Raw genomic sequence first — 55,802 nt, 5'->3', positions numbered from 1 at the left:
CGTCACCGGCCCCGACGTGATCAAGACGGTCACGGGCGAGGACGTGGGCATGGAAGAGCTCGGCGGCGCGTACACGCACAACACACGCTCGGGCGTCGCGCACTATCTCGCCGAGGACGAAGACGACGCGATCGACTACGCGCGCACTCTCCTCAGCTTCCTGCCGGACAACAACATGGCGGAGCTGCCATCGTACGAGAGCGCCTTCGAGTTCGAGACGACCGATGCCGATCGCGTGCTCAACACGATCGTCCCCGATTCGACGAACCAGCCCTATGACATCCACACCGTGATCGAGCACATCGTCGACGAGGGTGACTTCCTCGAGGTCCAGCCGTTGTTCGCCCCCAACATCGTGATCGGATTCGGACGCATCGAGGGCCGCTCGGTCGGCGTCATCGCCAACCAGCCCTCGCAGATGGCGGGCACCCTGAACATCGAAGCAGGTGAGAAGGCGAGCCGGTTCGTGCGCTTCTGCGATGCGTTCTCGATCCCGATCGTCACCCTCGTAGACGTGCCCGGCTATCTGCCCGGCACCGACCAGGAGTGGACCGGCGTCATCCGCCGCGGTGCGAAGCTGCTCTACGCCTATGCGGAGGCCACGGTGCCTCTCGTCACCGTGATCCTGCGCAAGGCCTACGGCGGGGCGTACATCGTGATGGGATCGAAGCAGCTCGGCGCGGACGTAAACCTGGCGTGGCCGACAGCCGAGATCGCGGTCATGGGCGGTCAGGGCGCAGTCAACATCCTGTACCGCGGCGAGATCAAGAAGGCCGAGGAGGCCGGCGAGGACGTCGCCGCTGTGCGCACGCGGCTCGCGAACGAATACACATACAACGTCGCATCGCCTTTCCTTGCCGCGGAGCGGGGTGAGCTCGACGGCATCATCGAGCCCGCGAACACGCGCGTCTCGATCGCGAAGGCACTGCGCGCGCTGCGCGGCAAGCGCGCGGAACTGCCCCCGAAGAAGCACGGGAACATCCCGCTGTGACCGGACAGAACACCCAGGACAGTGCTTCGAGCGCAGAAGCGCCGATGCTCGAGATCACGCGCGGGGCGGCCACGGAGGAAGAGCTCGCGGCTCTCATCGCGGTGATCAGCGAGGCCTACGCGACGGAGGCGGCTGGCGCCGTCGCCGACGAGCCGTCCGTGTCGGCGTGGACGCGGACACAGCGTCCGCTCCGCCGTCCACTGCGTCGCGACATCCCGTGGGGGCGCTTCTCCGGTTGACGGCCGCTGCGGCGGCGCCGGGGTACGCGCCACGCCTGCGGAGGGCTCCGTCTGCGTGGTTCGTGACCCCTCCGCTTCACGAACCACGCAGACGATCGTCGCAGGACCCCCAGCGCCCTGCTCAGCGGCGATCCCCGTCGCCACTTCACCCTCCCCCTCGCAGGATCGGGCGCGTTCACCCGACACGAACCGGAACCCCATCCCCTCGTGTGCGACGGTGCCGAGCACACGGAGCGACAGCGGATTCCGAAGGTCCGATCGATGAGCGAACCCCAAATACTACATCGATTCGACTTATGGTCGCAAAACGCGCCTTCCGCATCGGGGCGGATCGGTACCCTGACCGGAGACTCAGCTGTCGAGCAGCAGGTCTGACGCGCGGGGGCTGAGAACCGAATCCAGGACCACGCATGCGGCACCCACCGCGCCCACGTCGTCCCCCACCACGGTGCCGTCGACAGGCAGTGTGCGCACCGCACGCGTCGCACTCGCCTGATCGAGCCTGTCGGGAATCTCTCGCAGGTACACGTCGGCGACCCGTGACCAGAAGGGTCCTCCGAAGACGACGCGATCGACGTCGAGCATGTTCGTCAGCGCCGCGGTCAGTACCGTGATGTGCGCTGCCGCCTGTCGCAGAACCTCGACGGCTGCGACATCACCCTCAGACGCTCGTTCGCAGAGCTGGCTGAATCTCTCGTCGACGGCTGCCGCGTCGCTCGCCTGATGATCGTCGTCGAAGACGCCCGCCGCCTCGGCCCGCTCGACGATCGCCTGCGGGGTGCAGACGACCTCGACGCAGCCGCGGGACCCGCACGAGCATGAAGGCCCGTCGGCGTCGACGATGATGTGCCCGATCTCGCCGATGTTGCGCGTGCTCCCCCGGACCGCCTCACCGTCCCGCGCGAGGGCGGCGCCGATCCCGGTCCCCAGATAGACGAACACGAAGGAGTCGTCGGCCGACTCGCCGCTCGTCCACAGCTCTCCCACCGCCGCCGAGGTCGTGTCCTTCTCCAGGACCACGGGAAGACCGGTCGCCTCTGCCAGCACCGCACGCAGCGGAACGCTGTGCCAGCCGGCGAGCTTCGGCGGATCGATGACCGTACCCTTCTCGGCGTCGAGCGGACCGGGAGCCGCGACCCCCACCCCCGCGATACGCGAACGATCCACACCGGAACCGACGATCAGCGCGTCGATCGTCGCCGCCATGGCCTCCACGATCCGATGGGGGTCCTCGGCGGGTGTGCGCACGCTCTGCCGGCGGACGATGGTGCCGGCCAGATCGAGCAGCACGAACGTCATCAGCGCAGGATCGAGGTGGACCCCCACGGCGAAGCGGCTGTCGTCGACGAGCCGCAAGGTGACGCGCGGCTTGCCGGGGCCGTTGATCGTGCGCCCCGCTTCTCTGATGAACCCGTCGTCGAGGAGCCTCCGTGTGATGTTCGTGACCGTCTGCGCCGACAGCCGGGTCGCCGTCGATAGTTCGATCCGACTCAGCCCCTCACCGGACTGCCGGATGGCCTCCAGGATCACGGACTGATTGAAATCGCCCATACGCGGAAGATTGGTACCACGACGCGTTGCCATCGTCCAATGATCCCCCATAGATGGGGAAATCGTGTCCCCCAAAATACCTACAGACAATGTTTGCGCGAGCCGTCAGACTGATGGAGACGCTTCGCGTTCGGCTGGTCTCTCTGTCCCAGGGTAGACAGACGCTGATCGGCCACCAGCGGACGGTTTTCGGGTAACTGTCCGCACGGAGAGGGGCAGGCGGATTCGCCGCCCCTCTCCCACTCTCACCATCCTCGGCCCCGGTCGCCTCCCCCGTCCGGGACCGAGGACGTCGTGCGCCGCGTCAGAGGGCCTTCCGTCAGCGCGGTATCTCGTGCCAGAGGTCGACCGCGTCATCGTCACCGGACGAACGAGAACCTGCGCGACCGACCACGGTCACCGCGATGCGCGGGTCCCGCGCCGAACGGATGATGAGTCTCGACGTCTGGGCGCGGCTGAGCACCACCGCCAACTCGTCCCTGATCGCCTTACGACGCGACTCGTCGATGCCGTCGAAGCCACCCTCATCGAACACGGTCACGACCACGCCGCGCCGTCTCGCGGCCTCGATCGCGTTGCGGACCGCGTCGTTGAGGAGGTCGGCGCCGCGCAGTTCGTCGCGCAGTCGCCCCTCGGCGAGGCGCGCATCCAGACGTTCCTGATCGTTCAGTGCGCCACGAGCCGCGACGACTCTGCTGAGGACCGGTCCGGCGACGGCGAGCGCGAACTGGGTTCGGAGACGTCGCTCGCGCTGACGCACACGCTGTGTGGCGTGCCACGCGGACACCGCCTGCTGGATCTCGGCGAGACGCTCGGTGTCGCGCACCGCTCGATCCCAGAACATCACGAGCAGCCGCGCGACAGCCACCCACATGATCGAGCCGACCAGCCCCAGGTTGAGGGCCACGACGACCCCCAGGTAGGCCGACGCCGCCACGACCAGCACGGCGAGCACGAGCCAGCCGATCACGGATCGCCGGCGAACGACGCACACGACGCCGAGCAGTCCCAGTGCGCCGATGTACCAGGTCGCGAACGGTGCGGTACGGTCCGCCGGCTCGAGGGAGAGGGTGACGAGCACCGGGATCGCCGCGCTCGCCAGAAGCGCGAGAACAGCCGACCAGAGCGGCATCCGCACCGACGCGCCGTCACCGAGGATCGCGATGTTCACGACGACGAGATACACACCGATCGCGAGGACCATCAACAGCGGAGCGGTCGGCTGCTCGATCCACCAGATCCCGCGGGCGACGAAGTAGAGGGCGAAACCGACGGCGAGAGAAGTCGCGACACTGCGCACCGTACGGTTCACGACCGCTCCCATCCCAGCGTGACGGTGGTGCCGTGCTCGTCGGAGAGGATGTCGGCCGTACCGGCGACGCCGGCCATGCGCGCGAAGATCGACGCGCGGATCCCGAGACGATCAGCGCCGATCGATTCGACGTCGAACCCGGCACCGGTGTCCGAGACCGTCACTCCGATCCCCTCGTCACCGTGCCCCTCGACGATGATGTGGAGTCCACGCCCGTTGGCGTGGGACACGGCGTTGCCGATCGCCTGCCGCGCGGCGAGTACCAGCGCGCGGGCCGCTCGTCCGGGGATGAGGCCGATACCTCCGCGCTCCTCGACGATCGCGTCGGCTCCGAGCTCGGAGAGCGCCCTGCGCAGTTCGACGACGATCTGCGTCGTTCCCACCGGCTCATCGCTGCCCTCCTGCGCGACCGCCGCCTCGGTGTTCGCGAGACGGGTGAGAGCCTCCCGCGCCATGGCGACGGCGAGTTCCTCGGCACGCTCTCCCTCGGCCCGCTCCGCGGCGATCAACGCCGCCAGGACGCTGTCATGCATCAACGCCGACATCGCCGCCCGCTCCTCCTCCGCTGCGGCAGCGGCAGCGGCCGTCGAGTACGACGCCACCGCCTGCCCCCTGGCTTCATCCACCCCGGCGGCGACCGAGCGGAACATCCAGCCCAGCGAGATGATGACGACTCCGAGGATGAGGGTGAACGAGACATCGAACGCGGTCGTCACCCAGAACTCGCGGGAGAACTCCCCCTGCACGAGCCGCACGTAGCCGTAGACGAACGGCATCCCCGCCGCCCAGGCGAACTGGAGTCGCAGCGGGAACGCGAGCATGGCCGCGACGACGCCGACGTTGACCAGGAAGAAGATCCAGGGTTGCTCGCCGGCGCCCTTGTCCGAGGGGTCGACGACGGTCGGCCAGGCGGCGAGCGCGAGCATGTAGACCACGGCGAAGATGCCGGAGAAGGTGCGGACGGCCCGCCCGACCAGACATGCCACCAGCATCGCGGCGAGCGGTACGAACACCACGAACAGCGTCACGATGTGCGCGGGATCGGCGTGGGACAAGGACCCCATCGCGGAGATCAGCGCCTGCGCTCCGAGCACCGACGAACCGATCGCGACGACGATCGCGAGGATCCGCTCCATGCGCTTGCCGGTGAAGCGCTCGTATGCCGTCTCCGTGCTGCCGGGAGAGGGGATCTTGCTCCACGCGTCCCGGATGCTGAGCGGCTCAGCTGCCACCGGGCGCCTCGTCTGCCGTGACGATCCCGTCTTCCATCGCACGGCGCAGGAGGTCGACCTTCGTCGGCGCGGGGCGTCCGACCTCGACGTACTTCACCCGGATGCGGGTGATGTTCTCCTTGGCGGTGGAGTACGCGACGCCCAGCTTCTCGGCGACGGCCTTCAACGGCAGCCCGGTCGCGTACAGGCGGAGCACCTCGCGTTCGCGCGTGGCGAGCTGCGCATCGGCGAAGGCGCGGTCTCCGTCGACGGCGCTCGCCCATTCGACGTTGTTGAGTGCCTCACCCTGGGCCACGGTGCGGATCGCATCCAGGACGTCGTCGAGGGCGGAGGACTTGCTCACCACTCCGGCGGCTCCCGCGGCGAGCGCTTCGCGGACGGCAGCCGGCCGATCGGCGACGCTGTGGATCACGACGCTCGCCCCGTCGTTCACGAGGGAGGTCACGTTCTCGGTGACGGTGGTGCCATCGCCGAGCGTGAGGTCGAGGACCACGACCTCGGCGGGTGCCGCCGCTGTCGCCTTGCGCCATTCGAGGTACGAGACCACGGTGCTGCCGGAGAAGACGACGGTCTGCGAGTCTCGCGCGCACGCGGCCTCGAGACCGAGGCGAACGGACTCGTGATCGTCGATGAGTGCGACCGTGCTCATCCCCTCAGCCTACTGAGTACTCAGACAGGCCGAGGATCTTCACCGCGTGAGCAGCGCGACGACCTCGAAGTGATGCGAGTGCGGGAACAGATCGAACCCACGGAGGCGGTCGACGTTCCAGCCGAGTGTCCGGAACGTGCCGAGGTCGCGGGCGAGGGCCACGGGATCGCATGCCACGTAGGCGATGGCGTCGGGGGCGAGCGCGTGAACCGCCTCGACCACCTGACGCCCGGCACCGGCACGCGGCGGATCGAGCACGACGGCACCCGTGCGCCCGCTCTTCTGCGTCGCCAGGAATCGGTCGACGCGGGCGGTCACCGCGTTCACTTCGACGGGAGCGAGATTCGCCGACGCGTGCTGGGTGGCGCGCGCGCTGGACTCGACCGTCACGATGTCGGTCCCGCCGAGGTCGGCGAGCGTCGCGGCGAACAGCCCGACCCCTCCGTACAGGTCGAGGTGCGTCTTCTGGTCGTCGACGTGCCCGTCCAGGATTCCGTAGACGGCGGCATCGAGCACGGAGGCCGCACGCGGGTGCACCTGCCAGAATCCCGTGGAGTCGACCTCGAAGCGACGGTCGTTGACCATCTCGTGGATCACCTCGGGAGTCGGACGCTTGCGGAAGCCTCTCTGCACGCGCGGGGCGCGCTCGGTCTCCTCGCGACGGATGATGCGCACCCTGCCGTCGGCGGGCTCGACGAGTTCGATGCGCCCGGGGGCCTCGCCCTGGAGCGCGAGTGCCGCCTCGGCGATCGCGGGCCTGGCAAGCGGATGCGAGGTCACGGGGATGACGCGGTGGCTGCGCGCGGCGAACGGACCCGCCACTCCCGAATCATCCACATGCAGGGTGACGCGCGTGCGCCATCCGAGGCCGTCGCCCGACTCCACGGACTCGATCTCGGGAGCGTCGAGCCCGCTGCCGGCGAACCGGTCGAGCGCTTCGGTCAACACACGGCGCTTGAGGTCGCGCTGGTGCTCGAGCTCGATGTGGCCGAGGTCGGCGCCGCCGGGGCGGTCTGCGGGATCGCGCGACACGTCGGCCTCCGACCACACATGCGGCCGGCGGTGCTCAGACGCCTCGAGCACTTCGATCGTCTCGGCCCTCCAGAAGCTGCGCGTCTCGGCGTCGGCGCCCTCCTGCGGGGCGATGACTCGGGCACGCACGCGCTCTCCGGGGATCGCATCGGAGACGAAGACCACGCGTCCCTCGTGGCGGGCGATGAAGGTGCCCCCGTGCGCGATGCCGGTGATGTCGAGTTCGAGCACGTCGGCTGGGGAGGAAGTCATCCTTCGAGGATACGGTGGTGAACATGCGCGTCTGCCTCGCCTCCACCTCCCCCGCCCGACTCATGCTGCTCCGGCAGGCGGGCATCGAACCCCTCACGGTGTCGCCGGACGTCGATGAGGACGCGGTCGCCGCCGCTGTCGCGGAGAAGCGCGGTAGACCGCTGACACCCGACGAACTGGTGCTGCTGCTCGCCCGCGCGAAGGCGTCAGCGGTCGCGCGGAGCCTCGCCGAGGAGGGGACCTTCGACGGCCTGGTGATCGGTGGCGACTCGATGTTCGCGCTCGGCGAGCGGGTCTACGGCAAGCCCTACACACCGGAGGAGGCGACCAGACGCTGGCAGGAGATGCGTGGCGCGACCGGCATCCTGCACTCCGGGCACTCCGTGTTCCGTGTCATCCCCGGCGCCGAGCCGACGGAGGCCACCGCCGTCGCCGAAGCCGCCGTGACGTTCGCTGACGACGTGACCGACGCGGAGATCGCTGCGTACGTCGCCTCAGGAGAGCCGTTGCACGTGGCGGGAGCCTTCACCGTCGACAGTCTGGGCAGCGCGTTCATCACGCGGGTGGAGGGCGATCCCTCGACGGTCGTCGGCATGTCCCTGTCGACCGTTCGCCGCCTCGCCGCCGAGCTCGGTGTCCGGTGGACCGACCTCTGGTCGTAGACTCCCCTCCACGTTTTCCCGACTTTCTTGTGGGGAGTCGTCAAAGGGATCGGGGTCGTTCTCGCTAGGCTGGCAAGCATGCCTGCTATCGCCAAGGTGCTCATCGCCAACCGCGGCGAGATCGCCGTCCGCATCATCCGCGCCGCCCGGGACTCCGGGATCGCCTCGGTCGCCGTCTACGCCGACCAGGATCGCGACGCTCTGCACGTCCGCCTCGCCGACGAGGCCTACGCTCTCGGCGGCTCGACGAGCGCCGAGACCTACCTCCAGATCGAGAAGATCCTCTCCATCGCCCGCCGCGCCGGTGCCGATGCCGTGCACCCCGGGTACGGTTTCCTCGCCGAGAACGCCGAGTTCGCTCGCGCCATCATCGGTGCGGGGATGACCTGGATCGGCCCGTCGCCCGAGGCCATCGAGGCGCTCGGAGACAAGGTGACCGCGCGTCACGTGGCGGAGAAGGTCGGCGCACCGCTCGCCCCCGGCACTCCCGGTCCCGTGGAAGGCGCCGACGAGGTCATCGCCTTCGCGAAGGAGTTCGGTCTGCCGATCGCCATCAAGGCGGCCTACGGGGGTGGCGGACGCGGCCTCAAGGTGGCGCGTGAGCTCGACGAGGTCGCCGAGCTGTTCGAATCCGCCACCCGCGAGGCCGTCGCCGCCTTCGGCCGCGGCGAGTGCTTCGTCGAGAAGTACCTCGACAAGCCGCGTCACGTCGAAACGCAGTGCCTGGCCGACGCCGAGGGCAATGTCGTCGTCATCTCGACGCGCGACTGCTCACTGCAGCGCCGCCACCAGAAGCTCGTGGAAGAGGCGCCGGCTCCGTTCCTCACGGGCGAGCAGAACGACCTCCTCTACTCGGCGTCGAAGGCCATCCTCAAGGAGGTCGGCTACGTCGGCGCCGGCACGTGCGAGTTCCTCATCGGGGCCGACGGCACGGTGTCCTTCCTCGAGGTGAACACTCGCCTGCAGGTCGAGCACCCGGTCTCCGAAGAGGTCACCGGTATCGACCTGGTGCGCGAGCAGTTCCGCATCGCGGCCGGCGGCACCATCGACTACAACGACCCCCAGCCCCAGGGGCACTCGATCGAGTTCCGCATCAACGGCGAGGACCCCGGTCGCGGATTCCTGCCGCAGCCCGGCCCCATCCACGTCTTCAAGACCTTCGGCGGCCCCGGCATCCGTCTCGACTCCGGTGTCACCGCCGGCGACGCGGTCTCGGGTGCGTTCGACTCGCTTCTGGCGAAGATCATCGTGACGGGCAAAGACAGGGCGGAAGCGCTGGAGCGCTCGCGCCGCGCGCTCGACGAGTTCGAGGTCGCGGGCCTCCCCACGGTCATCCCGTTCCACCGCAAGGTCGTGCGCGATCCCGCGTTCACCGCGGAGAACGGCGAGTTCGGCGTCTTCACGCGCTGGATCGAGACGGAGTTCGTCAACGACATCCCTGCGTGGGACGGCGAGCTCGAGGCGCCGACGCCTGCGGAATCGCGTCACACGGTCGTCGTCGAGGTCTCGGGAAAGCGTCTCGAGGTGAGTCTGCCCGATCGCGTCGCGGTCGCGGCCGGCACCGCCGGACGCCCTGCCGCCGTCCCGCCGTCGCGTCGCAGCCACGCCACCACCGCGAACGCCGGAGCATCGGGCGACGCCGTCAAGTCGCCGATGCAGGCGACCGTCGTCAAGATCGCCGTCGCCGACGGACAGCAGGTGGTCAAGGGAGACCTGGTCGTCGTGCTCGAGGCCATGAAGATGGAGCAGCCGCTGCAGGCGCACAAGGACGGCGTGGTCGGCAACATCAACGCGGACGCCGGCGCCACGGTCTCCGCCGGGCACCAGCTGCTCACGATCAGCTGACCGCAGAGAATCATGACGAAGGCCCTCGCGTCGACGTGGGGGCCTTCGTCATTCCTTCAGTCCGCAGGGGCAGACGCGCACCACTCGTCGAAGAGTCGCTGCCCAGTGAATGTGCCGAGGGTGGCGCGTGCCGCCGGCGAATCGTGGAACTCACGCAGCGCGGACCAGACGACCTGCGGGTGCGTCTTCAGCATCGCCGGGGCCACGGTAACCGTGGCGGGAACACGCATCCCGTCGGATGCGGTCGCGCGACTCGGATCCACGCGGAGTCTGATGAGCGGGAGTTCGTCCATGCCGCGTCGGGGCTCGGTCGTGTCCGGCTCCACGCGGCGGATCGCGCTCCACGGCACGTACAGGGTCTCGGTGACACGCATCAGGAGCACCCCGTCGTGGCCTATGCCCAGCCCCATCGGTCGACGGCCGAAGGAGTCGGACCGATATTGCGTGATGGCCGCGCGCACGGCCGTGTAGACGAACAGGACGGCGGCCGCCGCGAGCACCGCGACTCCGAGAAAGGCCTCGGGCCGGCCGGTCAGCCCGATCCCGATCGCGACGATCGTCGCGGTCGTGAGCACGATGCCCCATACGACGCATAGCGCCAGGGTGACGACGCCCGGCCGCCGCTCCGGCACGAAGTGCACGCGTGCATCTGGGCTTCCGATCCGCCCGCGCGTCAGCGTCGCCGCGTCGACCAGACGCGCGCGCCCCTCGATGAAAGGTCTGCGGGCAGCGACCGCCAGGGCCGTGAGACCGAACAGCGCGACGAACGCACCCGACCACAGCGGGCCGGCGGCACCACCTGAGAATCCGATCATGGCGGCCGCTGCCGCGAAAAGGACGACACCGAGCCAGAGCATGCCGGTGTTACGTCGGGGTCGACGTTCACCCCATTTCGCCGGCCATCCCTGCAACCGTGGCGAGGCGAACGAATCCGTCACAGCATCCCTTTCTCGACGAGGAGCGGTGGTTCAGCGACAGCAGGCGGCATGGCCGCCATTATCGCAGCGCGTTCGAAGGAGGCCGATCGCCGGACCACCACCGAGGAAGGATCGCATGTAGGCTGCGGCGGACGCGCTGTCCTGGCAGTGGTCAGGAGAGGCGCAGGTCGCCTATCGTGTGGCGCAGCGTGAATGGCACCAGTCGATGCGCGAGATGACGGCGATCGCACATGCGCTGTCCGCGATCGCCCATCGGGGCAACAGCAGCTTCCGTGCACAGGATCGCCGCGACGCGGCTGTCTGGGCGCGCTAAGAAGAGCAATCCGACTCGCGCCGGTACCGTCATCGCAGACGACGCTACCGGCCGCGGTCCGACCGTCCCGGCGAGCTACGAGATGTTCGCATTGACGAGGTGCATCGCCCTGCTCGCATCGGTGATGCTGCTGGACAGCGAGGGGTACGCCGCGAAGACCCGGGAGACCTGGTCGACCGTGAGACGGCGCTCGACGGCGACCGCGATCGGGTAGATCAGCTCCGAAGCCTTGGGAGCGACGATCACGCCGCCGATAACCGTGCCCGACCCCTTGCGCGCGATGAGCTTGACGAAGCCGTCCTTGATGCCCATCATCTTCGCGCGCGGGTTCGCCGCGAGCGGGAGCTTGTAGACCAGGCCGTCGGCTACGCCGTCCTCGACGTCCTTCTCGGAGTAGCCGACCGTCGCGATCTCGGGAGCGGTGAAGATGTTCGAGGTGATCTTGATGAGCTCGAGCGGGATGACGATGTCGCCCAGGGCGTGGAACACGGCAGTGCGGCCCTGCATCGAGGCGACGGAGGCCAGCGGGAAGAAGTTCGTGCAGTCGCCGACGGCGTAGACGTTGGGGACCGAGGTGCGCGCGACGCGGTTCACACGGACGTGCCCCGACTCGTCGAGCTCGACGCCGGCCTCCTCCAGACCGATGCCGGCGGTGTTCGGGATCGACCCGACCGCCATGAGGCAGTGGCTGCCGTCGACGGTGCGCCCGTCGGACAGCGTGACCGTGACGCCCTCGTCGGTGACCTCGACCCGGTCGGCGCGGGACTTGGAGAGCACCTGCATCCCCCCGCGCTTGAACACCTTCTCGAGAACGGCTGCGGCATCCTTGTCCTCGCCGGGGAGCACCTGCTCGCGGCTCGAGACGAGCGTGACCTTCGCCCCCAGGTTCATGTAGGCGGAGGCGAACTCCGCACCCGTGACACCGGATCCGACCACGATGAGGTGCTCGGGGAGCGCCTTCATGTCGTACAACTGTGTCCAGGTCAGGATGCGCTTGCCGTCGGGCTTGGCCGAGTCCAGCTCACGCGGCGAGGCGCCGACGGCCACGATGATGGTGTCGGCCTCGACCCGGTCGAAGTCGGTCCCGCCTTGACCCGTCGACACGATGATCGCGGTGGGCCCCTCGAGGCGGCCGTGACCGGACAGGATGCGCACGCCCGCTTCGAGGAGCGTCGCCCGCATGTCCTCGGACTGCTGACCGGCGAGCGAGAGGAGCCGCTTGTTCACGGCGGCGAGGTTGATCGCGATCTCGGGCTTGAGGGGCCTGGAGTGGTCGCCCTTGGCGTAGAAGTTCACCCCGAGGTCGCTCGCCTCGGAGATGGCGACGGCCGCGTCGGCGGTGGCGATCAGGCTCTTCGAGGGCACGACGTCGGTGAGGACGGCGGATCCGCCGACTCCCACACGCTCGACCAGGGTGACCTCGGCCCCCAACTGGGCTGCCGCGAGGGCCGCCTCGTAGCCGCCGGGACCGCCGCCGAGGACGGCGACGCGCTGAGTGCGCTCGAAAGTGGTGGAAGACATGGAATCCATTCTCGCGCAATCCTGGCACCCGAGCCTGCACCTTCCTAGAGTGGATCCATGCCCGAAACGCACAGCAACCCCCTCGACGACCCGACCGCGAACCCGTTCGAGGTCGCCGCGCAGGCCGCAGCCGACATCGCACGTCTGACCGGTGTCGAGAAGCACGACATCGCCCTCACCCTCGGCAGCGGCTGGGGCAAGGCCGCCGACATCATCGGCGAGACCGTCGCGACGATCCCCGCGACCGAGGTCACCGGCTTCTCCAAGCCCGCGCTCGAAGGCCACGTCGGCACCCTGCGCAGCATCCGCACCCCCGACGGCAAGAACGTCCTCGTGATCGGCGCGCGCACCCATTACTACGAGGCCCACGGGGTGCGTCGCGTGGTGCACAGCGTCCGCACCGCCGCCGCGACCGGTGCCGAGATCATGGTGCTGACCAACGGGGCCGGTGGCATCCGCGAGACGTGGACGCCCGGTCAGCCCGTGCTCATCAGTGACCACATCAACCTCACCGCAGACTCGCCGCTCGAGGGCGCCACGTTCGTCGACCTCACGGACCTCTATTCGAAGCGCCTGCGCGACATCGCCCGCACCGTCGACCCGACACTCGACGAGGGCGTCTACACGCAGTTCCGTGGCCCGCACTACGAGACCCCGGCGGAGGTGCAGATGGCCAAGCACATCGGCGGCCACATCGTCGGCATGTCGACCGCGCTCGAGGCGATCGCCGCCCGCGAGGCCGGCATGGAGATCCTCGGCTTCTCCCTGATCACCAACCTCGCCGCGGGCATCCAGCAGACCCCGCTCAGCCACGCCGAGGTGATCGAAGCCGGACGTGAGGCCGAGCCGGTGATCTCCGCGCTCCTGGCCAAGGTGGTCGAGGCCCTGTGAGCGAAGAGCGGCTCGCCCAGGCCCGTGACTGGCTGCGACAGGACCCGGATCACGAGACCCGCGACGAGCTGGCCGGTGTGATCACCCGTGCAGCCGCCGGCGAACACGAGGCCATCGCCGACCTCGACGATCGGTTCCGCACGCGCCTGGCCTTCGGAACCGCGGGGCTTCGCGGCGAACTCGGTGCCGGCAGCAACCGGATGAACCGGGTACTGGTCGCCCAGGCTGCCGCGGGCTTCGCCGCCTACCTGCGCGAGAAGTCCGACGGCGGCACCCCGACCGTCGTGATCGGCTACGACGGACGCCGCAAATCCCGCGTGTTCGCGACGGATTCCGCCGAGCTGTTCGCGGGCGCGGGCCTGCGTGCGATCTTGCTCCCCCGCCTGCTGCCGACGCCCGTCCTCGCCTTCGCCGTGCGCCACTTCGGAGCAGACGCCGGCGTGATGGTGACCGCGAGCCACAACCCGCCCAACGACAACGGCTACAAGGTGTACCTCGGCGGCACCGACCAGGGATCGCAGATCGTCGCCCCGGCGGATGCCGAGATCGCCGCACACATCCAGCGCACGGCCGACGCGGGTTCCATCGCCACGCTGCCGCGCTCGACGGAGTACGAGACGGCCGGCGAGGAGGTCGTCGAGGCCTACATCGCCGCGACCGTCGCCGTGGCCCCCGCTCCGGCGGGCACGACCGGGATGCGGTGGGTCTACACCGCGATGCACGGTGTCGGATGGGAGACGCTGTCCCGCATCGTGAAGGATGCCGGATACCCGCAGCCGTTCGTCGTCGACGAGCAGCTCACCCCGGACGCCACGTTCCGCACCGTGTCGTTCCCGAACCCGGAGGAACCGGGCGCGATGGATCTCGCCTTCGCGAGAGCCCGCCGGGTCAAGGCGGACTTCATCCTGGCCAACGACCCTGACGCGGATCGTCTGGCCGTCGCCGTTCCCGACCCTGCGGCAGCGGACGGCTGGCGCCGCCTCACCGGTAACGAGGTCGGCCTCCTGCTCGGCGCGAGGGCTGCCCGCGCCGCGGAAGGCACGCCGGGAGCCTCGCTCGCATGCTCCCTCGTCTCCTCCCCCGGCCTCGGCGCGATCGCCGCCCACCACGGACTGGACTTCCACGAGACGCTCACCGGCTTCAAGTGGATCTCCCGCGCCCCGGGCATCGTCTTCGGCTTCGAGGAGGCCTTGGGCTACCTCGTGAACCCGGAGACGGTGCGCGACAAAGACGGCGTCTCGGCGGCCGTGGCCGTCCTCGGCCTCGCCGCAGAGGCGCGTGATCGCGGAGCCACACTCGTCGATCTGCTCGACGAGCTCGGCGAGACCTACGGACACTTCGCCAGTGGCCAGGTGTCGGTGCGGGTCGAAGACCTCGCGGTCATCGGCAACGTGATGCTCGCCCTGCGCACGCTACCGCCGACGCACATCGCCGGACGCACGATCGCCTCGGCCGAGGATCTGCTGCAGGCAGCACCGGGTCAGCCGTCCGGCGATGTACTGCGCTACCGGCTCGGCGACGGGTCGCGCGTGATCGTGCGCCCCAGCGGCACTGAACCGAAGCTCAAGGTCTACATCGACGCTCGCGCCGAGTCGGCCGCGAGCGCGCGTGCGGCCGTCGCTGAGCTCGAAGCAGGAGTCCGCGCCCTGCTCGACGAACGCTCCTGAGCATGCCGGTCCGACGCCTCATCGTCAGCGCGCACAACGGCGTGCACGCGCGACCGGTGGCAGAGCTCGTGCGACTCGCGCAGTCCCACGGCGCTCCGGTGACCCTTCGCACGGCCGACGGCACGATCGTCGACCTGACCAGTGTGCTGGCAGTCATGGACCTCGGCATCGCCTCCGGGGATTCCGTCGTGATCGAGACCGCGCCCTCCGCGTCGGCGGAGGCCGTTCTCGACCAGCTGGCGGAGGTTCTCGCACCTCGAGGGTGACCGCCGCCACCCGCGGGTGACCGCCGCCGTCAGCCGTCGATCACGGCGACGAGCTCGTCGAGGAACGCTTCGAAGGTCGTGCCCTTGCGGACGATGCGCTGCACGCTCTCACGTTCGCTGAACACCTCGACCAGCTGCTCGAACACGGTCTGGAAGGCCGCACGATCACTCTCGCTGAACGCGGCGAGCGCGACGACCTGCACGCGTCCCCCGCCCCAGGCTGCCGAGCCGTCCGCGACGCCTATGGCGATCGCGGTGCGGCTGGCCGTCATCTGAAGCGCGTGCGGCACCGCGAGGGCATCGGTGAAGGCGGTCGACGACATCCGCTCCCGCACGATGGTGTTCTCGACGTAGTCCTCGCCGATCAGCCCTGCCTGCACCAGCAGCCCGCCGAGGCGTCGGATGATCGCTTCCTCCCCCTCGTCCGGCAACGGGAAGACATAGGCATCGGCGAGGAAGTAGCGTGCGAGCTCGCCGCGGAGGCGGGTGAGCCGTCGGCCCCGGCGTACCCGGGCGGCCGCCTGCTGGATGCGGTCGACGTCGGCGTCGGTCAGGAACGGCTGGATGCGCACGAAGCGGTCGCCGGACGATCCCGGCTCGATCGTGCTGAGCACGAGGTCGGTGTCGAACGATGCCCAGTCGGGGTCGACATTGGTGACGACGGTCGTGACCTCGATCGCAGAGCCGAGCGAACGATCGACGCTGGAGCGGAGCAGCTCATGCAGCTCGTGATAGCCCGGGCAGACGATCATGGCGGTGAGGATCGACTCGGCCTTGCGGCTGCGTTCGAGGCGTCCGCCCACGTGCATGGCGATGTAGGCGATCTCGTCATCGTGGATGGGCGTGCCCACACGGTCGTGCAGGCCGCTCGCGATCGAGACGGCCACCTCGAAGATCATCGGGTAGGTCGTCTTCAGCGACCGGGTGAGCGGATTGCGGGTGAGGCCGCTCTCCTCGGCCCGACGCAGCAGGTTCTGCACGTGCAGGGCGAGCCGCAGGACGAAGGTCTCATCGACGAGGTCCACCTGGAAGTCCTCGGCGGCTCGGGCGATCTCCGCTCGCACCGCGGCCTCGACCATCGGGTCCACTCCGCTGCGGGCGACCTCGCGTGTGGCGGCCTCCCCCGGGGCGACGATGCGCGTGAGCACGAGGGACGCGAGATGGTCGCTGTCTCCCTCTCCCAGGACCACGGAGAAGTGCTCGGATGCAAGGCGGGCGATGACCGTCCCGACACGCGGGATCTCCTCACGAGTGCCTGCCGTGGCCGACTCGAGGGTGTGTCCGGCGGCGACCCGCTCCGCCGCGATCGCGATGTGCAGCAGCACGTCGGAGATCGCGAGCTCGTTCACGTAGTAGCCGAGTTCGCCGAGCTCGCGCACCAGCGAGGACTTGAAGGGTCCCACCGCGCTGGCGGCGACCGCGGAACCGGAGAGCGCCCGGCGGAACGTCTCCGGGTGGAATGACGCATCGTCCATCTCGTCGTGGGCGAGCCTGCTGAGCAGGCGACGTTGCGCCGTCTCGTTGCCACGCAGTCGGACGTTCTCCCGCTCGCGCTCGAGCAGAAGGTCGGTGCCGTCGAGCAGACCGCGGACGCGCACCAGATCCGCCTCGAGCGTCGCCTCGCTGACATGCAGCTCCTCGGCGGTGTCGAACACGTCGATCCCCCTCGGCTCGTCGAGCAGGAGTCGCACCAGCGTGTGCAGACGGTCACGGGGGGCGGACTCTCCCGTCTGACGCATCCGCAGCGCACCGCGGGCGCCGGAGCCGGCGCGATAGCCGGCGGGCCCCGACTCGATCACCGCGGCCCCTGGCGTGCGAGCGTTCAGCGCCGCGACATAGGAGCGGATGCTGCGCGGGGTGACCCCCATCAGGTCGGCGAGACTCGACGCCGTCGCCCAGCCCTCCTGGCGGAGCAGTGCCGCGAGGAGCTGGTCCTGACGCTGACGCGACATGATCCTCCCCTTCCCGCGTGCTGACTGCACCGTCTCGACGTGTTCTCCATGATGTCAGGTGGCCGGCGCGCTCGGGCGGAAGGAGCTGTTCCGCAGGGGCGGAAAGGAACGTGTTGGCGCCGGCCCCTCGAGCTTTCCCAGACTGTTCTCAGGAAGGGTGGGCATCGATGAGGATTCTCGTGGTGTGCGGTGCGGGCGCATCGAGCACGTTCGTCGCACAACGGCTCCGCCGAGCGGCAGCCGCAGCCGGTCTCGATTGGGACGCGGCGGCCGGCATGGAGAGCTCCGTCGCCGATTCCGATCCCGACCTCGTCCTCGTCGGCCCGCACCTGAGCGACCGCCTCGATGCCATCCGCGACAGCGCGAGCGTCCCGGTCGCCGTCCTCCCGGACGATGTCTTCGCCGACCGCGACGGCTCACGCACACTCGTCTTCGCCCGCTCGATCCTCGCCGCCGTCGGCGAAACCCCGAAAGGAACACCATGACCGCCACCCGCACCGTCCGGATCGGCTCCTCCCACGGGCTGCACGCCCGCCCCGCGAAGCTCTTCGCACAGGCGGCGAAGGACTCCGGCATCGCTGTGACGATCGCCAAGGACTCGGGCAAGCCGGTCAACGCGGCCAGCATCCTCGGGGTCATCGCCCTCGCGATCGAACACGGCGACTACGTGACCCTCACGGCCGACGGAGACGGAGCGGAGAACGTGCTCGACACGCTCACCGAGCTCCTCACCACCGATCACGACCAGGACTCCGCCGGATGAGCGAGCTTCGTGGGGTGGGGATCGGTCTCGGGGTCGCCCAGGGACCGATCGTCCGCATGGCCGAAGCGTTGCCCGCTCCGGAGAACACACCCAGCACCGCGGGTGCGGAAGCCGAGCGTTCGAGGGTCCGAGACGCCGTCTCGATCGTCGCGAACGAGCTGAACGCCCGAGGTGAGGCCGCGGGAGGATCCGCACAGGAGGTCCTCGAAGCGCAGGCGATGATCGCCGAGGACCCGACGCTCCAGGACGAGGTCGACACCCGGATCGACGCCGGAGCAACGGCGGAATGGGCCGTGCACGACGCCTTCGCCGGGTTCCGCGCCACGCTGGAGGCCGTCGGCGGCTACCTCGGCGAGCGCGCGGCCGACCTCGACGACATCGCACAGCGAGTGCTCGCCCGTCTTCGGGGGGTCGAAGCCCCCGGCGTTCCGAACCCGGGCCACCCGTTCGTCCTGGTCGCACGCGACCTCGCCCCCGCCGACACGGCACTCCTCGACCTCGACCAGGTGCTCGCGCTCATCACCACGGACGGCGGTCCCACATCCCACACCGCGATCCTCGCCAGGGAGAAGGGCATCGTCGCGATCGTCGGAGTCGCCGACGGAGACATGCTCACCACGGGCGAGACCGTGATCGTCGATGCTGCGAGCGGCGTCGTCACACGCGAACCGACGGACGACGAGAAGGCCCGTGCCACGGAGCGCGCGGCCGCTCGTCAGTCGGCGGACTCCGCCCCACCGACCCCCGGCGCCCTCGCCGACGGCACGCCTGTCGCGCTGCTCACGAATCTGGGGAAGCCCGCAGACGCGGCCGATGCGGTCGTTCGGGGGGCCGAGGGCGTCGGGCTGTTCCGCACCGAGTTCCTGTTCCTCTCCTCCGCTCAGGCGCCGACGATCGCACAGCAGCGCGAGTCGTACCGCGAGCTCCTGGCGGCGTTCCCCGGCAAGAAGGTCGTGGTCCGGATGCTGGATGCCGGCGCTGATAAGCCGCTGGCCTTCCTCAACGACGCGCACGAGGAGAATCCGGCGCTCGGGCTCAGGGGTCTGCGGGCCCTCCGTGCGAGCGAGGACATCCTGCGCGAACAGCTCACCGCGCTCGCGGAAGCCGACGCTGCGACCGAGGCCGACCTCTGGGTGATGGCCCCCATGGTCGCGACGGTCGAGGAGACGATCTACTTCACGGGCCTCGCCCGAGAATACGGACTGAAGACCGCCGGCGTCATGGTGGAGATCCCGGCGAGCGCGCTGCTCGCCGACCGCGTGCTCGCACACGCCGACTTCGCCTCGATCGGCACCAACGACCTCACGCAGTACACGATGGCCGCCGACCGCATGCTCGGCTCCGTCGCCGGCTTCCAGGACCCCTGGCACCCTGCCGTCCTCCGCCTCGTGAGCGAGGTCGGCGATGCGGGTGCCCGTCTCGGCAAGCCTGTCGGCATCTGCGGCGAGGCTGCGGCCGATCCGCTGCTCGCCGTGGTCCTGGTCGGACTCGGCGCCACCAGCCTCTCGATGGCGCCGTCGGCCCTCGCCGATGTGAGACACGCGCTGTCCGAGCGCACCCCGTCCGAGGCGCGGAGCCTCGCCCAGGCCGCCCTGGCTGCCGACGACGCCTCCTCCGCCCGAACCGCCGTGGCGACTCTCGCCGCGGAACTCCCCCTCCACAAGAAAGAGACGACATCATGACGACGACGTCACCTGCCGCCACCAAACCTGGCGGCCTCCGCGTAGGAGTGCAGCGCTTCGGCACATTCCTCTCAGGCATGATCATGCCCAACATCGCGGCCTTCATCGCCTGGGGCTTCATCACGATGCTCTTCATCCCCAAGGGGTTCTTCGGTGCCGAGAGCCCGTTCGGCTGGCACTGGGCCGGCGTGTCCGAGATCCTCGGCGGCGGCGGCGACTCCGTCATCCTCGGCTGGCAGGGAGCCATGACGACGGTGGCCGAGGGCGCCGACGGCAACATCCTCGCCTATGTCGGCCTCGTCGGCCCGATGGTCACGTACCTGCTGCCGCTGCTGATCGCCAACACCGCCGGCCGCATGGTCTACGGCGAGCGCGGCGGTGTGGTCGCCTCCATCGCCACGGTCGGTGTGATCGTCGGCACGAACATCCCGATGTTCCTCGGCGCCATGATCATGGGGCCGATCGCCGCCTGGATCATGAAGCAGGTCGACCGGATCTGGGAGGGCAAGATCCGCCCCGGCTTCGAGATGCTGGTCAACAACTTCTCCGCCGGCATCCTCGGCATGATCCTCGCGATCGTCGGCTTCTTCGTGTTCGGACCCGTGATGCTCGGCATCAGTGCGGTGCTCGGTACGGCCGTCGACTGGCTCGTCTCGCTGAACCTGCTGCCGCTCGTGTCGATCATCGTCGAGCCGGCCAAGGTGCTGTTCCTCAACAACGCCATCAACCACGGTGTGTTCACGCCGCTCGGCATCGAGCAGGCCGCAGAGACCGGCAAGTCGATCCTGTTCCTCATCGAGGCGAACCCCGGCCCGGGCCTCGGGTTGCTGCTCGCCTTCACGTTCTTCGGCGTCGGCGCCGCGAAGGCCTCCGCACCGGGTGCGGCGATCATCCAGTTCTTCGGCGGCATCCACGAGATCTACTTCCCGTATGCGCTGAGCAAGCCGACCACGATTCTCGCGCTCATCGCTGGTGGCGCGGCCGGAGTCACCACGAACATGGTCCTCGGCGGCGGTCTGGCATTCCCGGCTGCACCGGGGAGCATCATCGCCGTGACCGCGGCTGCCATCGGACCGGGCGTCGGCAACCTGCTGGTCGTATACCTGTCGGTCATCATCGCCGCCACGGTCACCTTCCTCATCACCGGTGTGATCCTTCGGGCATCGCGCAAGCGTGATCTCGAGGCCGAAGGCGACACCTTCGGCGCCGCGATCGCGCAGACCGAGGCGAACAAGGGCAAGTCGTCCGCTGCCATGGACTCGCTGCGCACGTCGACCGCGACCACGGCCCCCGAGGCCGCCGCCGCCGCGAGCACGACTGCACTCGTCGCCGCACCGATCGAGCGCATCGTGTTCGCCTGCGACGCCGGCATGGGTTCTTCCGCCATGGGCGCCAGCGTGCTGCGCAACAAGCTCAAGAAGGCCGGCATCGAGGACATCACGGTCACCAACCAGGCGATCGCGAACCTCGACGGAACAGCCGACGTGGTGATCACGCAGCAGCAGCTCACCGAGCGCGCCGAGGCGAAGTCGCCGAACTCGGTCCACGTGTCGGTCGACAACTTCATGAACTCGCCCAAGTACGAAGAGGTCGTCGAGATGGTGCGTGAACAGCGAAAGGAAAACGAATGAGCGTTCTCACCCCCGAACAGGTCCGCATCCATCCCGGAGGAGCTTCACGGGACGAGGCTCTCCAGGAGGCGACCGACATCCTGGTCGCCGCCGGAGCCGTCACCCCGGCCTATGTCGACGCGATGCGCCAGCGCGAGGAGACGGTCTCGACCTTCATGGGCAACGGGCTGGCGATCCCTCACGGCACCAACGATGCGAAGGACACGATCCTCGCTTCCGCCCTGTCCGTCGTCCGTTATGACGGCGGTGTCGACTGGTCCGGCGACCCTGCGACGTTCGTGATCGGCATCGCCGGAGTGGGCGACGAGCACCTGGAGATCCTCTCCCGGATCGCGATCCTGTTCTCCGAGGAGGACGACGTGGCCCGGCTGTCCGCAGCGAAGACCGCGGAGGAGCTCTACGCCCTCCTCTCGGAGGTGAACGAGGGATGAAGGCGGTCCACTTCGGGGCGGGTAACATCGGACGCGGATTCGTCGGTCTGCTGCTGCGCGAGGGCGGGTACGAGGTCGTGTTCTCGGACGTCGCCGACGCGCTGGTCGATGCGATCAACGCGGTCGACTCGTACACCGTGCACGAGGCCGGCCCCGGAGGGACCGATCACGTCGTCACCGGTTTCCGTGCGGTGAACAGCCGCAGGGATCCGGCCGTGGTGGCGGAAGAAGTCGCATCAGCCGACGTCGTCACGACCGCGGTCGGCCCGACGGTGCTGCGGTTCGTGGCACCGTCGATCGTCGCGGGACTCGCTCTGCGCTCCCCCACCGCCGCGCCGCTTCAGGTGATGGCGTGCGAGAACGCGATCGGCGCCACCGATCTGCTGCGCCGCGAGATCATCGCGGCCGCGGGTCCGGATGCCGAGACGCTACTGGCGCGAGCGGTCTTCGCGAACACCGCGGTGGACCGCATCGTCCCGGCGCAGCCGGAGGGTTCCGGCGTCGACGTGACGGTCGAGCCCTACTTCGAGTGGGCGATCGAGTCGGGGCCCTTCGGCGGCCACCTGCCGAACATCCCCGGCGCGCACTTCGTCGACGAGCTGGCCCCGTACATCGAGCGCAAGCTCTTCACGGTGAACACGGGCCACGCCGCCACCGCATACTTCGGTGCCCGCGCGGGCATCGAGCGCATCTCGGACGCCCTCGCCGACCCCGCCATCGCGGCGAGCGTCTCGGCGGCGCTCGAGGAGACATCGGCCGTTCTGGTCGCCGAGCACGGCCTGGATCCTGACGGCCTCGCGACCTACCGCGCGACGATCCTCGACCGGTTCCGCAATCCCGCGCTCATCGACACCGTGCAGCGGGTCGGACGCCAGCCGCTGCGCAAGATCTCACGGCACGAACGCTTCGTGGGGCCGGCCGCCATGGCCGCAGAGCGCGGGCTGCCCAGCGAGGCCCTGGTCGCCGCTGTCTCGGCCGCACTCGAGTTCGACGATCCCGCGGACGAGCAGTCGGTCGAACTGCAGCAACTGCTGCGCACGGAGGATCCTTCCGGGTTCACCACGCGCGCGACCGGTCTCGATCCCGAGCACCCGCTGTTCCCGCTGATCCGGGATGCCGTCGCCGCTCGGCAGCAAGACATCGCAGCCGCCTGACGCGTCACTGATCGACGCCCCCGCCTGCCGATACGATCGGTGGGCGGGGGCGTTTTTCGAGCACGACGGCGTGCGGAAGTACACGGATGTACGGGGAGCCACATGAACAGATATGCCGTGATAGGCGCTGGTCCGTCCGGCCTCGCTGCGGCACGCGCACTGCAGAAGCGCGGGATCGAGGTCGACGGCTACGAGGCCTCGCACGGCGTCGGAGGACTGTGGGATATCGGCAATCCCCGCAGCACGATGTACGAGTCAGCACACCTCATCTCCTCGCGCACGACGACCGAGTTCGCGGAGTTCCCCATGCGCTCACGGGTCGACTACCCCGGCCACCGGGTTCTCAAGGAGTACTTCGAGGACTACGCCCGACACTTCGAGCTGACGCGGCTGTTCCGATTCGCCACCAGCGTCACCCGCCTCGAACCGCGCGACGGGGGCTGGGACCTCACGAGTGCCGGCCCCGGTGGCGTGGAGACCCGGTGGTACAAGGGAGTCGTGCTCGCGAACGGCACGCTCGCCGAGCCGAATGTGCCGACGTTCCCCGGAGAGTTCACGGGGGAGCTGCTGCACACGAGCGCCTACAAGTCTGCCGATCAGTTGACGGGCAGGCGGGTGTTGCTGATCGGCGCGGGCAACTCCGGCTGCGACATCGCGGTGGATGCCGTGCACCATGCGGTCTCCGTCGATATGAGCGTCCGCCGGGGGTACTACTTCGTTCCCCGCTACCTGTTCGGCAAGCCCAGCGACACCCTGAACCAGGGCCGCCCGCTGCCGGCACGCGTCAAGCAGGCGGTCGACAGTCGCGTGCTGCGGGCCTTCACGGGCGACCCCGTGCGGTTCGGGTTCCCGAAGCCCGGCTATCGCATCTACGAGTCGCACCCGATCGTGAACACCATGATCCTGAACCACCTCGGTCAGGGCGATCTGCGCATCCGCCCCGACATCGACCGCTTCGACGGGGCGACCGTGCGCTTCCGCGACGGCACCGCCGACGACTACGACCTCGTGCTGCTCGCGACCGGGTACACCCTCGACTACCCGTTCGTCGACCGCGAGCACCTGCACTGGCGCGGTGCGTCGCCCCGACTGTTCCTCAACGTCTTTCCCGCATCGTTCAACGGTCTCTACGTGATGGGGATGATCGAAGCCTCGGGCATCGGGTGGCAGGGCCGTTTCGAGCAGGCCGAGCTTCTCGCGGCCTACCTCTCCGCCGTCGAAGAGGACCCGGCGCGCGCGGCCCGGTTCCGCGACCGGGTGACCGGAACGCCCTGGCCCGATGTGACCGGTGGTTATCACTACCTGGGCCTCGACCGGATGGCGTACTACGTGAGCAAGGATGCCTACCGGGGTGCTGTGCGGCACGAGAGGCGTGTCCTGGAGACGCCGGCATGACCTCTGCCCGCTGACCGACGGCGTGCCTCCCCGCAGCGCGGAGTAGCGTTGTCCCGTGCAGAAGAAGTCTCGCCGGATCCTGAAGCGCGTGCTGTGGAGCGTCGCGATCGTGCTGGTGCTCGCCGTCGGCGGAGTGCTCGCGTGGACCCAGATCGGTGTCATGGCCGCGGCGCCGGAGCCGCTCGCGGCCGTGCGGGAGAACCCGGCGATCACCGTCACCGACGCCGCCCAGGGCATCGTGCTCGCTCCGGCCGAGGGAGAATCGGACCTCGGCCTCGTCTTCATCCCCGGCGCCAAGGTGGATCCCTGGGCGTACGCCGCGATCCTGCAGGGGCTGGCAGAAGACGGAGTCACGGTCGTGATCACACGCCCCTGGCTGAACCTGGCGTTCTTCGATCCGCGAGGCCTCGATGCCTTCACCTCCGCAGCCCCCGACGTCGATGTCTGGAGCGTCGGCGGACACTCCCTGGGCGGGGTGCGCGCGTGCCAGCTCGCGTCTGACGCCGATGCGCTCGTGCTGTTCGCGTCGTACTGTGCGAACGATCTCTCCCAGAGCGGTCTTCCCGTGCTGAGCCTGTCCGGAAGCGAGGACGGGCTCTCCACTCCGGACAAGATCGCCGGTGCCCGGGACCAGCTGCCCGCAGACGCCGTCATGGAGGAGATCGAGGGGGCCTCGCACGCCTCCTTCGGCGACTACGGCCCGCAGGACGGCGACGGCACGCCGACGATCTCGCAGGACGAGATGCACGCGGAAGTCACGCGCCTGACCGAAGGCTTCTTCGCGCCTCTCGTGCCCTGAGCATCACTCCCCCGCTGTCCCGAGGATCGGGTCGAGCAGCGGATGCAGATGCCGCGTGCGAAGGACCGATGCCGCCGACCGCGCCCCTGCTTCGAGTGCGGCGGTGACGCCCACCCCGTCGAGACGCGCATCGAGCACGCCGACCAGGAAGGCATCGCCCGCGCCGTTGGTGTCGACCACCTCGACGGGCTCTGCGCGTACCCGATGCACTGCGCCGTGTTCGTCGACTGCGACCGCCCCGTCCGCCCCCAGGGTGCACACGGCCAGGCTTGCGCCCGCCGCGATGCGCGAACGCAGGAATGCCACCGGGTCATCGAGCTGATCGGCGTTGCAGAACACCGTGTGCGCGGCGTCGAGGAACGGCCGATGGAAATCCGCCGTGCCGTCGTAGTCGTGCACGTCCACCCAGATCGGTGTGCCGGTCGATCGGGCGAGGGGCAGCAGACGCAGGGGTTCCGCCGCGAGGTCGAGCACGACGGCGTCTGCCGCACTCATCGCGTCGCGCACCCAGGCGTCCTGCTCGCCTTCCGTCGCCTCGGGCGTGGACAGATACAGCGAAACGCGCCCGCCCTCGCGTGTCATGAGGTTCAGATGCCGTTCGGTGAGGCCGTCGCCCCAGTGCGTCTGCACCCCGGCCGCCTGCAGCGCTTCGCGCACACGATTGCCCTCCGCGTCCGTCCCGGCCAGGGCATGGAGCAGCGTCGTCCGGCCCAGCGCGGTCAGTCCGAGCGCCTTGCCCGCACTCGTGCCTCCGACCGTCTCCCACGTATCCTCGGCGAACTGCATGTGCGGCACGGGTTCCGGAAGCCGGTCGAGCACGACGATCCTGTTCCAGGAGGCCGGGCCGACGATGAAGACGGAAGCGGGCACAGGTTCGGGCATGGAGGACATGCGCACCATCCTGCCTCGTGATCGATACTCAGCCGATGCGCGACACCAGCGCGTCCAGCCCCATGCCGTAGTCGATGCGCACGACGGGAAGAGCGAACCTGTCCGTGCCGATCTTGACGTAGCCGGGTTCGATCGTGCGTCCCATCTCGTAGCCGGCCTGGGCGACACCCTGCTTGGTCGTGTCGTTGTAGTGCCCGTACGGGTAGGCGACGACCTGCCCCACACCGAGGATGTCGGCCGACGTCTTGAGGTCGGCAGCGATCTGGTCGGCGCTCCAGTTGACCATCCGGCCCTTGCCGTTGTCGCCGGCCTGGTGCATGTCGTGCGTGTGCGATCGGCGCTGCACATAGATCGACGGTGCCGGATCCTGCCGATAGGCCGTGATCATGAAGGACGTGCTGAGCAGCTTGTACTTGTCGACGACCGGCACCGCGAGGTCGAACCACGACTGGTCGGCGTCGTCGTCGGTGATGATCACGCTCTTCGCCGGAAGCGAGAGCCGACCGTCGATGAAGGCACTGAGCTCATCCCAGGTGGGAAGGTAGAAGCCCGTCGTCGCGATGTGGTTCATCTGCGCGTCGAAGTCTCCGATGTACGCGTAGTTGCCCCGCAGCCAGCCCTTCTCCCCCTCGGGGTTGGCTGTGAACTGGTGGTACATGAGGATGGGCACGCGCACGTTCGCCGCTGCATTCTCCTCCGGGGTCTTCCACGCCGCGAAGAGTTCGACCTGCTGTTCCGCGCACACGACGGGGTCGGCGCCGTTCACACGAGCGGCGTCTGTGAAGGCTCCCGCGTCCGCCGCGGTCGCATACCAGCCGGCGAACACCCGACCCTCGAGCTGCGGAATCGGCAGCCCCTGGTACAGAGCATCCTGGAACTGGAGCATCGGGTCGGCGGGGGCGCCCTCGCCCGTGAACGTGACCGCGCAGGCACGCGGATCGTCCGCATCCGCCACGATCTGCTCCGCCGGCGTCAGCGGATGCTCGATCGTCGCGCTCTGCGCCTTCGGAACGGTGTTCTCCGGCGTGCGATTCAGCCACGCGAAGGCCGCGGTGCCACCCGCGAGCACGACGACTGCCGCGATGGCGCTGACGATGACGGCGGTGCGTCCGCGCCGCTTCTTCCCCCCGGAAGCCATGATCAGGCGTCGAATCCTTCGGCGATCATCTCCACGAGCTCCTCGCGCTCCTCGACCGGGAGGAAAGCGGCCGCGGCGGCGTTGAACTGGAACGTCTCGAGGTCGTCGAGATCGTATTCGAACGCCTCGACGAGCAGCGCGAGCTCACGGGTGAGCGACGTCGCGCTCATGGTGCGGTTGTCGACGTTCACGGTGACCGCGAATCCGAGCTGGTAGAGCAGGTCGAAGGGGTGATCCACCATCGTGTTGCCCCACGCGGCGATCGCACCGGTCTGCAGGTTCGACGAGGGCGAGAGCTCGAGCGGGATCTCACGATCGCGGACCCAGCGCGCGAGGTCGCCGAACTGCACCTGCACCTCGTCGCCCTCCTGCGTGATGACCTCGAGGTCTTCGGCGATGCGCACACCGTGGCCGAGCCGCAGCGCGCGTCCGTCCAGCAGAGCCGAGCGGATGGAGGCAGGGCCTGCCGCCTCTCCCGCGTGCACCGTGACGGGGAAGAAGTTCTCGGCGAGGTAGTCGAAAGCCTTGCGGTGGTTCGACGGCGGGAAGCCGTCTTCGGGGCCGGCGATGTCGAAGCCCACGGCACCGCGTCCACGGAAGTCGACCGCGAGCTCGGCGATCTCGAGGGCGCGATCGGTGTGCCGCATCGCCGTGATCAGCTGACCGACACGGATGCTGCGGCCGGAGCGGTCTGCAGCGTCCTCGCCCTCTTCGATGCCCTGCTGCACGGCTTCGACGGTCTGCTCGAGCGTGAGCCCGCGGGCCACGTGCTGCTCGGGAGCCCAGCGCACCTCACCATAGATGACGCCGTCGGCCGCGAGGTCCTGGACGAACTCGCGCGCGACGCGCGTGAGCCCCTCCTGGGTCTGCATCACGGCTGTCGTGAGGTCGAAGGTCTTGAGGTACTCGACCAGCGATCCGGAGTCGCTCTGCTTCGCGAACCACGATCCCAGGGCCGCGGGCTCCGATTCCGGAACCTCGAGGCCGATCGCGTCCGCGAGCTCGATGATCGTCGCGGGCCGCAGCGCGCCGTCGAGGTGGTCGTGCAGCGACACCTTGGGCAGGCTCCGCAGGGAGACCCCCTGAAGCGTGACGTCGCCGTTCGCATCGATCGACATGGTGATCCTCTCGGTCGCGGATGTGCTCAGTTCAGGCTAGCGGTCCGAGGTCACGCCGTGATGCGCTCGCGAACGATGGGACCGGTCGCCGGAGCCTCGTCGCCGATCTCCCAGGAGCCCTCGAGCGCGTCGAGCGCCCTGCCGAATCGTGCCTCCTCCGCAGCGGAGAGCGTGAACAGCGGCTGTCCGGCGACGACGCGGTCACCCGGCTTGGCGTGCAGATCGATGCCCGCCTCGAAGATCACCGGGTCCTGCGCCCTGGCGCGTCCGGCGCCGAGACGCCACGCGGCGACTCCGAAGGGCAGGGCGTCCATGCGCGTGAGGATGCCGTCGGCCGGGGCCAGCACCTGATGGGTCTCGCGGGCCGTCGGGAGCGCGGCATCCGGGTCGCCGTCCTGGGCGCGGATCATGGCCTTCCAGGTGTCCATCGCACGACCGTCGTCGAGCGCGGCCTCCACGTCGGCGTCCGGCTGCCCGGCGAGGGCGAGCATCTCGCGTGCCAGGGCGATGGTCAGCTCGCGCACATCGGAGGGTCCGCCTCCGGCGAGGATCTCGACCGATTCGCGGACCTCGTTCGCGTTGCCGATCGCGAGTCCGAGCGGCACGTTCATGTCGGTCAGCAGCGCGGTCGTCGCAACGCCGGAATCGGTACCGAGGGCGACCATCGTGCGCGCCAGCTCACGGGCGCGGTCGATGTCCTGCATGAAGGCGCCGGATCCGAACTTCACGTCGAGGACGAGAGCGTCCGTGCCCTCGGCGATCTTCTTCGACATGATGCTCGAGGCGATCAGCGGGATCGCCTCGACGGTGCCGGTGACGTCGCGGAGCGCGTACAGCTTCTTGTCGGCCGGGGCGAGGCCGGAGCCCGCAGCGCAGATGACCGCGCCCACGTCGCCCTGCATCTGCGCGAACATCTCCTCATTGCTGAGGGCCGCGCGCCAGCCGGGGATCGACTCGAGCTTGTCGAGCGTGCCACCGGTGTGACCGAGGCCCCGACCGCTCAACTGCGGCACGGCCACGCCGAACGAGGCGACAAGCGGGGCGAGCGGCAGCGTGATCTTGTCGCCCACGCCACCCGTGGAGTGCTTGTCGACCGTGCGCTTGCCGAGCGAGGCGAAGCTCATCCGCTCCCCCGACGCGATCATCGCGTCGGTCAGCACGCGGATCTCGTCGCGCTCCATGCCGCGCTGGAAGATCGCCATCGCGAACGATGCCATCTGCGCGTCCGAGACGTAGCCCCGGGTGTAGGCGTCGACCATCCACCGCAGGGCCGGCTCCGGTACGGCACCGCCGTCGCGCTTGGCACGGATCACATCGATCGCGTCGAACGGTTCGATGGCTCCCTGAGCCTCTGCAGCGGTCATCGTGCTTCCTCCAGGTCGCGCGGCCCGAACGCATCGGGCAGCACCTCGTCGATCGTGCGGATTCCGGAGACGGTCTCCAGGAGCATCCCGGGCATCGCGTGCTCGAACAGCAGCTGGCGACAGCGTCCGCACGGCATGATGGTCTGCCCCTCGTTGTTGACGCACACGAAGGCGACGAGCTGGCCGCCGCCGGACATGTGCAGGTCGCCGACCAGAGCGCACTCCGCGCACAGTGTCACGCCGTACGACGCGTTCTCCACGTTGCAACCGGCCACGATGCGACCGTCGCCGACGAGGGCGGCCGCCCCCACGCGGTAGCGCGAGTACGGCGCGTAGGCCTTGGTCATGGCGTCCGTTGCGACCTGGCGCAATTCATCCCAGTCGATGTCCGTCATTGCGATGCTTCTCTCTTCCCGGCGGGCTACGACTTGATGTAGGGCTTGCCGTCGGCGGCAGGCGCCTTGATCTGACCCGCGAACCCGGCGACCGCCAGCAGCGTCACCACGTACGGCAGCATCAGCATGAACTCACCCGGGATGGGTGTCTTCAGGATCGACAGCAGGTTCTGCAGGTTGGTGGCGAAACCGAACAGCAGTGCCGCGAGCGTCGCGCGGATCGGGTCCCAGCGACCGAAGATCACCGCGGCGAGGGCGATGAAGCCGAGACCGGCGGTCATATCCTTGCCGAACTGCGGAACCGAGACGAGCGTGAAGTAGGCACCGCCCATGCCGGCGATCGCGCCGGCGAGCAGCACGTTCCAGAATCGGGTGGGGTTCACCTTGATGCCCACGGTGTCGGCCGCCTGCGGATGCTCGCCGACGGCACGCAGCCGCAGACCCCACCGGGTGCGGTAGAGGCCCCAGGCCACGACCGCGACCGTGATGAACATCAGATACCCGATGAACGTCTGGTTGAAGAGCACCGGACCGATGATCGGGATGTCGCTCAGCACCGGGATCTCGACGCGCGGGAAGCGCACCGGCCTGTTCAGCGTCGCCTCGTTCGGCGCGAGCAGCGCGCCGTAGAGGAAGCCCGTGAGACCGGTGACGAGAACGTTGAGCACGACACCGACGATGACCTGCTCGACGAGGTACTTGATCGCGAACGCGGCGAGGACGCTCGCCACCAGGACGCCGCCGATCATCGCGCCGACCAGGCCGACGAACGGGTTGCCGGTGATGCTCGACAGGAGCGCCGCGGAGAACGCGCCGAGGAGCAGCTGCCCCTCGATCGCGACGTTCACGACGCCGGCACGCTCGCCGATGACGCCGCCCAGAGCACCGAACACGAGAGGCACCGAGAGCGAGACCGCGCCGAACAGCAGGCTCGTCACCGGCACGAGCCCGCCGGCCGAAGCCCAGACGAGGAAAGCGAAGACGGCCAGCACGCTGAATGCGATGACGAGCCAGAGCGACGGCGAGCGGTATGTCCAGGCACGGAGGAAGGCCCCGACCGTCAGCACCACGAGGATGCCGAACACGACCCAGAACGTCGACGCCGTCGGGAGGGCCACATCCGGCAGCGCGAGCGCCGAGGACTGGTCGGAGAGGCGGAACGTGCTGATACCGTCACGCGGCACGAGCAGGAACAGCAGGGCGAGGAGCACAGTGGCCCCGGCCAGGACGATCGGCGCCTTGAGGTGCCGTTCTTTCACGGTCGCCAACTGCACCGTGCCGTCGGCGGCCTGAGTCTGCACGAGGGACATCATGCCGCCACCGCCTTCTTCGCGGCCTTGGCTCTGAGCCTGGCCGCCTTCTCGATATCGGTCTTCGGGAGGAAGAACACCGTGCGCAGCAGCGGAGGCGCGGCGATGAACAGCACCACGAGCGACTGCACGACCAGCACGATGTCGACCGGGATGTCCTGCGCCTGCATGGAGAAGGACCCTGCCTTGAGCGCGCCGAACAGGATGCCCGCGGCGAACGTGCCCCAGGCGCGGCTGCGTCCGAGGAGGGCGACGGTGATCGCGTCGAAGCCGATGCCGGCATCGATCGTCTCGGTCACGCCCGTGGTGACAGCACCCTGGATCTGGTTCATCCCGGCGAGACCCGCAAGGCCGCCGGCGAAGAGCATCGCGTAGACATAGATGCGCTGCACGCTGATACCTGCGGCGCGTGCCGCATGCGGGTTCTCGCCCACGGCGCGCATCCGCATGCCGAGCGACGAGCGCTCGATGAGCCACCAGACGAACAGGGTCGCCACGATGACGATCACGAAGCCGAGGTCGAGCAGCGGGAACTGCGGTCCGAGCAACGTCGGGAACTGGGCGCTCTCCGGGGTAGCCGAGCCGAGGGCCTGGTTCGTCCCCGGCTTCTGCAGCAGCCCCGGCGTGCGGATCATCCACAGCAGCAGGTAGTACGCGATGTAGTTGAGCATGATCGTGAGGATCACCTCGTGCGCACCCGTACGCGCTTTGATGAGTCCCGCGATCGCACCCCAGAGCGCACCGCCGGCGATACCGGCGATGAGGGTGACCGGGATGTGCAGCCAGATCGGCAGGTCGAGCGAGAACGTCAGCAGCGCGGCGACGGCCACACCGATGAGCATCTGACCACGAGCACCGATGTTGAACAGGCCGACGCGGAATGCCAGCGCCACGCCGAGGCCGGCCGCGATGAGTGGTGCCGCAAAGCCGAGAGTGTTGGTCAGCGGGCGGATCTGCGCCGCGAAGTCCGCTCCGCGTGCGTTGAAGATCGCGCCGCGGAACAGCGCCTCGTAGCCGTTGTACACGGCGTTCCAGGCGGCGACGAACGTGTCACCGGGCTGTGCGAAGAAGTAGACGGATGCTTCCAGAACGTCTTCGTTCGTGAAGGCGATCAGGACACCGCCGACGATGAGCGCCAGCACGATCGCGAGGATCGTGGTGACCGCATTGCCGCGGAGGATCTCCTTGAGGATGACGTTGCCGCGCGGGGGCGGCGGCACGTCCGACGGGTCGCGCGGGACGGTGCCGGTGCTCGTGGCGAGCTCCTGCGGCGGGATCCCCTTGGTCACATCTCCTGCGCCGGGTGTCGCTCCGCTCACGCGGCCACCTCCCCTTCGGCCGCTCCGGCCATCATGAGTCCGAGCGTCTCCCGAGGCGTGTCGCCGGGGACGATACCGACGATCGTGCCGCGGTACATGACCGCGATCCGATCGGCGAGAGCTGCGACCTCGTCGAGCTCCGTGGAGACGACGATCACGGGCACGCCCGCGTCGCGCGTCTCGATGATCCGCTTGTGGATGAACTCGATCGAGCCGACATCCACGCCGCGGGTGGGCTGTGCCGCGACGAGAAGGCGCAGATCGCGGCTCATCTCCCTGGCGATGACGACCTTCTGCTGGTTGCCGCCGGACAGTGTTCCTGCGGCGGTCTCCGGACCCTGGGTGCGGATGTCGTACTCCTTGATGCGCGCACGGGCGAACTCGTCGAGCACCGAGCGACGCAGGGTACCCGCGCGGCTGAATTCCGGGTCGTCCGAACGGTCGAGGATCAGGTTCTCCGCGACGGAGAATCCGGCCACCAGGCCGTCTTCCGTGCGGTCCTCCGGTACGAAGCCGACACCGGCGTCGAGGATCGCCCGCACGCTCTTGCCCACGAGCTCGTTGCCGTCGAGCTCGATGCTGCCTTCGACACGGGCGGCGAGACCGACGATGGCCTCCACGAGCTCGGTCTGGCCGTTGCCCTGGACACCCGCGATCGCGAGCACCTCCCCCGGGCGGACGACGAAGTCGACGCCGTCGACGACGATCGCCCCCGTGGGAGTGAGCACGCGCAGGCCCCTGACCTCGAACCCGCCCTCGCCCAGGCGCGGCGGCTCCTTGTGAACGGTGAGTTCGACGGCCCGGCCGACCATGAGCGAGGCGAGCTCGGCGTTGGTCGCGGTCGGAGACGCCTCGCCGACGACACGGCCGAGACGCACGATGGTGATCTTGTCGGCGACCTCGCGGACCTCGCGCAGCTTGTGCGTGATGAACACGATCGCCGTGCCCTCGTCGCGCAGCTGACGCATGATGCTCATCAGCTCGTCGGTCTCCTGCGGTGTGAGCACCGCGGTGGGCTCGTCGAACACGAGCACCTTCGCGTCGCGTGACAGCGCCTTGATGATCTCGACGCGCTGCTGCACGCCGACGGGAAGGTCTCCGACGAGCGCGTCGGGGTCGATGTCGAAACCGAAGCGGGCCGCGACCGACCGCACGTGCTCTCGCGCCTTCGCGATGTCGAGCCTGCCGAGGGCCTTGGTCTGCTCGTGTCCGAGCATCACGTTCTCGGCCACGGTGAACACCGGGACGAGCATGAAGTGCTGGTGGACCATGCCGATCCCCGCAGCCATCGCGTCACCGGGACCGCGGAAGCGCTGCACCTCGTCATCGAGGAGGATCTCGCCCTCGTCCGCCTGATACAGGCCGTAGAGCACGTTCATGAGGGTGGACTTGCCTGCGCCGTTCTCACCGAGCAGCGCGTGGATCTCACCCGGTTCGACCACGAGATCGATGTGGTCGTTGGCAACGAGGGTGCCGAATCGCTTGGTGATGCCGCGAAGTTCGAGCTTCATATCTGCACCTTATCCAGAAGAGTCATCCAGAAGAGTCATCGAGGAGAATCGTCGTCCGTCCACGACACGGGGCGAGTGGCAGCCTGCTCACCACTCGCCCCGTGCGGGAACTGCGACGGATTTACTTGGAGGTCGGGGAGTTCGGAGACTCCACCGTGATGTCGCCCGAGATGATCTGCTCCTGCAGAGCCTTGAGCTCGTCGGTCAGACCGTCCGGGAGCTTCGACTCGAAGTCGCCGAAGCCGGAGAGCTTGACGCCCTCGTTCTCGAGCGTGCCCACGTACGGGGCCGGGTCGAACTCGCCCTTGGCCGCGGCCAGGGTCGCGTCCTTCACGGCGACGTCGATCGCCTTCATGATCGAGACGAGCGTGATGCCGGCCACCTCGGGGTCGGCGACGGCGAGGTCGCTGTCGACACCGAGCATCAGGGTGTCCTTGCCACTGTCGGCGATCGCCGCAGCCGCGCTCTGGTAGACGGGGCCACCGACCGGGAGGATGACGTCGACGCCCTGGTCGAGCACACCCTGTGCGGTCTGCTTGGCGGTGTCGTTCGCGTCGAAGCCACCCGTGAACGAGCCCTTCTGCGTGGCCTCGTCCCAGCCGAAGACCTCGACGGCTGCGGACTTGTCCTCGTTGTACTTCTCGACACCGAGCTGGTAGCCGTCCATGAACACGGCGACCGACGGGATCTGCATTCCGCCGAAGGTGCCGACCTTGTTCACACCGCTCTGGGCAGACCATGACGCGGCAGCGTAGCCGCCGAGGTATGCGGCCTGAGCCGTGTCGAAGACCAGGGGCTTGATGTTCGGGGCGTCGACGTTGCCGTCGAAGTCGTTGTCCGCCCAGTCGTCGATGATCGCGTAGTCGATGTCGGGGTTCGCGAGAGCCGACTCGACCGTGGCTGCGGACAGCTTGAAGCCGACCGAGACGATGAGCGAGCAGCCCTCGGAGACCGCGGTCTCGAGGTTCGGCGCGTAGTCGTTGTCATTCGCCGACTCGAACTCGAGCGGCTTGATGTCCAGCTCCTCGGCGGCGCTGTCCATGCCCTCCTTGGCGGACTGGTTGAACGACTTGTCGTTCCATCCGCCGGCGTCGGAGACGAGGCAGGGAAGGAAGTCGGAGGCGACCGGCTCGCCGGAGCCGGCGGGCTTGTCTGTCGGCGCCTGACCGCAACCGGCGAGTGCGAAGACGACGCCAGCGGCGACGGTGACGCCGAGCAGCTTCTTGGTGGTGGAGATGGTCAACTGATGCCTCCCTCAACGAAACCGCGGCCATCGCGGATCGATCAAAGTTACCTACTGTTTCGGTTTTTGTGCACGCCCGTGCCCCACGTGCTGGCCAATGGTTACCAAGCTGAAATCAAGACACCCGATGAGCGTGGGCGAGTGCTCATCGGAGCAGACGTCAGAGCACGTCCCCCCGGCCGGTGAGCTTGAGCGACTCGACGACACCCTTCACCCGCTGCGCATGCTGCACCGTCGTGACCAGCAGCGCGTCGGGGGTGTCGACCACGACGATGTCCTGCACCCCCACCAGGCTGATGACGCGCGAGGTCTGGCTGACGAGGATTCCGCTCGCACCGTCGGTCAGCACGCGGGCGTTCGGCCCGAGCACGGCGAGGTCGTTCTTGCGGCCGTTGGTGATGAGCTTGGTCAGTGAGGCGAAGTCGCCCACGTCGTCCCAGTCGAAGTGCCCGGGGACCACGGCGAGACGCCCGCGTCGGGCGGCGGGCTCGGCGACCGCGTAGTCGATGGCGATCTTCTTCAGGCGCGGCCAGATCCGATCGACCGCCGGACCTCGACGATCGCGGTCGTCCCAGGCCTCGGCCAGTTCGAGCAGCCCGGCGTGGAGCTCGGGCTCGTTCACGGCCAGCTCGTCCAGCAGCACGCTGGCCTTGGCGATGAACATGCCCGCGTTCCAGAGGTATCCGCGATCGGCGATGTACTCCTTCGCCGTCTCGAGGTCGGGCTTCTCGACGAAGCTCTCCACGAGGGCGGCCTCGCGCGCACCGTCGACCACGAGCTCCGGCCCCATCTTGATGTAGCCGAAGCCGATCGCCGGCTCCGTCGGCGTGATGCCGATCGTGCAGATGTACCCCTCCCGCGCCACCTCGACGGCGTCGCGCACCGCGAACTCGAAGACCCGCGTGCCGCGGATCACGTGGTCCGCACTGAACGAGCCGATGATCACGTCGGGATTGCGGCGATGCAGGATGGCAGCGGCGAGGCCGATCGCCGCCGCCGACTCGCGCGGCTCCGATTCCAGGAAGACGTTCAGATCCGGGATCCCCGGCAGCTCGGCCTCGACGGCCGCCCGGTGGGCGCGGCCGGTGACGACCGCGATCCGGTCAGCACCGGCGAGCGGGACGAGTCGATCCCAGGTGTCGCGCAGCAGCGAGTGGCCCGAACCCGTCAGGTCGTGCAGGAACTTCGGTGCGTCCGCCCGGGAGAGCGGCCACAGCCTGCTGCCGATGCCGCCGGCGGGAATCACTGCGTAGAAATCCTTGATGGGTGCGCTCACCCTGCCCAGGGTAGCCGCAGTGGACATCTCGACATCGAGACACTTAGGTTCCCCTTCGTCGCTCCCAGTGATCTGACAGGAATAGGATGGACTCCGATCGGGCGTGCCTGACACTTCGACAGGCTCACACTTGGACAAGCGCAGCGCACGCGACCGAGTCACATCGATCCAGGGAGGACGACCGTGTCCACAAGCGCCCGCTTGACACCGTCGATTTCGGAAACCACGTCCAAGACCCCCCGCGGCACCCTCTATCGGGGTCGCGAAGGCATGTGGTCGTGGGTGCTTCACCGCATCACCGGAGTCGCCATCTTCTTCTTCCTGTTGGTGCACGTGCTCGACACGGCGCTGATCAGGGTGTCGCCGGAGGCGTACAACGCCGTCATCGGCACGTACAAGAACCCGATCATGGCCCTCGGCGAGGTCGTGCTCGTGGCGGGCATCGTGTTCCACGCGATGAACGGACTGCGCATCATCGCCGTCGACTTCTGGTCGAAGGGTGCCAAGTACCAGCGTCAGCTGTTCTGGGGCGTCCTGCTGGTGTGGGGCATCATCATGGCCGGCTTCGTGCCCCGCCATCTGATGCTCGCGTTCGCCGGATTCGGAGGGGGACACTGATGTCTGCACAGACCATCGCCGCCGCCCCGGTGCGTCGCCGACGCGGGGTCAACCTCGAGAAGTGGGGCTGGATCTTCATGCGCGCCTCGGGCATCGTGCTCGTCGTGCTGATCTTCGGCCACCTGTTCGTCAACCTCATGGTCGGCGAAGGCATCCACGCCCTCGACTTCGCGTTCATCGCGGGCAAGTTTGCCACGCCGTTCTGGCAGTGGTGGGACGTGCTGATGCTGTGGCTCGCACTCATCCACGGCGCCAACGGCATGCGCACGATCGTGAACGACTACGTGACGAACAGCACGGCGCGCAAGGCGCTGGTCTGGGCGCTCGGGCTGGCCGCCGGCCTGCTCATCATCCTCGGCACGCTCGTGGTCTTCACGTTCGACCCGTGCCTGGGTGTGACCGAGGACAGCGTCCTCTGGTCCGAATGCGCCGCGATCGTCGGGAACTAGAAGAAGGCATACGAGAAGTGACTACCGAGACGCAGGATTCCGTCGTCCGTGACGGCGTGCACTACCACCAGTTCGACATCGTCATCGTGGGAGCCGGTGGGGCGGGCATGCGTGCCGCCATCGAAGCGGGCCCCGGGGCGAAGACCGCGGTGATCTCCAAGCTGTACCCGACACGCTCGCACACCGGTGCGGCGCAGGGCGGCATGGCGGCAGCGCTCGCCAACGTCGAAGAGGACTCGTGGGAGTGGCACACCTTCGACACCGTCAAGGGCGGCGACTACCTCGTCGACCAGGACGCGGCCGAGATCCTCGCGAAGGAGGCCATCGACGCGGTCATCGACCTCGAGAACATGGGTCTCCCCTTCAACCGCACGCCCGAGGGCAAGATCGACCAGCGTCGCTTCGGCGGGCACACGGCCGAGCACGGCAAGACCCCGGTCCGCCGCGCCTGCTATGCCGCCGACCGCACCGGCCACATGATCCTGCAGACGCTGTTCCAGAACTGCGTCAAGCTCGGCATCAACTTCTTCAACGAGTTCTACGTGCTCGACCTGCTGACGGTGAAGGACGCCGACGGCAAGACCCAGGTCTCGGGCGTCGTCGCGTACGACCTCTCGACCGGCGAGCTGCACGTCTTCCAGGCCAAGGCCGTGATCTTCGCGACCGGCGGCTTCGGCAAGATCTTCAAGACGACCTCGAACGCGCACACCCTCACCGGCGACGGCGTCGGCATCGTGTGGCGCAAGGGCCTCCCCCTCGAGGATCTGGAGTTCTTCCAGTTCCACCCGACCGGCCTCGCCGGTCTCGGCATCCTTCTCACCGAGGGCGCACGAGGCGAGGGCGCGATCCTGCGCAACGCCTCGGGTGAGCGCTTCATGGAGCGCTACGCCCCGACGATCAAGGACCTCGCGCCGCGTGACATCGTCGCGCGCTGCATGGTGCAGGAGGTCCTCGACGGCCGCGGCGCCGGTCCCCACAAGGACTACGTGCTGCTGGACTGCACGCACCTGGGCGCCGAGGTGCTCGAGACCAAGCTCCCGGACATCACCGAGTTCGCCCGCACGTACCTCGGCGTCGACCCGGTCGTCGAGCCTGTGCCCGTGATGCCCACCGCGCACTACGCCATGGGTGGCATCCCGACCAACAACGACGGCGAGGTCCTCGCGGACAACACCACCGTCGTCCCCGGCCTCTACGCCGCCGGCGAGTGCGCCTGCGTCTCGGTGCACGGCGCCAACCGTCTCGGCACCAACTCGCTTCTCGACATCAACGTCTTCGGCAAGCGCGCCGGCCGCAACGCGGTCGAGTACGTCAAGACCGCCGAGTTCGTGCCGCTCCCCGAGAACCCCGCGGCATTCGTGTCCGGCATGCTCGAAGACCTGCGCAACAACCAGGGCACCGAGCGCATCGCCGTCCTCCGCAAGACCCTGCAGGACGAGATGGACAAGGGCGCGCAGGTGTTCCGCACGCACGAGTCCCTCCAGCACGTGCTCGGCGTGATCGCAGAGCTCCGCGAGCGCTACAAGAACGTGCACGTCGACGACAAGGGCCAGCGGTTCAACACCGACCTGCTCGAAGCCGTCGAGCTGGGCTTCCTCCTCGACATCGCCGAGGTCGTCGTCTACGCCGCGCAGAACCGCGAGGAGAGCCGCGGCGGCCACATGCGCGACGACTTCCCGAAGCGCAACGACGAGAAGTACATGAAGCACACCATGGCCTACCTCACGGGCGACCCGCACTCCTCCACACCGAGCGATCACATCAAGCTCGACTGGAAGCCGGTCGTCTTCACGAAGAACGAGCAGGGCGAGTTCAACTACCCGCCGATGGAGAGGAAGTACTGAGCATGTCGACCGCCATCGCAGAGGCACCTGCCGACACGACCGAAGAGACCGGTGTCCAGTCCTTCATCGTCACGTTCAACATCCGCCGGTTCAACCCGGAGGTCGACGCCGAGCCGCACTGGGTCGACTACGACGTGGAGCTCTACTCCACCGACCGTGTGCTCGACGCCCTCCACAAGATCAAGTGGGAGGTCGACGGCTCGCTGACCTTCCGCCGCTCCTGCGCCCACGGCATCTGCGGCTCCGACGCCATGCGCATCAACGGCCGCAACCGCCTCGCCTGCAAGACGCTGATCAAGGACCTCGACATCTCGAAGCCGATCTACGTCGAGGCGATCAAGGGCCTGCCGCTGGAGAAGGACCTCGTCGTCGACATGGAGCCGTTCTTCGCGTCGTACCGTGAGGTGCAGCCGTTCCTCGTCGCCAGCTCCGTGCCGGAGAAGGGCAAGGAGCGCGTGCAGTCCATCGCCGACCGCGAGATCTTCGACGACACCACCAAGTGCATCCTGTGCGCCGCGTGCACTTCGTCGTGCCCCGTGTTCTGGACCGACGGCCAGTACTTCGGACCGGCAGCGATCGTCAACGCCCACCGCTTCATCTTCGACTCGCGCGACGACAACGCGGCGGTCCGCCTCGACATCCTCAACGACAAGGAAGGCGTGTGGCGCTGCCGCACCACCTTCAACTGCTCCGAGGCCTGCCCGCGTGGCATCGAGGTCACCAAGGCCATCGCCGAGGTCAAGCAGGCCATCCTCCGCGGGCGTCCCTGACGACGCATCCGGCATCATGTGAGAACAGGCGGTCCCGCTCCGGGGCCGCCTGTTCTCGTGTCTCCCCCTGCTCTCGCGTTCCCGCCTCTTGGATAGGGTGGGGAGGTGTCTGAACCCGAAGGCTCTGCGGCCGAGTCCGGCCGCCTCGATGCGGCTGTCGAGCGCGCGACCGCACTGACCCAACGCACCCTCGGGCTGTTCCCCGTACGGGTCTGGCGCCATTTCCTTCAGCACAACGGATTCCTCCTCGCCGCGGGCGTGAGCTATCAGGCGCTCTTCGCGATCTTCGCCGCGATCTACCTCGCATTCGCGATCGCGGGTCTCTGGCTCGGCGGCAGCGATGAGGCCGTCGACGCCCTCATCGCGATGATCAACAGCTACATCCCCAATCTGATCCTCCCCGAGGGTGGAGTGGTCACGCCCGAGCAGGTGAAGGACATCGCCGCGAGCACGACCGGGGTCCTGAGCATCACCGGACTGATCGCGCTCGGCACGGTGATCTGGACCGCGATCGGCTGGGTCACCTTCTCGCGTCGTGCGACCAGAGACATCTTCGGCTTGCCGCCCGATCGCCGCAGCTATGTCATCCTGAAGGCGCGCGACCTGCTCGCGGCGGTGATCTTCGGAGCTTCCCTGGTGGCCGGTTCGGTCCTCAGCTCGGCCAGCGCCGCCATCCTCAGCTGGCTCCTCGGCCTACTGGGCTGGGACTCCGGTTCCAACGGGGTGATCCTCATCCGCATCGGCGCCGTCATCGTGTCCTTCGCGCTGATGTCGGGCGCACTGGCGGCGATGGTCCGCTTCCTCACCGGGACCTCCCTGCACTGGCAGACGATCTGGCCCGGCGCTCTCCTGGGCGGCGCCGCGATGACTATCCTGCAGTTCGGCGCGGGCTTCCTGCTCAGCTACACGCCGTCCAACCCGCTGCTCGCGACGTTCGCGATCTTCATCGGTCTGCTGCTCTGGTTCCGCGTCAACGGCGTGGTGATGCTGGTGGCCTCCTCGTGGATCGCGGTGGCCGCGCAGGATCGCGATCTGCCCCTTCTCACTCTCACCGAGGCCGAGCGCCGCATGGCGGAGTATCAGGCCCTGCTGACGGCCGCGCGCATCCGCGTGCGCGAAGCCCATGCGGCCCGTGAGGCCGCGCCCTGGTACCGCGCGTGGGGCGCTGCGAAGGCCGTGCGCGACGCGGAGGAGGAGCTCGCCGACCTCGAAGCCTCCCCTCCCCCGCCCGCCGATCCGAGCACGCCCCTCGCGCAGCGTCTGCTCACGGAGCTGCACCGACCAGGACGGGATGTCGGCGGCGCTCGTTAGGCTGGTGATCATGCCTCATCTGCGTATCGCCTCGGTCAATGTCAACGGAATCCGAGCGGCGGCTCGCAACGGGATGAGCTCCTGGCTGGACGAAGCCGGCGTCGACATCCTCACACTCCAGGAGGTCCGCGGGCAGGACGAGCACCTCGAGGCTGCTCTTCCCGGCTGGTCCTTCGTTCACGACGAGGCCACGGCGAAGGGCCGCGCCGGCGTCGCCATCGCGAGCCGCACGCCTGCACTGGCCGCACGCACCGATTTCGGCCCAGAGGATTTCGATTCCAAGGGCCGGTGGATCGAGGCCGACTACCTGATCGGAGACCGTCCGCTGACCGTCGTGAGCGCCTACGTGCACTCCGGCGAGGCCGACACCCCGAAGCAGGACGAGAAGTGGAAGTTCCTCGACGCGTTCGGCACGCGACTCGGCGAGCTCGGTTCCGACGGCGCCCTCGCTCTCGTGACGGGCGACCTCAACGTCGGGCATCGTGAGCTCGACATCAAGAACTGGAGAGGCAACCGTAAGAAGGCCGGTTTCCTGCCGCGTGAACGCGCCTACTTCGATCGGTTCCTCGGCGAGGCCGGCACGGAGGTCACCGGTGTCGACGGCACCGTGGGCACGGGTCTCGGCTGGATAGATGTCGGCCGGAAGTTCCACGGCGAGATCGACGGCCCGTACACCTGGTGGTCGATGCGCGGTCAGGCGTTCGACAACGACTCCGGGTGGCGCATCGACTACCACCTCGCGACGCCTGCACTCGCCGAGCGTGTGGAGACCTACCACGTCGCCCGCGCAGCGGCCTACGACCAGCGCTGGAGCGACCACGCGCCCGTCGTCGTCGACTACCGCTACTGATCCGGGCCGGGGGCGACGTCCGCGTAGCGATACCACCCCCGGTACTCCAAGACGGTCCCGAGCACGGGGCTCGTCGCGCGCATCGCGATGGTGCGTCGACGGCGGGCCTCGTCCCAGCCGTCGACGAGATCGACCTCGATGCGAAGAAAGCCGCGCAGCGCGATCCGGCGTCGTCCGAGGCGCAGCGCGACCGCCCGGGTGCGCATACGCAGCGCACCGTCTTCGGTCACCGAGCACTCCTCGAGCATCTGCACCCGCCCCCTCACGCCCAGGGCATTCTGGACGAGGCCGGGGCGACCCGTCGCGAAAAGCCGGTCTGCGACGCGCTGTGTCCTGTCAGGGAAGCGGAACTCGCGGACCGTGTCGAGCGTCGCCCGCCCCGAGCGCGACCGACCGGACACGGTATCAATGCGAAACGGCACCTCGCGAGCGAGCCGCGTCACGAGCAGGCCAGGTCCGACGACCGGAGAGGCCAGACCGGCGAGGCGCCCGAACCGGCTCCCGGCGACCGCGAACACCCCCTCAGCACTGTCGTTCCTCGCCTCGACGCGCATCTGCGCCAGGATCTCGGGGTGAAGTCTCTCCGCCTCCTCCCCCAGTGCTTCGAGGAAGGCTGCTCCGCGTGCGGTCACTCTCGGATCTCCTCGCGGTAGGGCTTCACGGTCTCCGGCGCAGGTCCGTCGACGAACTCGCACGTGAACGCGCCCCGATAGCCGAACAGGAACCCGAAGACGTCGTTGTGGATCTCGAGGTCGATCAGATAACGCTGCTGCTCGTCGTCATAGCGCTCGACGAGCCGGGCCCGCCCGCTGAACAGCATCGGGAAGCGGAAGGCGATGCGCCCCTCGTAGAAGCGCTGTGCGCCCGAGGTGAGGAGCAGCCCGCCGTCGTCGGTGACGGCCAGATCGAGGTCGACGGCCAGGTGCTGGTGCGTGCCCAGGTAATCGACCACCCGCTGGCGGGCGTCGCTGTAGATCATGGTCGCGTCGAAGCGGCGACGACGGCCGGGGCGCACATCCATCGTCCGGACGAAGGTCACGGTCTCACGGCCGAAGTCGTCGACGTAGGCGTGGTTGTCGATCCGGAACGGCACGTCCCGTCCGCGCTCGGGGAAGAGGATGTTGCGGAAGGTGCCGATCAGCAGGAAGGGCAGCGTCCACCAGGCGCCTCGGCGCACCTCGGTCATCACCCCGCGTCCGATGCACCCGTACCCGGAGTCGACGCCGACCCCGAACCGACGCTGCAGTTGCGGGTGGAGCCGAGCGAAATCATCTCCGAGCGCGCGCTCGAAGATCCCCGGAGTGGTGGTCATGCGATCTCCTCGAGCGATTGCGGTGCGTCTTCCATGATCGTGCGTCCGGTGCGCCGTGGCGGACGGGAGAGGCAGTTGCGTGCACGAGGCCGGTATCCTCGGCGCAAGGATCGCCATCCGCTCGTGTCCTCCGGCGGGATCCCCTCCTCGGCCCACAGCCGGAGCCGATCGAAACTGCGCGCCGTGAGCCACCAGATGAAGCGCCGAGTGATCAACGGATCGAGCACGCGCCCGAGCCATCCCCATCCCGGAGCGTAGTCGTAGCCGGTGAGGAACCGTATGCCCTCCGCAGTCGGCACGTAGCGCCAGTATCCGCGACCGGCACCGAGCGGGGAGAGCGAGTCGTCCGTGTCGAAGAGCAGAGCGGAGGTGCGCTCCCCCGCACGGCTCTCCTTCGTGGCGAGCGAGACGCCGGTGCCGCGGATGGTGTGCACCACGAGGTCGAGCTCGTAGCGGAAGTCCTGCGCGCCGTCTGCCCTGGTGCGCTGCGGCACGATGTCGCTGAAGCGCGCATCCCAGCGCACGTGCGAGGCCGGCTCCTGGGTGAGTCGCCAGACCTCTTCGAGAGGAGCGCGGATGAGGATCTCGACGTAGAGGGCCCGATCCCCTCGCGACCGTGAACGAGGAGATGCGGAGACCATGCGCCCATCGTAGGGGCACCGCACTCACCCCATAGGATTGATCCCGTGACGAGACCTCGCCTTTACTCCGGAATGCAGCCCTCCGCCGACTCCCTCCAGATCGGCAACTACATCGGCGCGCTGCTCCAGTGGCGAGACCTGCAGAGCTCCTACGACGCCTTCTTCTCCGTCGTCGACCTGCACGCGATCACGGTCGCCCAGGACCCTGCCGAGCTCCGCGAGAAGACGCGGCGCACGGCTGCGCAGTACATCGCCGCGGGCATCGAGCCGTCGCTGTCGACGCTGTACGTGCAGTCGCATGTGCGCGCGCACGCCGAGCTCGCGTGGATCCTCAGCACCATCACCGGTTTCGGCGAAGCCGGTCGGATGACGCAGTTCAAGGACAAGTCCTCGCGCTACGGTGCGGACTCGACGAGCGTCGGTCTGTTCACCTACCCGGTGCTGATGGCCGCAGACATCCTGCTCTACCAGACGGATGTGGTGCCGGTCGGCGACGACCAGAAGCAGCACGTCGAGCTCACGCGCGATCTCGCCGAGCGGTTCAACTCACGGTTCGGCGAGACCTTCACCGTGCCGATGCCGGTCATCCAGAAGGAGACCGCGCGCATCTACGATCTGCAGAACCCGACCTCCAAGATGTCGAAGTCCGCCGAGAGCGATGCCGGCGTGCTGTGGATGCTCGACGATCCGGCGAAGTCGGCGAAGAAGGTCATGCGCGCCGTGACCGACAACGAGGGCTCGGTGCGATTCGACCGCGAGAACAAGCCCGGCGTCTCGAACCTGCTCACCATCTACGCCGCGCTCACCGGGCGCCAGGTCGCCGCGATCGAGGACGAATACGCGGGTCGCGGATACGGCGACTTCAAGAAGGGCCTCGCCGAGGTCGTCGTGAACGAGTTCGAGCCCGTGCGGGCCCGCGCCCTCGAGCTGCTCGACGATCCGGCCGAACTCGACCGCATCCTGGCCGAGAACGCCGCGCGCGCTGACGCCGTCGCCGATGCGACACTCTCGGACGTGTACGACCGGGTGGGTCTGCTCCGACGAGTCTGACGCTCGCCTTAGGATGGGCTCGTGACTGATCCGCAGCTGCCTCCCCCGTCCGGCGCCGTACCCTCCGACGCGCAGGTACCGCCCACGGTATCGGCGCCGCCCGCTACGGACACCCCGTCCGGCTCGTTCCCGCCGCCGACCGGCTCGTTCCCGCCGCCGACCGCTCCTGGTTACCCCCCGGCAGCTCCTTCGTATCCTCCAGCGGCGCCTGCATACCCGGTCGCGTCACCCGCTTCCCCGCCGGCAGCGCCCGCCGGATACCCCGCAGCGCCCGCTCCCGGATACCCGGCTGCGCCTCCCGGGGCTTACCAGGTGCCTGTCGGCGGCTACGCGGTCCCCGCCGGGACCTACCAGGCGCCAGGCGCCACAGCCCCCTCCTCCTCGAGGCTCTTCGGGACGCTGGCGCTGGTCTTCGCCCTCGTCGCCGCGGTCGTACCGACGATCGTGGTGAGCATCAGCGCGTTCGAGATCGGTAGGTTCCTGCCGAACGGCGCATCGATCACCGCCGACGACCTGCGCGTGCTGACCCCGGTACGTGACCAGGTGCTCTGGGCGGAGCTCTCGTTCTGGCTCGGGACGATCGTCGGCATCGCAGCGATCGTGCTCGGCATCGTCGCGATCGCCAAGAAGCGGGGCCGCGGCGCGGGAATCGCCGCACTCGTTGTCGCCGTTCTCGCGTCCGTGATCTTCTTCATCGCCCTGGTGGTCGCGCTCACGGCGGGTGCCGCTGCGGGTCTGTCGACCTACACGACCTGAGCGGCTCACCGCCACTCGGCATCTGCGGCGTCAGCGCGGCGCGTGGTGCTTCTGTTGAGCCGCGAGCAGACCTTCGCCCACCAGGAGCTCGACCGCGTCTGCGGCGTCCCCGATGAGGATCGGCAGGTTCGGCCGTTCCTCCTTGCCGAACGGGGCGAGCACCCAGTCCGCGGGGTCCTGGCGCCCGGCGGGACGGCCGATCCCCACACGCACACGGGGGAAGTCCGGCGTGCCCAGAGCACGGGCGACGTCGCGCACACCGTTGTGTCCGCCGTGCCCGCCCCCGGTCTTGAGCTTGACCGTGTCGAACGGGATATCGAGCTCATCGTGCACCACGATCACCTGCTCGGCGGGAACCGAATAGAACCGGGCCAGAGCGGCGACGGGGGTGCCCGAGACGTTCATGAAGGTGTTCGGCTTGGCCAGCACCAGCTTGTCCGCGCCCGGGCGCAACCACGTCTCGACGACACGTGCTCCGCCCTTGTGCTCGCGGAACGCTTCGCCGCGCCGCGCGGCCAGGTCGTCGACGACCATCTGCCCGATGTTGTGCCGAGTGGTCTCGTATCGCGGACCGGGGTTGCCGAGCCCCACCACGAGCCAGGTCGATGCCATGTCCTCGTCCTCTCCCTGCCCGGGTCCACGTCCTCGGTCAGGATACGACAGAGGGGACGCGATCGGATCGCGTCCCCTCTGTGATGAATCAGCCGGAGATCACTCCGCGGCGGCGTCTTCTGCAGCCTCGGTGGCCTCGGCGCTCTCGCCCTCGGCGTCATCCTCGGTGGGTGCAGCCGGGACGGAGATCGCGACGACGAGGACCTCGGGGTCGGAGAGCAGCGTGGAGCCCTTGGGGAGCTGCACGTCGGCGCCGGTGATGTGCGCGCCCTCTTCCAGGCCCTCGACCGAGACCTCGATGTTCTGCGGGATGTGCGTGGCCTCGGCCTCGATCGACAGCGTGGTCGCGTCGAGGTTCACGATGGTGCCCGCGGCCGACTCGCCCGTGACGACGATCGGGACGTCGATGGCGACCTTCTCGCCCTTCTTCACGACGAGAAGGTCGATGTGCTCGATGATCTGGTGCACCGGGTCGCGCTGGACGTCCTTGACGAGGGCGAGCTGGCCCTTGCCCTCGATGTCGAGCTCGAGCAGCGCGTTGGCACGACGGATGATGAGCGAGACCTGGTGGCCCGGCAGTGCGACGTGCACAGGCTCGGTGCCGTGGCCGTAGATGACGGCGGGGATCTTGCCGGCGGCGCGGAGGCGGCGGGCGAAGCCCTTGCCGAAGCTCTCGCGGAGCTCGGCCTGGACCTTGGTGTCTTCAGACATGGGGTTCTCCTTCGGGGCACGCAGCGAAGGCGCCGCGCGGTGGTCTTGGAATTTTCGAACTCGCTGACGCAGGAGGAAAGCCACCGGGCTTGCTTCGCCGCGTCGATAACGGATGTTCGCGCACGCGCAGAAGCATCCCTCGCCGAGGTACAGCCTCAATGGTACCGGATGACCCGATAGGCTGAGGACACCGGTCCTTTTCTGCAGAACACGGAGAACCCCCATGCTCGACGGCGCCTTCCTCTCGCACGCACTCCTCTGGCTGATCGGCGCGATGACCGTGTGCGCTGCCGTCACGTCGTTCATCGCCCTGTTCGCGATGGGCCGCTCGGGCTACCGCAAGGACTGACCGCCCGGCCGCTGTATCAGCGCTGAAACGCCGCCGCGGCGATGACCTCGGATGCGGTTCGCACGTCCGCGGATCCGTCGACCCGGATGCCGTCCTCATCGGAGTCGAGAGACTCCAGCGTCTGGAGCTGCGAGTCCAGCAGCGCCGCCGGCATGAAGTGATCGGCCCGCAGACGCATCCGCTCCTCGAGCACGGCGCGACCGATCGCGAGTTCCGCGAAGAAGGTCTCCGGCGCCTCAGCCCTGATGGCATCGCGATAGACACGCCGGAGTGCAGAGCACGCCACGACGATCCGCTCCTCCGCCTGCAGGGTCTCACCCACGAGCCGCAGCCACGGCTGACGATCCGTGTCGTCGAGGGGGACGCCCGCCGCCATCTTGCGTACGTTCGCCTCCGGGTGCAGGTCGTCGCCGTCGATGAACCGCGCACCGAGAGTCCCGGCGAGGAACGCGCCCACCGTCGACTTGCCCGAGCCGCTCGGGCCCATCACGACGATGCGCACACTCATGCCTCCCGGCCGAAGTCGATGAGCACCTTGCAGGAGCTCGCAGGGTCGGCTGCCAGTTCGAAGGCGTCGAGCGCATCGTCCACCGGCAAGACCTGGCTGATGATACCGCGCACGTCGAGGCTGCCGTCGGCGAGGGCCGCGATGACCTCATCGAACTCCGCCCCGAAGCGGAAGGACCCGCGCAGCGTGAGCTCTCGGGTGATGGCCGTCGCCATCGGAGCGGGCACCTCTCCCCCGCGCTGGAGGCCCAGCATCACGACCGTTCCCCCACGGGCGGCAGCGGAGACGGCGGCCGCGAGCCCGGGAACGGTGCCGCTCGACTCGATGACGACGTCGGCGTGCAGCTCGGAGATCTCGCTCTCCGCCCGCGCATCGATCGACCGGATGCCGCGCGCTTCGGCGATCTCCCGCGGCCGCTGCTGCAGATCGGTGACAGTCACCGACGATGCGCCTGCGCGCTGAGCCACCGCGGCGACGAGCTGACCGATGGGGCCGGCACCGATCACGACCACCCGGCGACCGTGCACGTCACCCGCCCTCTGCACGCCGTGCCAGGCGACGGCCGCGGGCTCGGCCAGGGCCGCCGTCCGCAGGTCGAGACCGGCGGGGAGCGGATGCAGCATACGCGCGGGGAGCGCCACCCGGCGCGCGAAGGCGCCCTGGGTATGCGGCAGGTGCATCGCCGACCCGAGATACGTGGATGCCGGCGCGAGGTTCGGATGCTCGGCGGGCCAGGGAGTGCGGCCGTCGCCGTGCGCGGTGAGCGGATGGACCGCCACGGGAGTGCCGACCGCGGGGCCTGTGCCATCGGGCGCGGCGACGCAGACGACGCCGGACACCTCGTGTCCGAGGATCATCGGCTCCCGCAGCACCGAGGCGCCGGCGGCTCCGTGCCGCCAGTAGTGGAGATCCGATCCGCAGATGCCGCCGTAGGCGATATCCACAACGGCCTCGTCCGGCCCGGGCATCGGGGCGCCGATGTCTTCGATCCGCAGATCCTCGGCGGCGTGCGCCACCACGGCGAGGTTGTTCACCGCGCTCCTTCCTCGGTCACACGAACGACGTGACCAGTTCGATTCCCGCCACTCTGACGGTCACGGTCTGCCCCGGCCCCACGAGCGCCTGCGAGTGCGGAGCACCGGTCATGACGACGTCTCCCGGTCCGAGCGGAGACCAGGCGGCCACGTAGGCGAGGCATTCCCGGATCGACATGGGCAGCTGCCTGCTTCCCGTCTCGGCGACCAGGCGTCCGTCCACCTCCACCTCGAGACTCACCTCGTCGATCCCGACCTCGGTGTCGATCCACGGGCCGAGCGGGGTGTACCCGTGCCCCGACTTCGACTCGAAGTTGCGCGGATCGAACTCGGCGCGCTCCGGGCTGGAGAGATCGTTCACCGCGGTGACACCGAGCACGTACTCGTGCGCGTTCTCGGCGGTCAGCCCGCGGGTCGAACGGCCGATCACGACCGCGATCTCCCCTTCGGCGACCTGCGCCCCCGCATCGCGACGGAGGACCACTTCGGCTCCGCTGCCGATCGCCGTCCGCGGGCTCTTGAGCCAGGCCTGCACCGGTGACACGTGCTCGGGTCCGTTCTGGGCGATGCCGACGATCACGACGGGGTCCACCGGTGCGATGATCGCGCCTTCGATGCGCGGCCCGGAGTCGCCCGGTTCCCGCCCCTCGGTGAAGGCGAGGAACGGGTCCGACACCGGAATGATGCCGTCGGCTGTCTTGCGCACCCAGCGGGGGCCGTCGGGCGAGGAGATGCGACCGAGACGCATCAGACGACCGCCGTCATGCCACCGTCGACGAACAGCGTCTGCCCGTTGACGAAGTCGCTCGCCCCGCTCGCGAGGAACAGCAGTGCGCCGACGAGGTCCCTGGTGTCTCCCCAACGGCCGGCGGGCGTGCGTCCGCGCACCCACTCGGAGAACTGCTCGTCGGCGACGAGCGCCTTCGTGAGCTCGGTGGCGAAGTATCCGGGAGCGATCGCGTTGGCCTGGATGCCGTGCGGGGCGAGGTCTGCGCACAGTCCCTTCGTGAACATCACGATCGCACCCTTGGTCGCCGCGTATGCCGCGATCGAGGGACGGGCCAGCTGCGACTGGACGCTGCCGATCTGGATGATCTTGCCCGAGCCGCGCGCGATCATCCCGGCGGAGACACGACGCGACAGATGGAAGACGCTGGAGAGGTTGGTCTGCACGAGCGCATCCCAGTCCTCGTCGGCGAACTCCGCGATCGGTGCTCGGCGCTGGACCCCGGCGTTGTTCACGAGGATGTCGGGGGTGCCGACCAGACGCTCGACCTCGGCCATGCCGGCATCCACGGATGCCGCCTCCGTCACATCGAAGACGACGCTGTGCACGCCGGCTCCCGTGACGCGTGCGATCTCGGCCGCGGCCGCCTGCGCCTTCGCCGCGTCCCGCCCGTGCACGACGACGGTCGCTCCCGCACCGGCGAGTCCCTCGGCGAGGGTCCTGCCGATCCCCTGGCTCGACCCGGTGACGAGTGCGGTGCGTCCCGTGAGGTCGAAGGCGGCGAGTCCTGCCGGGAGGGCCGTCATCGTCCCACGGCCTTGATCGACACCGTGGTGGCGAACACGTCGTCGCCGCCCTCGCCCCGCGAGACCTTGATCGCATCGTCGACCCGCGTGAGGTCGCGGCGGAGCGTCTCAGGGGCGAGGAACGTCGATGCGGTGGTGATGAGGGCGAGCACCGCCATGTAGATGGCCAGGAGCACCCAGTTGCCGTCGCTCACCGCGATCAGGTACGCGCCGAGGACACCCGCGAGACCGCCGGCGAGCACAGCCGAGATCTCGCGCGCCATCGCGACGCCCAGGTAGCGGTGACGGTTGCCGAAGAGCTCGGGGAGCATGGCGCACTGCGGTCCGAGCATGCTGTTCACGGCGACGCCGATGCCGATCGCGATGACACCGATGGCCACGGCGTAGTTGCCGAGCGACAGGAGCCACCAGGCGGGGAACGTGTAGACGAGCATGAAGACCGCTCCGAAGCGGTACACCGTCCGTCGTCCGAAGCGGTCGGAGAGGTGGCCGGTGAACGGCACCGAGAACACGCCGATCAGCGATCCCAGGGTGACACCCCAGGTGAGCAGGCTCTTGTCGGCGTTGTCGCCGACCACGGTCACGAAGAACGCGAGACCGAGAGTCTGGAACATGTACGAGCCGCCGTTCTCAGCCATGCGCAGACCCACACCGACGATCACGCCGGGCAGCCCGTGCGTGAAGATCTCCTTGATGGGGCGGTCGGCGACCTGTTCGTGCTTCTCGAGCTCGATGAACGTCGGCGTCTCCCGCAGCCGCATCCGGATGAACAGCGCGAGCAGGATCAGCGCGAAGGAGGCGAGGAACGGAACACGCCATCCCCAGCTCAGCAGCTGGTCCTCGGGGAGCAGCGTGATCAGTCCGAAGACGACCGCGGCGAGCAGCGTGCCCGCCTGGATGCCGACGAACGGCAGTGCCGAGAAGAAGCCGCGGCGCTTCACCGGGGCGTACTCGGCCATCAGCACGGTCGCGCCCGCCTGCTCGGCCCCGGCACCGAAGCCCTGCAGCAGACGCATCAGCACCAGCAGGATCGGCGCCCAGACACCGATCGCGGCGTAGGTGGGCAGCAGACCGATCGCGGTCGAGGCTCCACCCATCAGCACGATGGTCGCGACCAGGACCCACTTGCGTCCGAGCTTGTCGCCCAGGACACCGAAGAACAGTCCGCCGAACGGACGCGCCAGGAATCCGACGCCGAAGGTCGCGAACGCGGCGACCGTGGCCATGGCCGGGTCGTCCTGGGGGAAGAACAGGACGTTGAAGATCAGCGCGGTCGAGAGGCCGTAGAGCGCGAAGTCGAAGTACTCCAGCGCGCTGCCGATACTCGACGCGAGTGTCGCGCGGCGCAGGTTCGCCGCGTACTCCGGGTCATCGGACGCTGCTCGGGCTGAGGTGCGGGGGTCTGTCACGGCCATCTCCTTCGATCGGCTTCGCCTGCGGCGTGACCCCGACTGTAACAGCCTGTTGGATTGCGTTCAACCCTTTGTACGCACAGTGCGACCTGTTCCGGGCGCGCAGAAAGCCCCACGCCTGCGCACAGGCGCGGCGAGGGCGGAGGAAGGCGTCAGCGCCGAACGGCGGAGCTGAAGGGATTCGTCAGCGCGGCAGCGGCTTCGCGCAGCGCCTCGCCCACGCGCTCGATGCGCTCGTAGTCGGCCTCGGCCGCGCGGATCGCGACACCGAGCGCGAGCGGCGGATCGGTCGGAGCCCAGCCCTCCAGGGGTACGGCCACACCCACGATCCCGCGGAAGGACTCCTCCGCATCCAGCGCCCAGCCTCGACGGCGGGCGGTGGCCAGCACGTCCAGGAGCCCCGACATCGTCGTCGCGCTCCGCTCGGTGAGCTGCGGGAAGACGGCATCCCCACCGAGGAGCGCGATCACCTCGGCGTCGCTCATCGCGGCGAGGAGAGCGCGGCCCGTCGCCGACAGCGGGGCCGGGAGTCGTGAGCCGAGAGGGGTCCCCAGCCGGAGCGAGCGCGACCCCTCATGCCGGGCGAGGTACAGCGCATCGGTGCCGTCGAGCATCGCGACCTGGACGAGCTCCGAGGCGAGCTGCGGCGAGGCCTCGCACACGCTGTAGAACTCGCGCACCTGGTTGAACTGCGCCGCGAACGCACCACCGAGCTCGGCGGTGCGCACCCCGAGACGGTAGCCCTGCCCGGTGCGGTCGATCATGCCCCCGGCCTCGAGCGCCAGGCAGAGGTTGGCGGTCGACGACTTCGCGAGCCCCAGGTCGCCCGCGAGCTCGGTGAGCGTGCGCGGGCCGCCCGCCTCGGCGAGGATGCCCAGCAGTCGGATGCTGCGGGTCACGGCGGGTGCGGGGTCGCGCCCTTCGCGGGTGTCGTCATCCATGGCCGAGCCTTCCGCCATCAGGGGCTCCGCAGGCGCTCGAGCGCCCGCGGGCCGATCAGTAGAACTCGACCGTATCCACCACGGCGGTCAGCGGCTCGCCATCGAGCAGGCGCGCCGCGTTCTCCGCGAAGCGTCGGGCGATCCGCTCCTCCTCCTTCGAGCTGAGGGCCGCGGTGTGCGGGCTCACCAGCACGTTCGGGTGGTTCCACAGGGGCGAGGCCTGATCGAGCGGCTCCTGCTCGAAGACGTCGAGAGCAGCGAAGGCCACGCGGCCGTCGTCGAGAGCACCGAGCAGAGCGTTCTCGTCGATCACGGTGCCGCGGCCGACATTGGTGACGATCGCGCCGGGCTTCACTGCTTCGAACACGTCGGCACCGATCAGATGGTGCGTCTGCGCCGTGCCGGGAAGCGTGACGACGATCGCGTCGACGTGGGCGACCGCGTCGGTCAGCTCGTCCAGCGGTACCAGACGATCGACTCCCGCCACCGGCTCTCCGGAGCGCGTGGTTCCCCACACCCTCGCGCCGAGCGCATGGAAGCGCCGCGCGCACTCCGCTCCGATGCCGCCAAGACCGACCACCAGCACGGTCATCTCGTCGAGCTGACGCATCTCCCAGCGGTCCGGCCAGGTGCGGGCGCTCTGGTCGGCGATGAGGCGCGGGAGGTTCTTCGCGCCCGCCATGACCCCGAACACCGCGAACTCCGCGAGCGGACCGCCGTGCACACCGGCACTGGTGGTGAAGACGACGCGATCGAGCTGCGCACGATCGAGACCCGCGGCCTTGACCGAGGCTCCGCCGCCGGCGGCGGTCGTCATCACCCAGCGCAGTCGCGGGTTGGCGGCCACGGTGCGGGCCAGCGCCCCCGCATCCACGTCGGGGATCCCGAACAGCACGTCGGCGGAGTCGACCAGCTCGTCGAACGCCTGCTGCTCGCTCGGCGTGCGCACGTAATCCGGGTCGCCGGACCAGTCGGCCGGGCCGCGCATCGGCGGCATGAGCGCGTGATCGCGGAGCACCTCGACGCGAGGCTCGAGCTCCTCGATCAGTCGACACAGGTCTTCCGCCAGCGGCACCGCCACGACGGCGCGCAGCTTCTTCTCGGTCCCCGTCATGCTGGTCCCTTCCTCGGGAAGTCTGGATCCCTCACCTTAGCTCAGTTCCATTCTGTTGGACACTGTTCTATCTGTTGGATTGTTGCTATCGTGTGCGCATGAGCATCTCAACCGCCACCGTCGGCGTCGTGGGCCTCGGCGCCATGGGCCGCCCCATGGCCGACCACCTGCTCGCCGCACACGGCCGACTCGTCATCCACGCCCGACGCCCGCAGCCGGAGCTGCTGGCTGCGGGGGCTTCCTGGGCGGAGACCCCACGCGAACTCGCCTCCAGAGTAGACGTCCTGCTCATGATGCTGCCGGACCTGCCCCCGTTCGAGGCCATGCTCGACGGTCCCGACGGGCTGCTCGCCGACGCCGGCGACCTGCTCATCCTCATCGGATCCACATCGTCGGCCCCCGCCGTGCGCGCGTTGGCGGAGCGCGTCGGGACCGAGACGGACGGCCGGGTGCGCGTCGTGGACTGCCCGGTCTCCGGCGGTGAAGACGGAGCGATCGCCGGAACACTCTCGATCATGCTCGGCGGCGATCCCGACGATGCGGCCGTCGCGGCACGGGTGCTCGCGCCCTGCGGCACGCCCGTCCTGCTCGGACCGCTCGGCGCCGGAGAGGTCGCCAAGGCCTGCAACCAGCTCGTGGTCTCCGCGACGATCATGGCGCTCGGCGAGGCGACCGTGCTCGCCGAGCGCTCCGGTCTCGACCTCGACGCACTCTGGTCGCTGCTCTCGGGCGGATACGCCGGCTCGCGGCTGCTCGACAGCCGCCGGGAGAAACTCGTCACGGGCGACGACTCCCCGAGCGGCATCGCGCAGTACATGGTGAAGGACCTCGGCTTCGCGGCCGACATCGCCGACGCCACCGGCACCTCGCCGGTGCTGCTGCCCACCCTGCGCGCGGCGTTCGACGAGCTGGTCGCCGCCGGCTTCGGTGACCGTGACATCGCCGTGTCGCGACGCTTCATCGCGTCTCGTGACACAGGTGGCCGCTGACCTCCCGTACAGCGATACGCTGAAACCACCCCTTCTTCACGATCGAGGAGCCTTCTGTGCCCGAAGCATCAGCGAACATCGGAGTCGTCGGACTCGCCGTCATGGGATCGAACCTCGCCCGCAACCTCGCCAGCCGCGAGGGAAACACGGTGGCGATCTTCAACCGCAGCTACGAGAAGACCCAGACGCTCCTCGACGAGCACCCCGAGGCCGGATTCGTCCCGGCCCGCACCTACCAGGAGTTCGCAGACTCGCTGCAGAAGCC

At 68.7% G+C, this 55,802-nt stretch carries 57 protein-coding genes (2 of these 57 only partly in view); 27 read left to right on the top strand and 30 right to left on the bottom strand.

Annotated features, from left to right (window positions below; genetic code table 11):
- Both ACFVWL_RS13255 and ACFVWL_RS13250 read left to right on the top strand, forming a co-directional pair.
- Positions 1 to 991 carry the 3' portion of an acyl-CoA carboxylase subunit beta gene (locus ACFVWL_RS13255; RefSeq protein ID WP_387183403.1) on the top strand. 599 nt of this gene lie to the left of the window's left edge, so only the last 991 of its 1,590 coding nucleotides appear in the window; the start codon falls outside the window, past its left edge; its stop codon occupies positions 989 to 991.
- On the top strand, positions 988 to 1,230 hold the full coding sequence (locus ACFVWL_RS13250; RefSeq protein ID WP_387183401.1) for an acyl-CoA carboxylase subunit epsilon: 243 nt from the start codon (positions 988 to 990) through the stop codon (positions 1,228 to 1,230). The genes ACFVWL_RS13255 and ACFVWL_RS13250 overlap by 4 nt, the downstream gene beginning before the upstream one ends.
- Before the next feature lie 351 nt (positions 1,231 to 1,581).
- Here the strand turns inward: ACFVWL_RS13250 and ACFVWL_RS13245 are convergent, their stop codons facing one another.
- The 5 genes from ACFVWL_RS13245 to ACFVWL_RS13225 form a co-directional block, all read right to left on the bottom strand.
- A complete protein-coding gene (locus ACFVWL_RS13245) occupies positions 1,582 to 2,781 on the bottom strand; it encodes an ROK family protein (RefSeq protein WP_387183398.1) in 1,200 nt (399 codons plus the stop codon).
- 319 nt (positions 2,782 to 3,100) lie between these two features.
- A complete protein-coding gene (locus tag ACFVWL_RS13240; protein WP_387183395.1) occupies positions 3,101 to 4,093 on the bottom strand; it encodes a hypothetical protein in 993 nt (330 codons plus the stop codon).
- Entirely contained in the window at positions 4,090 to 5,325 is a 1,236-nt protein-coding gene (locus tag ACFVWL_RS13235) for an ATP-binding protein (RefSeq protein ID WP_387183392.1), read from the bottom strand. The genes ACFVWL_RS13240 and ACFVWL_RS13235 overlap by 4 nt, the downstream gene beginning before the upstream one ends.
- Entirely contained in the window at positions 5,315 to 5,974 is a 660-nt protein-coding gene (locus tag ACFVWL_RS13230) for a response regulator (RefSeq protein WP_387183389.1), read from the bottom strand. Before ACFVWL_RS13230 ends, ACFVWL_RS13235 begins: the two co-directional genes overlap by 11 nt.
- A gap of 39 nt (positions 5,975 to 6,013) precedes the next feature.
- Complete coding sequence (locus ACFVWL_RS13225) at positions 6,014 to 7,258, bottom strand: class I SAM-dependent RNA methyltransferase (protein WP_387183387.1); 1,245 nt, start codon at positions 7,256 to 7,258, stop codon at positions 6,014 to 6,016.
- A 23-nt stretch (positions 7,259 to 7,281) separates the two neighbouring features.
- On the opposite strand from ACFVWL_RS13225, the gene ACFVWL_RS13220 reads away from it, so the two are divergent.
- A complete protein-coding gene (locus tag ACFVWL_RS13220) occupies positions 7,282 to 7,920 on the top strand; it encodes a Maf family protein (RefSeq protein WP_387183633.1) in 639 nt (212 codons plus the stop codon).
- A gap of 78 nt (positions 7,921 to 7,998) precedes the next feature.
- Positions 7,999 to 9,765, top strand: a complete 1,767-nt coding sequence (locus ACFVWL_RS13215) for an acetyl/propionyl/methylcrotonyl-CoA carboxylase subunit alpha (protein WP_387183384.1) — start codon at positions 7,999 to 8,001, stop codon at positions 9,763 to 9,765.
- 56 nt (positions 9,766 to 9,821) lie between these two features.
- Here ACFVWL_RS13215 and ACFVWL_RS13210 read toward each other — a convergent pair whose 3' ends face one another.
- Positions 9,822 to 10,703 (bottom strand): hypothetical protein, encoded by an 882-nt coding sequence (locus ACFVWL_RS13210; RefSeq protein ID WP_387183381.1) that lies wholly within the window; start codon positions 10,701 to 10,703, stop codon positions 9,822 to 9,824.
- A 136-nt stretch (positions 10,704 to 10,839) separates the two neighbouring features.
- On the opposite strand from ACFVWL_RS13210, the gene ACFVWL_RS13205 reads away from it, so the two are divergent.
- Positions 10,840 to 11,016, top strand: coding sequence for a hypothetical protein (locus tag ACFVWL_RS13205; RefSeq protein WP_387183630.1), 177 nt, complete (start codon positions 10,840 to 10,842; stop codon positions 11,014 to 11,016).
- Between the two features lie 75 nt (positions 11,017 to 11,091).
- On the opposite strand, the gene ACFVWL_RS13200 is transcribed toward ACFVWL_RS13205, so the two are convergent.
- A complete protein-coding gene (locus ACFVWL_RS13200; protein WP_387183378.1) occupies positions 11,092 to 12,546 on the bottom strand; it encodes an NAD(P)H-quinone dehydrogenase in 1,455 nt (484 codons plus the stop codon).
- A 48-nt stretch (positions 12,547 to 12,594) separates the two neighbouring features.
- Here ACFVWL_RS13200 and ACFVWL_RS13195 point away from each other — a divergent pair, with 48 nt between their 5' ends.
- From ACFVWL_RS13195 to ACFVWL_RS13185, 3 genes are read left to right on the top strand one after another with little or no spacing between them, the layout of a single operon-like run.
- Positions 12,595 to 13,428: a purine-nucleoside phosphorylase gene (locus ACFVWL_RS13195; RefSeq protein ID WP_387183375.1), complete on the top strand. Its 834-nt coding sequence runs from the start codon at positions 12,595 to 12,597 to the stop codon at positions 13,426 to 13,428.
- A complete protein-coding gene (locus ACFVWL_RS13190) occupies positions 13,425 to 15,095 on the top strand; it encodes a phospho-sugar mutase (protein ID WP_387183373.1) in 1,671 nt (556 codons plus the stop codon). Before ACFVWL_RS13195 ends, ACFVWL_RS13190 begins: the two co-directional genes overlap by 4 nt.
- Positions 15,096 to 15,097: 2 nt before the next feature.
- Positions 15,098 to 15,361 (top strand): HPr family phosphocarrier protein, encoded by a 264-nt coding sequence (locus ACFVWL_RS13185; RefSeq protein WP_387183371.1) that lies wholly within the window; start codon positions 15,098 to 15,100, stop codon positions 15,359 to 15,361.
- Positions 15,362 to 15,390: 29 nt separating this feature from the next.
- Here ACFVWL_RS13185 and ACFVWL_RS13180 read toward each other — a convergent pair whose 3' ends face one another.
- Entirely contained in the window at positions 15,391 to 17,313 is a 1,923-nt protein-coding gene (locus ACFVWL_RS13180) for a BglG family transcription antiterminator (protein WP_387183368.1), read from the bottom strand.
- A 167-nt stretch (positions 17,314 to 17,480) separates the two neighbouring features.
- Here ACFVWL_RS13180 and ACFVWL_RS13175 point away from each other — a divergent pair, with 167 nt between their 5' ends.
- From ACFVWL_RS13175 to ACFVWL_RS13140, 8 genes are all read left to right on the top strand, one after another.
- Entirely contained in the window at positions 17,481 to 17,798 is a 318-nt protein-coding gene (locus ACFVWL_RS13175) for a PTS sugar transporter subunit IIB (protein ID WP_387183366.1), read from the top strand.
- Positions 17,795 to 18,076, top strand: a complete 282-nt coding sequence (locus ACFVWL_RS13170) for an HPr family phosphocarrier protein (RefSeq protein ID WP_387183365.1) — start codon at positions 17,795 to 17,797, stop codon at positions 18,074 to 18,076. The genes ACFVWL_RS13175 and ACFVWL_RS13170 overlap by 4 nt, the downstream gene beginning before the upstream one ends.
- On the top strand, positions 18,073 to 19,758 hold the full coding sequence (gene ptsP, locus ACFVWL_RS13165; protein ID WP_387183362.1) for a phosphoenolpyruvate--protein phosphotransferase: 1,686 nt from the start codon (positions 18,073 to 18,075) through the stop codon (positions 19,756 to 19,758). The genes ACFVWL_RS13170 and ptsP overlap by 4 nt, the downstream gene beginning before the upstream one ends.
- Positions 19,755 to 21,389, top strand: a complete 1,635-nt coding sequence (locus ACFVWL_RS13160; protein WP_387183360.1) for a PTS mannitol transporter subunit IICB — start codon at positions 19,755 to 19,757, stop codon at positions 21,387 to 21,389. The genes ptsP and ACFVWL_RS13160 overlap by 4 nt, the downstream gene beginning before the upstream one ends.
- Entirely contained in the window at positions 21,386 to 21,820 is a 435-nt protein-coding gene (locus ACFVWL_RS13155; RefSeq protein ID WP_387183358.1) for a PTS sugar transporter subunit IIA, read from the top strand. The genes ACFVWL_RS13160 and ACFVWL_RS13155 overlap by 4 nt, the downstream gene beginning before the upstream one ends.
- Positions 21,817 to 22,974 (top strand): mannitol-1-phosphate 5-dehydrogenase, encoded by a 1,158-nt coding sequence (locus ACFVWL_RS13150; protein WP_387183355.1) that lies wholly within the window; start codon positions 21,817 to 21,819, stop codon positions 22,972 to 22,974. The genes ACFVWL_RS13155 and ACFVWL_RS13150 overlap by 4 nt, the downstream gene beginning before the upstream one ends.
- A 102-nt stretch (positions 22,975 to 23,076) precedes the next feature.
- Complete coding sequence (locus tag ACFVWL_RS13145; protein WP_387183354.1) at positions 23,077 to 24,369, top strand: flavin-containing monooxygenase; 1,293 nt, start codon at positions 23,077 to 23,079, stop codon at positions 24,367 to 24,369.
- Between the two features lie 55 nt (positions 24,370 to 24,424).
- A complete protein-coding gene (locus ACFVWL_RS13140) occupies positions 24,425 to 25,168 on the top strand; it encodes an alpha/beta hydrolase (protein WP_387183352.1) in 744 nt (247 codons plus the stop codon).
- Positions 25,169 to 25,171: 3 nt separating this feature from the next.
- Here the strand turns inward: ACFVWL_RS13140 and ACFVWL_RS13135 are convergent, their stop codons facing one another.
- The 10 genes from ACFVWL_RS13135 to ACFVWL_RS13090 form a co-directional block, all read right to left on the bottom strand.
- Entirely contained in the window at positions 25,172 to 26,059 is an 888-nt protein-coding gene (locus ACFVWL_RS13135) for a carbohydrate kinase family protein (protein WP_387183349.1), read from the bottom strand.
- Positions 26,060 to 26,087: 28 nt separating this feature from the next.
- On the bottom strand, positions 26,088 to 27,197 hold the full coding sequence (locus ACFVWL_RS13130) for a polysaccharide deacetylase family protein (RefSeq protein WP_387183346.1): 1,110 nt from the start codon (positions 27,195 to 27,197) through the stop codon (positions 26,088 to 26,090).
- Positions 27,198 to 27,199: 2 nt separating this feature from the next.
- On the bottom strand, positions 27,200 to 28,315 hold the full coding sequence (locus ACFVWL_RS13125; RefSeq protein WP_387183344.1) for an adenosine deaminase: 1,116 nt from the start codon (positions 28,313 to 28,315) through the stop codon (positions 27,200 to 27,202).
- A 50-nt stretch (positions 28,316 to 28,365) separates the two neighbouring features.
- Positions 28,366 to 29,679, bottom strand: a complete 1,314-nt coding sequence (locus ACFVWL_RS13120; protein WP_387183342.1) for a thymidine phosphorylase — start codon at positions 29,677 to 29,679, stop codon at positions 28,366 to 28,368.
- Positions 29,676 to 30,074 (bottom strand): cytidine deaminase, encoded by a 399-nt coding sequence (locus tag ACFVWL_RS13115; protein ID WP_017828470.1) that lies wholly within the window; start codon positions 30,072 to 30,074, stop codon positions 29,676 to 29,678. Before ACFVWL_RS13115 ends, ACFVWL_RS13120 begins: the two co-directional genes overlap by 4 nt.
- 26 nt (positions 30,075 to 30,100) lie before the next feature.
- Positions 30,101 to 31,384: an ABC transporter permease gene (locus tag ACFVWL_RS13110; protein WP_387183627.1), complete on the bottom strand. Its 1,284-nt coding sequence runs from the start codon at positions 31,382 to 31,384 to the stop codon at positions 30,101 to 30,103.
- Complete coding sequence (locus tag ACFVWL_RS13105) at positions 31,384 to 32,703, bottom strand: ABC transporter permease (protein WP_387183339.1); 1,320 nt, start codon at positions 32,701 to 32,703, stop codon at positions 31,384 to 31,386. Before ACFVWL_RS13105 ends, ACFVWL_RS13110 begins: the two co-directional genes overlap by 1 nt.
- Entirely contained in the window at positions 32,700 to 34,214 is a 1,515-nt protein-coding gene (locus tag ACFVWL_RS13100; RefSeq protein ID WP_387183336.1) for an ABC transporter ATP-binding protein, read from the bottom strand. The genes ACFVWL_RS13105 and ACFVWL_RS13100 overlap by 4 nt, the downstream gene beginning before the upstream one ends.
- 121 nt (positions 34,215 to 34,335) lie before the next feature.
- Positions 34,336 to 35,457 (bottom strand): BMP family protein, encoded by a 1,122-nt coding sequence (locus tag ACFVWL_RS13095; protein WP_387183333.1) that lies wholly within the window; start codon positions 35,455 to 35,457, stop codon positions 34,336 to 34,338.
- A gap of 160 nt (positions 35,458 to 35,617) precedes the next feature.
- Positions 35,618 to 36,733 (bottom strand): mannose-1-phosphate guanylyltransferase, encoded by a 1,116-nt coding sequence (locus ACFVWL_RS13090; protein WP_387183331.1) that lies wholly within the window; start codon positions 36,731 to 36,733, stop codon positions 35,618 to 35,620.
- Between the two features lie 183 nt (positions 36,734 to 36,916).
- Between ACFVWL_RS13090 and sdhC the strand changes: the two genes are divergently transcribed.
- The 6 genes from sdhC to ACFVWL_RS13060 all read left to right on the top strand — a co-directional run bounded on the left by sdhC (position 36,917) and on the right by ACFVWL_RS13060 (position 42,575).
- Positions 36,917 to 37,351 carry a succinate dehydrogenase, cytochrome b556 subunit gene (sdhC, locus tag ACFVWL_RS13085; RefSeq protein ID WP_072591539.1) on the top strand — a complete coding sequence of 145 codons (435 nt, stop codon included), beginning with the start codon at positions 36,917 to 36,919 and terminating at the stop codon, positions 37,349 to 37,351.
- Entirely contained in the window at positions 37,351 to 37,800 is a 450-nt protein-coding gene (locus ACFVWL_RS13080; RefSeq protein ID WP_387183327.1) for a succinate dehydrogenase hydrophobic membrane anchor subunit, read from the top strand. The genes sdhC and ACFVWL_RS13080 overlap by 1 nt, the downstream gene beginning before the upstream one ends.
- 17 nt (positions 37,801 to 37,817) lie before the next feature.
- Positions 37,818 to 39,644, top strand: coding sequence for a succinate dehydrogenase flavoprotein subunit (sdhA, locus tag ACFVWL_RS13075; protein WP_387183324.1), 1,827 nt, complete (start codon positions 37,818 to 37,820; stop codon positions 39,642 to 39,644).
- 2 nt (positions 39,645 to 39,646) lie between these two features.
- Entirely contained in the window at positions 39,647 to 40,414 is a 768-nt protein-coding gene (locus ACFVWL_RS13070; RefSeq protein ID WP_387183322.1) for a succinate dehydrogenase iron-sulfur subunit, read from the top strand.
- Between the two features lie 105 nt (positions 40,415 to 40,519).
- The gene (locus tag ACFVWL_RS13065; protein ID WP_387183319.1) at positions 40,520 to 41,725 is read left to right on the top strand and encodes a YihY/virulence factor BrkB family protein; all 1,206 of its coding nucleotides are present in this window, start codon (positions 40,520 to 40,522) and stop codon (positions 41,723 to 41,725) included.
- Between the two features lie 10 nt (positions 41,726 to 41,735).
- Positions 41,736 to 42,575 carry an exodeoxyribonuclease III gene (locus ACFVWL_RS13060; RefSeq protein ID WP_387183316.1) on the top strand — a complete coding sequence of 280 codons (840 nt, stop codon included), beginning with the start codon at positions 41,736 to 41,738 and terminating at the stop codon, positions 42,573 to 42,575.
- On the opposite strand, the gene ACFVWL_RS13055 is transcribed toward ACFVWL_RS13060, so the two are convergent.
- Genes ACFVWL_RS13055 through ACFVWL_RS13045 form a run of 3 tightly spaced genes read right to left on the bottom strand, consistent with a single transcriptional unit; the run spans position 42,569 to position 44,528 of the window.
- Complete coding sequence (locus tag ACFVWL_RS13055; protein ID WP_387183313.1) at positions 42,569 to 43,207, bottom strand: DUF4166 domain-containing protein; 639 nt, start codon at positions 43,205 to 43,207, stop codon at positions 42,569 to 42,571. The genes ACFVWL_RS13060 and ACFVWL_RS13055 overlap by 7 nt on opposite strands.
- The gene (locus ACFVWL_RS13050) at positions 43,204 to 43,887 is read right to left on the bottom strand and encodes a DUF4166 domain-containing protein (RefSeq protein ID WP_387183310.1); all 684 of its coding nucleotides are present in this window, start codon (positions 43,885 to 43,887) and stop codon (positions 43,204 to 43,206) included. The genes ACFVWL_RS13055 and ACFVWL_RS13050 overlap by 4 nt, the downstream gene beginning before the upstream one ends.
- Positions 43,884 to 44,528 carry an SRPBCC family protein gene (locus tag ACFVWL_RS13045; protein WP_387183307.1) on the bottom strand — a complete coding sequence of 215 codons (645 nt, stop codon included), beginning with the start codon at positions 44,526 to 44,528 and terminating at the stop codon, positions 43,884 to 43,886. The genes ACFVWL_RS13050 and ACFVWL_RS13045 overlap by 4 nt, the downstream gene beginning before the upstream one ends.
- Before the next feature lie 45 nt (positions 44,529 to 44,573).
- On the opposite strand from ACFVWL_RS13045, the gene trpS reads away from it, so the two are divergent.
- Complete coding sequence (gene trpS / locus ACFVWL_RS13040) at positions 44,574 to 45,578, top strand: tryptophan--tRNA ligase (RefSeq protein ID WP_315070205.1); 1,005 nt, start codon at positions 44,574 to 44,576, stop codon at positions 45,576 to 45,578.
- Positions 45,579 to 45,890: 312 nt separating this feature from the next.
- The gene (locus ACFVWL_RS13035) at positions 45,891 to 46,334 is read left to right on the top strand and encodes a hypothetical protein (RefSeq protein WP_387183304.1); all 444 of its coding nucleotides are present in this window, start codon (positions 45,891 to 45,893) and stop codon (positions 46,332 to 46,334) included.
- Between the two features lie 30 nt (positions 46,335 to 46,364).
- Here ACFVWL_RS13035 and pth read toward each other — a convergent pair whose 3' ends face one another.
- Positions 46,365 to 46,946, bottom strand: a complete 582-nt coding sequence (pth, locus tag ACFVWL_RS13030; protein WP_387183301.1) for an aminoacyl-tRNA hydrolase — start codon at positions 46,944 to 46,946, stop codon at positions 46,365 to 46,367.
- A 99-nt stretch (positions 46,947 to 47,045) separates the two neighbouring features.
- Positions 47,046 to 47,657, bottom strand: coding sequence for a 50S ribosomal protein L25/general stress protein Ctc (locus tag ACFVWL_RS13025; RefSeq protein WP_387183298.1), 612 nt, complete (start codon positions 47,655 to 47,657; stop codon positions 47,046 to 47,048).
- A gap of 223 nt (positions 47,658 to 47,880) precedes the next feature.
- Between ACFVWL_RS13025 and ACFVWL_RS13020 the strand changes: the two genes are divergently transcribed.
- A complete protein-coding gene (locus tag ACFVWL_RS13020; protein ID WP_017828452.1) occupies positions 47,881 to 48,006 on the top strand; it encodes a hypothetical protein in 126 nt (41 codons plus the stop codon).
- 16 nt (positions 48,007 to 48,022) lie between these two features.
- Here ACFVWL_RS13020 and ACFVWL_RS13015 read toward each other — a convergent pair whose 3' ends face one another.
- The 7 genes from ACFVWL_RS13015 to ACFVWL_RS12985 form a co-directional block, all read right to left on the bottom strand.
- Complete coding sequence (locus ACFVWL_RS13015) at positions 48,023 to 48,514, bottom strand: gluconokinase (RefSeq protein ID WP_387183295.1); 492 nt, start codon at positions 48,512 to 48,514, stop codon at positions 48,023 to 48,025.
- A complete protein-coding gene (locus tag ACFVWL_RS13010; RefSeq protein ID WP_387183292.1) occupies positions 48,511 to 49,548 on the bottom strand; it encodes a zinc-binding dehydrogenase in 1,038 nt (345 codons plus the stop codon). The genes ACFVWL_RS13015 and ACFVWL_RS13010 overlap by 4 nt, the downstream gene beginning before the upstream one ends.
- A 16-nt stretch (positions 49,549 to 49,564) precedes the next feature.
- Positions 49,565 to 50,296 carry a fumarylacetoacetate hydrolase family protein gene (locus ACFVWL_RS13005; protein WP_387183289.1) on the bottom strand — a complete coding sequence of 244 codons (732 nt, stop codon included), beginning with the start codon at positions 50,294 to 50,296 and terminating at the stop codon, positions 49,565 to 49,567.
- Complete coding sequence (locus tag ACFVWL_RS13000; RefSeq protein WP_387183286.1) at positions 50,296 to 51,081, bottom strand: SDR family oxidoreductase; 786 nt, start codon at positions 51,079 to 51,081, stop codon at positions 50,296 to 50,298. The genes ACFVWL_RS13005 and ACFVWL_RS13000 overlap by 1 nt, the downstream gene beginning before the upstream one ends.
- Positions 51,078 to 52,496, bottom strand: a complete 1,419-nt coding sequence (locus ACFVWL_RS12995) for an MFS transporter (protein WP_387183283.1) — start codon at positions 52,494 to 52,496, stop codon at positions 51,078 to 51,080. The genes ACFVWL_RS13000 and ACFVWL_RS12995 overlap by 4 nt, the downstream gene beginning before the upstream one ends.
- A 149-nt stretch (positions 52,497 to 52,645) precedes the next feature.
- The gene (locus tag ACFVWL_RS12990) at positions 52,646 to 53,434 is read right to left on the bottom strand and encodes an IclR family transcriptional regulator (protein WP_387183281.1); all 789 of its coding nucleotides are present in this window, start codon (positions 53,432 to 53,434) and stop codon (positions 52,646 to 52,648) included.
- A gap of 55 nt (positions 53,435 to 53,489) precedes the next feature.
- Positions 53,490 to 54,548 carry a D-2-hydroxyacid dehydrogenase gene (locus tag ACFVWL_RS12985; RefSeq protein WP_387183278.1) on the bottom strand — a complete coding sequence of 353 codons (1,059 nt, stop codon included), beginning with the start codon at positions 54,546 to 54,548 and terminating at the stop codon, positions 53,490 to 53,492.
- A gap of 98 nt (positions 54,549 to 54,646) precedes the next feature.
- On the opposite strand from ACFVWL_RS12985, the gene ACFVWL_RS12980 reads away from it, so the two are divergent.
- Positions 54,647 to 55,537 (top strand): NAD(P)-dependent oxidoreductase, encoded by an 891-nt coding sequence (locus ACFVWL_RS12980; protein WP_387183275.1) that lies wholly within the window; start codon positions 54,647 to 54,649, stop codon positions 55,535 to 55,537.
- Between the two features lie 56 nt (positions 55,538 to 55,593).
- Positions 55,594 to 55,802, top strand: the beginning of a protein-coding gene (gene gndA, locus ACFVWL_RS12975) for an NADP-dependent phosphogluconate dehydrogenase (RefSeq protein WP_387183273.1). The gene runs 1,240 nt beyond the window's last position; only the first 209 of its 1,449 coding nucleotides appear in the window; its start codon is at positions 55,594 to 55,596; its stop codon lies beyond the right edge, outside the window.

Source organism: Microbacterium sp. NPDC058269 (assembly GCF_042881445.1).
In the GTDB taxonomy this organism is placed as follows: domain Bacteria; phylum Actinomycetota; class Actinomycetes; order Actinomycetales; family Microbacteriaceae; genus Microbacterium.
The sequence above is the reverse complement of the archived record's forward strand: the minus strand, read 5'-3'. Positions and strand labels throughout refer to the sequence as shown.

Coding starts and splice junctions, on each gene's coding strand:
- ACFVWL_RS13245 (WP_387183398.1), bottom strand. CDS start 2,781: ATGGGCGATTTCAATCAGTCCGTGATCCTGGAGGCCATCCGGCAGTCC.
- ACFVWL_RS13230 (WP_387183389.1), bottom strand. CDS start 5,974: ATGAGCACGGTCGCACTCATCGACGATCACGAGTCCGTTCGCCTCGGT.
- ACFVWL_RS13225 (WP_387183387.1), bottom strand. CDS start 7,258: ATGACTTCCTCCCCAGCCGACGTGCTCGAACTCGACATCACCGGCATC.
- ACFVWL_RS13220 (WP_387183633.1), top strand. CDS start 7,282: ATGCGCGTCTGCCTCGCCTCCACCTCCCCCGCCCGACTCATGCTGCTC.
- ACFVWL_RS13215 (WP_387183384.1), top strand. CDS start 7,999: ATGCCTGCTATCGCCAAGGTGCTCATCGCCAACCGCGGCGAGATCGCC.
- ACFVWL_RS13200 (WP_387183378.1), bottom strand. CDS start 12,546: ATGGATTCCATGTCTTCCACCACTTTCGAGCGCACTCAGCGCGTCGCC.
- ACFVWL_RS13195 (WP_387183375.1), top strand. CDS start 12,595: ATGCCCGAAACGCACAGCAACCCCCTCGACGACCCGACCGCGAACCCG.
- ACFVWL_RS13185 (WP_387183371.1), top strand. CDS start 15,098: ATGCCGGTCCGACGCCTCATCGTCAGCGCGCACAACGGCGTGCACGCG.
- ACFVWL_RS13180 (WP_387183368.1), bottom strand. CDS start 17,313: ATGTCGCGTCAGCGTCAGGACCAGCTCCTCGCGGCACTGCTCCGCCAG.
- ACFVWL_RS13175 (WP_387183366.1), top strand. CDS start 17,481: ATGAGGATTCTCGTGGTGTGCGGTGCGGGCGCATCGAGCACGTTCGTC.
- ACFVWL_RS13170 (WP_387183365.1), top strand. CDS start 17,795: ATGACCGCCACCCGCACCGTCCGGATCGGCTCCTCCCACGGGCTGCAC.
- ptsP (WP_387183362.1), top strand. CDS start 18,073: ATGAGCGAGCTTCGTGGGGTGGGGATCGGTCTCGGGGTCGCCCAGGGA.
- ACFVWL_RS13160 (WP_387183360.1), top strand. CDS start 19,755: ATGACGACGACGTCACCTGCCGCCACCAAACCTGGCGGCCTCCGCGTA.
- ACFVWL_RS13155 (WP_387183358.1), top strand. CDS start 21,386: ATGAGCGTTCTCACCCCCGAACAGGTCCGCATCCATCCCGGAGGAGCT.
- ACFVWL_RS13150 (WP_387183355.1), top strand. CDS start 21,817: ATGAAGGCGGTCCACTTCGGGGCGGGTAACATCGGACGCGGATTCGTC.
- ACFVWL_RS13145 (WP_387183354.1), top strand. CDS start 23,077: ATGAACAGATATGCCGTGATAGGCGCTGGTCCGTCCGGCCTCGCTGCG.
- ACFVWL_RS13135 (WP_387183349.1), bottom strand. CDS start 26,059: ATGTCCTCCATGCCCGAACCTGTGCCCGCTTCCGTCTTCATCGTCGGC.
- ACFVWL_RS13130 (WP_387183346.1), bottom strand. CDS start 27,197: ATGGCTTCCGGGGGGAAGAAGCGGCGCGGACGCACCGCCGTCATCGTC.
- ACFVWL_RS13125 (WP_387183344.1), bottom strand. CDS start 28,315: ATGTCGATCGATGCGAACGGCGACGTCACGCTTCAGGGGGTCTCCCTG.
- ACFVWL_RS13120 (WP_387183342.1), bottom strand. CDS start 29,679: ATGACCGCTGCAGAGGCTCAGGGAGCCATCGAACCGTTCGACGCGATC.
- ACFVWL_RS13115 (WP_017828470.1), bottom strand. CDS start 30,074: ATGACGGACATCGACTGGGATGAATTGCGCCAGGTCGCAACGGACGCC.
- ACFVWL_RS13110 (WP_387183627.1), bottom strand. CDS start 31,384: ATGTCCCTCGTGCAGACTCAGGCCGCCGACGGCACGGTGCAGTTGGCG.
- ACFVWL_RS13100 (WP_387183336.1), bottom strand. CDS start 34,214: ATGAAGCTCGAACTTCGCGGCATCACCAAGCGATTCGGCACCCTCGTT.
- ACFVWL_RS13080 (WP_387183327.1), top strand. CDS start 37,351: ATGTCTGCACAGACCATCGCCGCCGCCCCGGTGCGTCGCCGACGCGGG.
- ACFVWL_RS13070 (WP_387183322.1), top strand. CDS start 39,647: ATGTCGACCGCCATCGCAGAGGCACCTGCCGACACGACCGAAGAGACC.
- ACFVWL_RS13060 (WP_387183316.1), top strand. CDS start 41,736: ATGCCTCATCTGCGTATCGCCTCGGTCAATGTCAACGGAATCCGAGCG.
- ACFVWL_RS13050 (WP_387183310.1), bottom strand. CDS start 43,887: ATGACCACCACTCCGGGGATCTTCGAGCGCGCGCTCGGAGATGATTTC.
- ACFVWL_RS13045 (WP_387183307.1), bottom strand. CDS start 44,528: ATGGTCTCCGCATCTCCTCGTTCACGGTCGCGAGGGGATCGGGCCCTC.
- pth (WP_387183301.1), bottom strand. CDS start 46,946: ATGGCATCGACCTGGCTCGTGGTGGGGCTCGGCAACCCCGGTCCGCGA.
- ACFVWL_RS13025 (WP_387183298.1), bottom strand. CDS start 47,657: ATGTCTGAAGACACCAAGGTCCAGGCCGAGCTCCGCGAGAGCTTCGGC.
- ACFVWL_RS13020 (WP_017828452.1), top strand. CDS start 47,881: ATGCTCGACGGCGCCTTCCTCTCGCACGCACTCCTCTGGCTGATCGGC.
- ACFVWL_RS13015 (WP_387183295.1), bottom strand. CDS start 48,514: ATGAGTGTGCGCATCGTCGTGATGGGCCCGAGCGGCTCGGGCAAGTCG.
- ACFVWL_RS13005 (WP_387183289.1), bottom strand. CDS start 50,296: ATGCGTCTCGGTCGCATCTCCTCGCCCGACGGCCCCCGCTGGGTGCGC.
- ACFVWL_RS13000 (WP_387183286.1), bottom strand. CDS start 51,081: ATGACGGCCCTCCCGGCAGGACTCGCCGCCTTCGACCTCACGGGACGC.
- ACFVWL_RS12995 (WP_387183283.1), bottom strand. CDS start 52,496: ATGGCCGTGACAGACCCCCGCACCTCAGCCCGAGCAGCGTCCGATGAC.
- ACFVWL_RS12990 (WP_387183281.1), bottom strand. CDS start 53,434: ATGGATGACGACACCCGCGAAGGGCGCGACCCCGCACCCGCCGTGACC.
- ACFVWL_RS12985 (WP_387183278.1), bottom strand. CDS start 54,548: ATGACGGGGACCGAGAAGAAGCTGCGCGCCGTCGTGGCGGTGCCGCTG.
- ACFVWL_RS12980 (WP_387183275.1), top strand. CDS start 54,647: ATGAGCATCTCAACCGCCACCGTCGGCGTCGTGGGCCTCGGCGCCATG.